Genomic DNA, 56,549 nt, shown 5'->3' with positions numbered 1-56,549 from the left:
CAATCCGCAGATGATCGACGACACGCGGGCCCTGCTCAAGCAGCGGGGCATGAGCCTCAGCCTGACGCGGCGGCCAGGACAAGTGGCGGTGGAAAACTACTGGTGAAAAAACGGCGCCCTCAGGCGCCGTTCATGGATTTCAGGGCCGATTGTTCTGGGCCTTGAGCAAGTCGCGGATCTCACCCAGCAACTCTTCTTCCTTGGTCGGAACCGGTGGCAGAGTCGGAGCCACGGCCTCTTCGCGCTTCAGGCGGTTGATCGCTTTCACGCCCATGAAGATCGCAAAGGCAACGATCACGAAGTCCAGGACGCTCTGGATGAATTTGCCGTAGGCCAGCACCACCGCAGGGGTCGTGCCTTCGGCCGCCTTGAGGGTGATTGCCAGATCACTGAAGTCCACCCCGCCGATCAGCAGGCCGATTGGCGGCATGATGACGTCACCGACAAACGACGAAACGATTTTGCCGAAGGCTGCACCGATGATGATACCGACGGCCATGTCGACCACATTGCCTTTGACCGCGAAGGCCTTGAACTCGCTGAGCACGCCCATAGTTATTTCCTTGTTACAGATGAGTTTGGTGTACGCAGTGTAAATCAGCAAAACGCGTCCTGCGCGAAACACCTTCTTACAATGCCCGCTTTTATCGACACATCAATTCGCGATTAGTTTGCAAAGTGCCACTAGTCGCGCGCGAATTACTCCGTAAGCCTCTGATCGAAAAGCTATTTTTCTCAATCGCAGAGGTGTGGATTTTCTATTTATCTTCGCTGTCGTGACTCTCTAGCCTCTGGTTGGCGCACCTGGATGCGCCTCAAACAACAGAGGACTCTGAAATGAACTCCATGCCTGGTCGCCGCAGCGTCGGCGTATTAGCCGTCAGCCTGCTGACTCTTTCCGTGAGTGCTGCCCCCCTGACCCGGGATAACGGAGCAGCGGTCGGTGACAACCAGAACTCGCAGACCGCCGGGCCCAACGGCCCGGTACTGCTGCAAGACGTGCAGCTGATTCAGAAGCTGCAGCGCTTCGACCGCGAGCGCATCCCCGAACGCGTCGTCCACGCCCGTGGCACCGGTGCTCACGGTACATTCACCGTGACCGATGACCTGAGCGATCTGAGCAAGGCCAAGGTCTTCGCCGCAGGCCAGGTCACGCCGGTGTTCGTGCGCTTCTCCTCCGTGGTACACGGCAACCACTCTCCGGAAACGCTGCGTGATCCACGGGGCTTCGCCACCAAGTTTTACACCGCCGACGGTAACTGGGACCTGGTAGGCAACAACTTCCCGACGTTCTTTATCCGCGACGCGATCAAGTTCCCGGACATGGTGCATGCTTTCAAACCTGATCCACGTACCAACCTGGATGATGATTCCCGCCGTTTTGACTTCTTCTCTCACGTTCCGGAAGCCACCCGTACGTTGACCGAGCTGTATTCCAACTCCGGGACGCCAGCCAGTTACCGGGAGATGGATGGCAATAGTGTGCATGCCTATAAGTTGGTCAATGAAAAAGGCGATGTGCATTATGTGAAGTTTCACTGGAAAAGTTTGCAAGGGATCAAGAATCTCGATCCGCAGCAAGTCGTAAAAGTTCAGGGTCAAGACTACAGTCATATGACGCATGATCTGGTGAGTCATATAAACAAAGGAAACTTTCCAAAGTGGGACTTGTACATTCAAGTACTGAAACCACAAGATTTGTCCAAGTTTGATTTCGATCCACTGGATGCAACCAAGATCTGGCCAGGTATTCCGGAGCGAAAAGTTGGACAAATGGTGTTGAACCGAAATCCCGCGAATGTGTTCCAGGAAACTGAACAAGTGGCCATGGCACCTTCGAATGTTGTACCGGGAATCGAGCCATCTGAAGATCGTTTGTTGCAAGGTCGTATATTCGCTTATGCCGACACCCAAATGTATCGCCTGGGTGCCAATGCCCTGCAATTGCCCGTCAACGCTGCAAAAGTGGCGATAAACAATGGCAATCAGGATGGCGCGATGAATACCGGGGCGAGTCATTCGGGTGTCAACTATCAACCTAGCCGTCTGCAGCCCCGTGAAGAGACGCAAGGTGCACGCTATAGCCAGACGCCTCTGCAGGGCAGCACGCAACAAGCGAAGATTCAGCGCGAGCAGAACTTCAGGCAGGCCGGCGATCTGTATCGCTCGTTCAGCAAGAAGGAGCGTCAGGATCTGATCGAGAGCTTTGGCGGGTCCCTGGCGAGCGCCGATGACGAGAGCAAGCACATCATGCTGTCCTTCCTCTATAAGGCGGATCCGGAGTACGGCGCCGGGGTGACCAAGGTCGCCAGGGGTGATCTGGATCGGGTCAAGGCTCTGGCGGCTGCACTGGTCGACTGACGCCCATCCATTCAATCCCCCGGCGCCGATTGATGAAGGCTGCGTTATCATCGCGGTTTTTGCCGGGGGTTCAGATGGCCAAGGCCAAGCGCATGTACGGCTGCACCGAGTGCGGCGCAACCTTTCCCAAGTGGGCCGGGCAATGCAGCGAATGCGGCGCCTGGAACACCCTGACCGAAACCATGATCGAGAGCGGCGCTGCCGCGGCGCCGAGCGGGCGCACCGGCTGGGCCGGTCAGCAGGCGCAGATCAAGACCCTGGCCGAAGTCAGCATTGAAGAGATTCCGCGTTTTTCCACAGCCTCCGGCGAACTGGACCGAGTGCTCGGCGGAGGACTGGTGGATGGCTCGGTGGTGCTGATCGGCGGCGATCCGGGTATCGGCAAGTCGACGATTTTGTTGCAGACCCTGTGCAATCTCGCCAAAGGCATGCCCGCGTTGTACGTCACCGGTGAGGAATCCCAGCAACAAGTCGCCATGCGCGCACGTCGTCTGGGGTTGCCGCAGGATCAACTGCGGGTCATGACCGAAACCTGCATCGAAACCATCATCGCCACCGCCCGCCAGGAAAAACCCAAGGTGATGGTGATCGATTCCATCCAGACGATCTTCACCGAGCAACTGCAATCGGCGCCGGGCGGTGTGTCCCAGGTGCGCGAAAGTGCGTCGTTGCTGGTGCGCTACGCCAAGCAGAGCGGCACGGCGATTTTCCTGGTCGGCCACGTGACCAAGGAAGGCGCGCTGGCCGGCCCTCGTGTGCTGGAACACATGGTCGATACCGTTCTTTATTTCGAAGGCGAACCCGATGGTCGCTTGCGCCTGCTGCGAGCGGTGAAGAACCGTTTTGGCGCCGTCAACGAACTGGGCGTGTTTGGCATGACCGACAAGGGGCTGAAGGAAGTCTCCAACCCGTCGGCAATTTTTCTCTCTCGCGCTCAGGAGGAAGTCCCGGGCAGTGTGGTGATGGCGACGTGGGAAGGGACCCGGCCGATGCTGGTGGAAGTCCAGGCCTTGGTGGATGACAGCCATCTGGCGAATCCGCGTCGGGTCACCCTCGGACTGGATCAGAACCGTCTGGCGATGTTGCTGGCGGTACTGCATCGCCATGGCGGCATTCCCACCCACGATCAGGATGTGTTCCTCAATGTGGTGGGTGGGGTGAAGGTGCTGGAAACGGCATCCGACCTGGCATTGATGGCCGCTGTCATGTCGAGCCTGCGCAACCGCCCGCTGCCTCATGATTTGCTGGTGTTCGGTGAAGTCGGCCTGTCGGGCGAGGTACGCCCGGTACCGAGCGGTCAGGAGCGTTTGAAGGAAGCCGCCAAGCACGGTTTCAAGCGTGCGATCGTGCCCAAGGGCAATGCGCCGAAGGAAGCGCCGGCAGGGCTGCAGATCATTGCGGTGACGCGCCTGGAGCAGGCGCTGGACTCACTCTTCGAGTGATCAGAGTTCCATCAATGCCCCAAGCTCTCGTTCCAGCTCGGCCTCGTCCCCGAGGTTGAGCTCGATCAGACGGCGCAGACGCTGGATCGACTCCAGGCTGATGTGCCGACACTGGAAGCCCAACTGGCCATGATCGTCGTGCGCCAGTTGCACATCCATCTGAATGTCGATGTCCTTGCTCAAACGAATATTGACGTTGAAGTCCTGCGTTTCATCCCCCAGCCACGGTTCCGGCCGTTCGATCAGCAGTCCCTTGAGCGACAGGTCGATCAACTTCACCGGCCAGATGTACTCGCCCTGGCTCAATTCGGTTCTGGCATCGAACGCGATACGTTTGAAGCGGCGACGCTCGGACGGGTGCTCGCTCATGGCGCGATCCTCTTGACGGTACGCTGACTATAGACCCGCCATGCCGGACGCTGCCAGTCGGGCGGGGCGTCAGACCAATGTCGGGGTATGGTCTTTGCTGCCAGTAGCGCTAAACTCGGGGTGGCTGTCTTTCTTGTCCACCCTGGCTGGAATAATAAAATGAAAAATAATAATAGCCTGCTGCGCCACTTACCCTGGCTAGTGCTGGCAATCGTAGGAGCGTGCGCCCTGGGCGTAGTGGCATTGCGCCGAGGCGAGGCGATCAATGCCTTGTGGATCGTGGTCGCCGCCGTGGCCATCTATCTGGTTGCGTACCGTTACTACAGCCTGTTCATCGCAAACAATGTGATGCAACTCGACCCGCGCCGGGCCACCCCCGCCGTGCTCAACAACGACGGTCTGGATTACGTTCCGACCAACAGACACATTCTCTTCGGACATCACTTCGCGGCCATCGCCGGCGCGGGGCCGCTGGTCGGCCCGGTACTGGCGGCGCAGATGGGCTATCTGCCCGGCACATTATGGCTGATCGCCGGCGTGGTGCTGGCGGGTGCGGTGCAGGACTTCATGGTTCTGTTCATGTCCACCCGTCGCAACGGCCGTTCCCTGGGCGACATGGTGCGTGAGGAAATGGGCCGCATCCCCGGCACCATCGCGCTGTTCGGCTGCTTCCTGATCATGATCATCATCCTCGCGGTGCTGGCGCTGATCGTCGTCAAGGCCCTGGCCGAGAGCCCATGGGGCATCTTCACCGTCATGGCGACCATCCCGATCGCGATGTTCATGGGCATCTACATGCGCTACATCCGTCCGGGCCGCATCGGCGAGATCTCGGTGATCGGCGTGGTGCTGCTGCTCGGTTCGATCTGGCTCGGCGGGCAGATTGCAGCCGATCCGGTGTGGGCCAAGGCCTTCAGCTTCACCGGCGTGCAAATCACCTGGATGCTGATCGGTTACGGTTTTGTCGCGGCGGTACTACCGGTCTGGCTGATCCTCGCGCCACGTGACTATCTGTCCACATTCCTCAAGATCGGCACCATCATCGCTCTGGCGATCGGCATCCTGATCACCATGCCGGAGCTGAAAATGCCGGCGCTGACCCAGTTCGTCGATGGCACCGGCCCGGTATGGAAGGGCGGTCTGTTCCCGTTCCTGTTCATCACCATCGCCTGCGGTGCGGTATCGGGCTTCCACGCGCTGATCTCGTCCGGCACCACGCCGAAACTGCTGGATAACGAAACCAACGCCCGCTACATCGGTTACGGCGGCATGCTGATGGAATCGTTCGTGGCCATCATGGCCATGGTGGCCGCCTCGGTGATCGAGCCGGGCGTGTACTTCGCCATGAACAGCCCGGCTGCCGTGGTGGGTGGTGATGTGGTGGCGGTAGCGACCGCGGTCAGCAACTGGGGCTTTGCGATTACCCCGGATGCCCTGCAGGCCGTGGCCCATGACATCGGCGAAACCACCATCCTGGCCCGTGCCGGCGGTGCACCGACCCTGGCGGTCGGTATCGCGCAGATCCTGCACAGTGTCCTGCCGGGTGAAAACACCATGGCGTTCTGGTACCACTTCGCGATCCTGTTCGAAGCGCTGTTCATCCTGACCGCGGTGGACGCCGGCACCCGTGCCGGACGCTTCATGCTGCAGGACCTGCTCGGTTCCTTCGTGCCGGCACTCAAGCGTACCGAATCCTGGGCCGCCAACCTGATAGCCACCGCCGGTTGTGTGGCGATGTGGGGCTGGTTGCTGTATCAGGGCGTGATCGATCCGCTGGGCGGCATCAACACCTTGTGGCCGTTGTTCGGTATCTCCAACCAGATGCTGGCCGGTATCGCGCTGATGCTCGGTACCGTGGTCCTGATCAAGATGAAGCGTCAGCGCTATATCTGGGTCACTCTGCTGCCGGCGGCCTGGCTGCTGATCTGCACCACGACCGCAGGCTTCATCAAGCTGTTCGATGCCAACCCGGCCGTCGGCTTCCTGTCGCTGGCCAAAAAGTACAGCGATGCGCTGGCTGCGGGCCAGGTGGTGGCGCCGGCCAAGAGCGTCGAGCAGATGCAGCATGTGATCTTCAACGCCTACACCAACGCAACGCTGACCGCGCTGTTCCTGTTCGTGGTGTTCAGCATCCTGTTCTATGCGCTCAAGGTCGGCATCGCCGCTTGGGGCAAAAAAGAGCGTACGGATAAAGAATCGCCGTTCCAGGCTCTGCCGGACGCGTAATCAGAGGATTGCACCATGTTCAATGACCTGAGTCGCCTCGGTAAATACCTCGGTCAGGCCGCGCGCCTGATGGTCGGCATGCCCGACTACGACACCTACGTCGAGCATATGCAAACCAAACACCCGGACAAGCCGGTGATGAGCTACGAGATGTTCTTTCGCGAACGTCAGGAAGCCCGTTACGGTGGCAAGGGTGGGCCGAAGTGCTGTTGATCTGACAGCCCGGGGTTGATGCAATCCCTCTGTGGGAGCGGGCTTGCCCGCGAAAGCGGTGTGTCATCGAGCAATATTGTCGATTGACACGCCCTTTCGCGAGCAGGCTCGCTCCCACATTTGTTTTGTGTTGTTCATCCATTTTGTAAAGGGGATCGAAGTTGTCTTCTCCAATACCGGTCACGGTGCTCAGCGGCTTTCTCGGCGCCGGCAAGACCACTTTGTTGCGCCATCTATTGAAAGCCGAGCATGGCCTGAAAATCGCCGTAATCGAGAACGAGTTCAGCGACGCCGGCATCGACACCCAACTGCTGGGCGACGAGCCGGTGCAAGTCATGACCCTGGCCAACGGCTGCGTCTGCTGCACCATTCACACCGATCTGACCAAAGCCCTGTATCTGCTGCTGGAGCGCCTGGACAGCGGTGAAATCGCGTTTGATCGGCTGGTCATCGAATGCACCGGTCTGGCTGATCCGGCCCCGGTGGCGCAGACGTTTTTCATCGACGAAGAATTGCGCGAGCGTTACCTGCTCGACGGCATCATCACCCTGGTCGACGCGGCTCATGCCGAGTTGCACCTGACCCAGACCATCGCCCAGGCGCAGATCGGTTTTGCCGACCGCTTGCTGGTGAGCAAGACCGATCTGGTGGACGAAGCTGCGTTCACGGCGCTCAGCGAACGCCTGACCCGCATCAACCGCCGGGCACCGATTCGCGTGGTGGAACACGGCAACATCGAGCTGGCTGAATTGCTCGATGTACGCGGTTTCAACCTGAATGCCGATCTCGGTGGCGGGGTGAGTCTGCGACCGGTCAGCAAGGCGCCTTCCATCGACCGGATTTCCAGTCTGGTGCTGCGCACCGACCAGCCGTTGGATATCGACCGGCTCAGCGAATTCATGAATGAGCTGCTGGAAGAACACGGCAAGCAATTGCTGCGCTACAAAGGCGTGTTGAACATTGCGGGTGAGGATCGGCGGCTGGTGTTTCAGGGCGTGCTGAAACTCTACGGCTTCGACTGGGATACGGAGTGGGCCGAAGGCGAGGCGCGGGAAAGCGTGATCGTGTTCATCGCCGATGAATTGCCGGAAGAGAAGATCCGGGCGGGGTTTGCCAGAGTGGCGGCGAACTGAGTCCGCCGCTGTTTCAGTGTATGGAGCCGCTGAGAATCGTCTGCTCCAGATAATCCAGATGACGGTTCATCAGCGACACAGCCTCGGCGGTGTCATCACGCTCGATCGCCTCGACGATCCGGGCGTGATCCTGCCAGCCGCAACAACTGTGCGTGGCTTCAGTGCATCGCGCAATCGCCAGTGAGGTCAACGGCACCAATGTGCCGAGAAAATGCGCCAACGGTGCATTCCCCGCCATTTTCGCCAACTGCAAATGAAACTCCCCGGACAAACGAATTGCCGCACCGCGTCGGTCGTTATCCACAGCCTGGCGCTCGCGTTCGATCAGCGCTCTCAGGCGCTTCAGCTCTTCAGCCTGTGCATGCTGACAAGCCAGTCGCACCAGCGTGTTCTCGGCCAGACGCCGGGCGTGCAAGGCCTGACGGGTCTGCTCGGCGTCCGGCGCAGCCACCCTTGGCCGATGGTTGGCCCGCAGCACAATGATTTGTTCGTGGGACAACCGGGTCAGCGCCCGACGCACGTCTGCACGACTGACACCGAACATCTGCTTGAGACTTTCTTCGGTGAAACGGCTGGCGGTATCGAGGCGCTGTTCAAGGATCGCATCGAACAATCGCGGATACAGGTCATCCATCGGCACTTGCAGCCGGGAGAAGGACCGGGCCGCCGGGGACTGGCGAGGATGTGACGGCGTGGCAAGGCTGTTCATGGCCGGTCTCCAGTGTGAAGTGTTTCAGTGGTTCAAGTGGTCATCCGGAATATTCAGCTCGACTCCCATTCGCTGGCCTTCACGCAGGATATGCCGGCGCATTTCGGCGCTGGCCTGAGCGCTGTTCTTGCTGCGGATCGCGCGTACCACGGCTTCGTTTTCCTCAAGGCGTTCGGCCAGATGTTCAGGCGAGTTGCGCAGTACCTCGGCGCTTTGCCGAAGGGCGTTGCTGGTCTGTTGCACCACGCTCTGGAAAATCGGGTTGGAGGTCAGGGTGAACAGCTCTTCGTGGAAGGCGATGTAGGCGCTGACGCCGGCCTCGCTGTCGCCGGCTTCTAGGGCTTCGCGCATGTCCATCAGGGTCAGACGCAGTTGCCCGACTTCCTTGCTGCTGATCGACTGCGCCACCAGACCGACGATGAACGGTTCGAGGGTGTAGCGCAGTTGCAGCACGTCTTCGAGGCTGGCACCGGCCACAGCGCTGTCGTGGCTTTGGCTGTCACTGGCCTGAGCGTCGAGCACCACCACGCCTTTTCCCGGCATCGAGCGCACCAGGCCGAGGGTTTCCAGCACGATCACCGCTTCGCGCAGGCTCGGACGGCTGATGCCCAGTTGCTCGGCCAGTTCACGCTGGCCCGGCAACATTTCGCCGGAGCGCCACTGGCCACGGGCGAGGGCGGCCCGGAGTTTTTCCACCACTGAGTTGACGACGGTTGATGTAGTAATCACGTATTCGCTCCATGCGCCGTGCCTGCATCTGCGCAGGCACGGCGGTCATTCAGAATTCTTTGGCCGCCGCTTGAGCGACCGTTTTTCTTGGCTGAAAGGTATAGCCCTGCTGACCGCTGAGCACCTTGTTTGCCCGTTGCACATCGATGTCTTTTTCCCAGCGTGCGATGGCCACGGTGGCGACGCAGTTGCCGATCAGGTTGGTCAGCGCCCGGCCGATGCCCATGAACCAGTCTACCGCCAGCACCAGCACCAGACCGACCACCGGAATCGCCGGGATGGCCGTCAGCGTCGCTGCGAGAATCACCAGCGCCGAGCCCGGAATGCCGTGGGCGCCTTTGGAGGTGATCAGCGACACCAGCAGAATCGTCAGCAGATCGGTCATGGCCAGCGGCGTGCCGGTGGCGTTGGCGATGAACACGATGGCCAGGGTCAGGTAGATCGAAAAACCATCGAGGTTGAACGAGTAACCGGTGGGAATCACCAGCCCGACCGTCGAGCTGCCGATACCCAGATGTTCCAGCTTGCGCATGATCTGCGGCAGCACGGCGTCGGACGACGCGGTGCCCATGACGATCAGCAGTTCTTCGCGCAGGTACTTGAGCAACGGCCACATGCGCAGGCCGGAGAGGCGCATCACCAGGCCGAGAATCAGCGCGACGAAGGCGATGCAGGTCAGATAGAACAAACCGACCAGGCTACCCAGATGTTGCAGGGAATCGAGGCCATATTTGCTGGTGGTGAAGGCGATGGCGCCGAACACGCCGATCGGTGCCAGACGCACGATCATGCCCATGATCCGGAAGATCACATGGCTCAGTTCGTTGATCAGCCGCGAAATCCCGGAAGCGGCTTCGCCCACCAGATTCAATGCGCTGCCGAACAGTACCGAAAACAGCAGCACTTGCAGGATGTTGTTGTCGGCGAAGGCACCCAGTACCGAGGTCGGGATCAGGTCCATCAGGAACTGGGTGGTGGTGTGCATGTGCTGTCCGCGCTCGGCGATGTCGCCCATATCGGCGGCGGACAGTTGCTCCAGATGAATGTTCGCGCCGCCGCCGATCCCGGTGCTGAACGCGAACACCAGACCGATCACCAGCGCGATAGTGGTCAGCACTTCGAAGTAGATTACCGACTTGAGGCCGATGCGCCCGACCTTCTTCAGGTCGCCGGCGCCGCTGATGCCACTGACCACCACGCAGAACACGATCAGGCCGATGAGCATCTTGATCAGTTTGATGAAACCGTCGCCGAGCGGTTTGAGCTGGGCAGAGTATTCAGGAAGGGTCAGCCCGCAGACGATGCCGAGCATCAGGCCGAGAACCACTTGGAGGAAGATTGAACGCGAGCACCATCTGAGCATGAGAGGAGTCCTGGTCGGTGTCCTGGCTGCCGTGCGCGGGGCGCATCAGATTCAGGACTTAATTATTGTGGTCTTACCGGTATGTCCAGTGCGGGTGCAGTCTAGGCGCTGTTTTTTACGGATCGCAAGTGAAAATTGAAGATTTGGCATGACCGGTCTGACCAGTGGCGATTTGTCGCCGTACAGGCGCGAACGGGTTGAAAGGTTTGAGATCGATTGCAGAGGCCGAGCTTTTTTTGATCGGTGCTACTGCTAAAGACATGAGTGGTGGTGGGAAGAGAATGGGGGTTCTGATGTAGTTCCCTGTAGCCGATCAGTACTGGATCGGCTACAAAGTTTTTACTGATCAGACTTCATCAGGGTGATCAATGTAAGAGGCGTTTCGCTCAAGGATTGTAAAACGAAATTTGAAGGGTCTTCCGCCCTTGTCAGCGAAGTAGGTGAACGTTGAGTCATGTAGTTTGTACGTATGCAATAAGCCTGGCGACTCTGAGGTTTGTAGATATGCCTCCAATCTATTTGATTGATGGTTATCAATTGAGAGCGTGTCTCCCTGTTTTCCGATAAGTTTGAAAAGGTTCGAACCTTCGGGAGCGAATGCTCCCAGAATCCCGTTTTTGTCGAGGCTCAGGCACTTTCCGTAATAGGGGCCAGGGGTCCGGATATAGAGTCTGTATCCCCGGTCGGTATGCCTGAAATACAAGGTCAGACGGGGTTCCGGGCGAACGCCCAGGAGGTGCGAATCATTGCGTGATTGCGGCTTTCCACTGAAATGTCCGCCACTGAACAGTGAAGAGGTCACAGTGGCTGGCTTGCCATTGACCACGTCAAGAAAGTGCACCAGATCAGTTTGTATGCCAATGGTTGCAACAAAGGATTTTTGTCGGTCGGTACTCATGTTGCTCTCTCAATATCCATATTGTTTTTTCTCGGCAGCAAGTGCTTCGTTGCTCATGCGCAGGAAATGGATAATGTGCTGTTTGAGAGTCGGGTGGGGAGGGGGATGTGCATCAAATTATTTAATGGATCTAATGCTGGTTGATGCAGTATTTTTTTGGTTCCGAAGTTTTATGTGTTCTTCGCTTTTTGTTCAGCTATAAAAAAAGCCCGATCATTTCTGATCGGGCTTTTTTTATAGGCGGCAGTACGGGCTTGTTAAGCGCCGTATACCGGCAGTTTCTTGCAGATGGCTTTGACTTTCTCACGAACGGCATCGATCACCGCTTCGTTGTTCAGGTCAGCCAGGATGTCGCAGATCCAGCCGGCCAGTTCCTTGCACTCTGCTTCCTTGAAGCCACGAGTGGTCACAGCCGGAGTACCGAAGCGCAGGCCGGAGGTGACGAACGGGGAACGTGGATCGTTTGGCACGGAGTTCTTGTTCACGGTGATGAATGCTTTGCCCAGAGCGGCGTCGGCGTCTTTACCGGAGATTTCCTGCTTGATCAGCGACAACAGGAACAGGTGGTTTTGAGTGCCACCGGAGACCACGTCGAAACCGCGTTCGATGAACACGCCGGCCATGGCCTGGGCGTTTTTCACCACTTGTTGCTGGTAAGCCTTGAACTCAGGCTGCAGTGCTTCCTTGAAGCAGATCGCCTTGGCGGCGATCACGTGCTCCAGCGGGCCACCCTGGGCGCCCGGGAATACTGCGGAGTTCAGCTTCTTCTCGATGTCGGCGTTGGCCTTGGCCAGGATCAGGCCGCCACGTGGACCGCGCAGGGTCTTGTGGGTGGTGGTGGTGACCACGTCAGCGAACGGAACCGGGTTCGGATAGACGCCAGCGGCGACCAGACCGGCCACGTGAGCCATGTCGACGAACAGGTAGGCGCCCACCTTGTCGGCGATGGCGCGGAAACGCGGGAAGTCCAGAACCTGGGAGTAGGCAGAGAAACCGGCCACGATCATTTTCGGCTTGTGTTCTACCGCCAGACGCTCGACTTCGTCGTAGTCGATCAGGCCGTTGGCGTCGATACCGTACTGGATGGCGTTGTACAGCTTGCCGGAGGAGGAAACGCTGGCGCCGTGGGTCAGGTGACCGCCGTGAGCCAGGCTCATGCCCAGGATGGTGTCACCGGCCGACAGCAGGGCCAGGTAGACAGCGGCGTTGGCCTGGGAACCGGCGTGCGGCTGAACGTTGGCGTAGTCGGCGCCGAACAGCTCCTTGGCGCGGTCGATGGCCAGTTGCTCGACAACGTCGACGTACTCGCAACCACCGTAGTAGCGCTTGCCTGGGTAGCCTTCGGCGTACTTGTTGGTCAGTACCGAGCCTTGAGCTTCCATCACCGCTGGGCTGGTGTAGTTCTCCGAAGCGATCAGCTCGATGTGTTCTTCCTGGCGCTGGGCTTCTTGCTCCATGGCGGCAAAAAGATCGGCGTCGTACTTGGCAATAGTCAAATCACGGCTGAACATGGCGGTCCTCAAGGATCGGGGGCAGAAAAGGGGGGCATTCTAACCCAACGGGTTTTGGATGGCATATGAAACGACATCATGTCGCAGACAAGTGGCGTTCATGACCAGATATGTGGCGTCCGTGCCGGCCTTTTCCTGGCCAGCCGGTTCGCACAATAGCCGGGTTGGCGGAAGGATTCCGTGATCGACATCAATCCCTGTGGGAGCGAGCCTGCTCGCGAAGACCGCGCCGCTGATTTTCAGTCGAACATGAACAGCGCGTCATTGCTGAACTGCGCTTCGAAGCGGGTGGCCGGCATGGGGCGCCCGAACAGATAACCCTGAACCTCATCGCAACCGTGTTCGCGCAGGAAGTCCAGCTGTTCATGGGTTTCCACGCCCTCGGCGATCACCGCCAGGTTGAGGCTGTGGGCCATGGCGATGATCGCCCGGGCAATCTGCGCATCCTGCTCGCCGGACGGCAGGCCGTCGACGAACGTGCGGTCGATCTTCAGTACGTCGATCGGGAATTGCTTGAGGTAGTTCAGCGACGAGTAACCGGTACCGAAGTCGTCGACCGCGATGCTCAGGCCGAGGTTCTTCAGGCCGGCGAGGATCTGCATCGCCTCGCTGACTTCGCGCATCAGGATACTTTCCGTCAGTTCCAGCTCCAGGCATGCCGGCGGCAGACCTGTTTCCTTGAGGATGGTGGCGATCCGCGTGCCGAGCTGGCCGTCGGAGAACTGCCGGGCGGAAATGTTCACCGAGACCTTCGGCACGCGTACGCGGCTCTGGTGCCAGGTCTTGAGCTGACGGCAGGCCTCGCTGATCACCCAGTCGCCGACGTCCACCACCAGCCCGAGTTCTTCGAGCACCGGGATGAAGTCCCCCGGCGGCACCAGCCCGCGACGAGGATGGCGCCAGCGCAGAAGGGCCTCGGCGCCAGTCAGGCGTTTGCCATCGCCGCTGAACTGCGGCTGGTAATACAACACGAATTCGTTCTGCTCGAGGGCATGCCGCAGGTCGCTTTCCAGTTCCAGGCGCTCCAGCGCACTGGCGTTCATGTCGGCCTGATAGAACTGGAAGTTGTTCTTGCCGCGCTCCTTGGCGTGATACATCGCGGTGTCGGCGTTCTTCATCAGCTGGCTGAGTTCGTTGCCGTCTTGCGGGCTCAGGGCGATGCCGATACTGGCGGTGACGAAGAATTCACGACCCTCCAGCACGAACGGTCGCACCAGACTGCCCAGAATCTGTTCGGCCACATGGATCGCCCGGTTCAGCGCCATCTCGCGGCTGGAGCGATGCTGCAGCAGCAAGGTGAATTCGTCGCCGCCCATCCGTGCCACGGTGTCGTCATCGTCGACGCAGGCCAGCAACCGGGTGGCCATGTCTTTGAGCATGCGGTCGCCGGCGGCGTGACCAAGGGAGTCGTTGATCGGCTTGAAACGGTCGAGGTCGAGGAACATCAGCACCACCCACGACTTCTGCCGTTCGGCCGATTGCAGTGCGGTGTGCAGGCGATCCTGGAACAGCGTACGGTTCGGCAGGTGGGTCAGGGCGTCGTAGTAGGCGAGGCGGTGAATCCGCTGCTCGCTGGCCTTGCGTTCGCTGATGTCACTGAAGAAGCACACGTAACTGGCCAGATCGCCCTCGTCGTCGAGCACGGCGGTGATGCCCACCCATGCCGGGTAATGCTCGCCGTTGCGGCGCTTGAGCCAGACTTCGCCTTCCCACGTGCTGTGCTGATGCAATTGCTTGAGCACGTAGCGCAGATGCGCGTCCTGCTGTTCGTCCACAGTGAGCATGTTCGGCAACTGGTCGAGCACCTCGCTCACCGCGTAGCCGCTGACCCGACTGAACGCTTCGTTGGCTTGAACGATGTAGCCGGCCGGATCGGTGATCAGGATCGCCGAGGTCGAGTGCTCGAATACCGTGGCGGCCATGCGCAGGTCTTTTTCGGCGCGGCGTTGCTGGCTGATGTCGCGACCGACACCGAGCACACCTTCGAAGGCACCATGCTCGTCCCACACCAGTACCAGGCGCAGTTCGATCGGAATCTTGCGGCCATCGGCGCGCAGACAGTCGAACAGGAACATCTGGGTCTGCACCTGACTGCGCAGGATGGCCAGTTGCTCGGGCTTGTCCAAGGCCTTGCTGACCCGATCCATCAACTGATAGATGCCGTTGAGTTGCTGCGGGTTGGCGATGGTCGATTGCCAGCCGTTCTGGAAAATCCACTCGGCGTCGTAGCCCAGCACTGCTTGCACCGACGGGCTGACGTAGTTCAGCACCAGCTTGCTGTCGGTGGAGAAAATCACGTCGCTGATGCTTTCGGCGAGCATCCGGTAGCGCTGTTCGCTGTCGCGCAGGGATTCGCTGGCCTCGATCTGCTCGGTGATGTCCTTGGCCACGCCGATGATCCGCGTCACCTGATCCTGCTTGTCCCGGGCCAGCGCCTGCTCGCGGATATCGAAACGCCGCCACTTGCCGTCGCGGTGACGGAAGCGCAACTGGCATTGCAGCAACTGGCTGTAACCGGCGTGGCGCTGCATCTGCCGTGAGCGATGGTAGTAGTCGGCGTCTTCCGGGTGCAGGAGGATTTCCCAGAAGTACTCGCCCATCTGATGCAGTTCTGTGCGGTTGTAACCGAGCGTCTGGCCCAGGTGATGGTTGCTGAAGATCATCCGCTGGCTGATCACATCCTGCACGTACAGGTGATCCGGCACGGTGCGCACCACATCCGACCAGAACCCTTCGCGCTCCAGCAGCGACAGTTCGATCAGCTTGCGGCTGGTGATGTCGTTGATGCTCAGGATCACGGCCTTGTAGTCGTGCTGCTCCCGAGGCAGGCGCAACACCAGCCACAGGTGCTGGTCGCGGCCATTGATGTCCGGCAGTCTGATTTCCAGCTCCAGCTGTTCCTGTTGCTGAAGCACGGCGTCGAGCACTTGATTGCCGATGGCGCACTGACTGTGTCGACGGCCGTCGATCAGCAATTGCCACGCGTGCTCGCAGGAATTGACGTTGAGCAGTTGCAGCGCCACCTGATTGACCTCGGTGACCCGCAACTCCTGCAGCAGTTGCAGGCGCTGTGACGGTTGGTCGAGCCAGGCCTTGAGCTGATCGCCGGTCTGGATCCGGGCTCTCTCGAAAACCTGCTTGAGCCCCGACAGATCCAGCACGCACAGCGCCACGCCGGTGCCTTCGAAAATATCCTGATAACGCCGACGCCCCTCATGCACCTGGCGCTGGCGGCGGCGCATGTTCAGCAAGGCGATGAACGGCAGCAGCGACAGCGCCAGGCCCAGGAGACATTTGCCGATAAACGCCGGCAACAATTCTTCGAGTACATGCTGCCGGTCGAACAGTCCGCGCAGTTGCCAGTCGCTGCTGCTCAGGGGCACGGTCAGCACGCTGTTGGCCAGATCTTCCGGCGTCAGGGTGCTGGCCTTGATGGAAGGCAGGCCTTCGTCGCGACTGATGATCTGGTGATTGATGCGATTTTCCACCAGCCATAGCGGACGGATGCCGGTGTCGCCCTGCTTGGTCAGCGAAGAGAAGAATGTCGGTGTCAGGCGCAGCGCCCAGTAACCGCGCGTGCTGCCGCTGGCCTGATGGAGCAACAGATGCACCACCGAGCCGTCGTCGGCGTTGCTGAAGTAGTGCGCCTGGGCATGACTGCGACGCACCAGATCGCTGAGGTAGTCGGCGTCCTTGCTGTCTGTGGCGCTGTCGCTGAGGACTTTCCCCGAGGGGCTGAGCAAGGCCAGGCTTTGCAGGTCCGGCAGGGATTTCTGCAGCTTGCGCAGCAGTGCCTGCTGTTCGTCGGCGGACTGTGGCTGTTCGACGATCGGTAGCAGATTGAGCGCGATCTGCGCGTTCAGCGACATGTTCAGGCTGACTTGCGAAGCGAGATCGGCGGTGTAGTCGATGGTGTACTGGCGCTGGTTTTTCTGGGTTTCGCGCAACTGATCGAGCAATTGCCAGAACAGCAATGCCAGCAGCATCAGCACCAATGTTGCCAGCGCGCCCTTCAATGTTCCGCGCAGGGACGAGCCGGGCGCCGGTTGGGTGCTGCTCACAGAAGCTGGCGGAGTGACATTGGACAAGCTGTAATCCTGCGGTCTGGCTGGACTGGCGCGACGTGCACTATAAGCCGGGCGCCCAAAGGGCGGCTAGCATGCCTTGAGTTGTGGCGAAGTGCCAGCCCTGCTCGGCTGGACTGCCTTCCGTCATTAAGGTAGCTTTGCCGGTTACGCGGGAGCGTTCCAGCTCCTAGACTCAGACTTTTTCAGCGCGCACGCATTGATGGCCATCAAGTGGTCAAGTGAACGACGCGCATCGGTCTGGCCGGGCATCGCCTGCGCTTCAATCATTCATCTGTCACTGACCCAAGGTTCTCCATGGCTCAATACGTCTTCACCATGCATCGGCTGGGCAAAGTTGTTCCGCCGAAGCGGGAAATCCTGAAAAACATTTCGCTGTCCTTCTTCCCGGGCGCCAAGATCGGCGTGCTCGGCCTCAACGGTTCGGGTAAGTCCACACTGCTGAAAATCATGGCCGGCGTCGACACCGAATTCGAAGGCGAAGCGCGTCCGATGCCGGAACTGAACATCGGTTATCTGCCGCAAGAGCCACAACTTGATCCGACCAAGACCGTACGTGAAGTGGTCGAGGAAGCGGTCAGCGTGATCAAGGATGCCCAGGCCCGCCTGGACGAGGTCTACGCCGCCTACGCCGACCCGGACGCCGACTTCGACAAGCTGGCTGCCGAGCAGGCCAAGCTCGAAGCGATCCTGCAGGCCAGCGACGGTCACAACCTGGAGCGCCAGCTGGAAGTCGCCGCCGATGCGCTGCGTCTGCCGGCCTGGGACGCCAAGGTCGAACACCTGTCCGGTGGTGAAAAACGTCGTGTGGCCTTGTGCCGTCTGCTGCTGTCCGCCCCGGACATGCTGCTGCTCGACGAACCGACCAACCACCTGGACGCCGACTCCGTCGCGTGGCTCGAACACTTCCTGCACGACTTCCCGGGCACTGTGGTCGCGATCACGCACGACCGTTACTTCCTGGACAACGTCGCCGGCTGGATTCTGGAACTCGACCGCGGCGCGGGCATTCCTTACGAAGGCAATTACTCGGGTTGGCTGGAAGCCAAGTCCGAGCGTCTGGCCCAGGAATCCAAGCAGCAGTCGGCTCATGAAAAAGCCATGAAGGAAGAGCTGGAGTGGGTGCGCAAAGGCGCCAAGGCCCGCCAGTCGAAATCCAAGGCACGTCTGCAGCGCTTTGAAGAAATGCAGTCGCAGGAATTCCAGAAGCGTTCGGAAACCAACGAGATCTACATCCCGGCCGGTCCGCGCCTGGGCGACAAGGTCATCGAATTCAAGAACGTCACCAAGGGCTACGGTGATCGCGTGCTGATCGACAACCTGTCGTTCTCCATGCCCAAAGGCGCCATCGTCGGCGTGATCGGCGGTAACGGTGCCGGTAAATCGACCCTGTTCCGCATGCTGATGGGCAAGGAAACCCCGGACTCCGGCAGCATCGAGATCGGCGAAACCGTGCAACTGGCCTGTGTGGACCAGAGCCGCGAAGACCTGGACGGCAGCAAGACCGTGTTCCAGCAGATCTCCGACGGTTCCGACCAGATCCGCATCGGCAACTACGAGATCCCGTCGCGTACCTACGTCGGTCGCTTCAACTTCAAGGGCGGCGATCAGCAGAAGTTCGTCAAGGACCTGTCCGGTGGTGAGCGCGGTCGCCTGCACCTGGCGCTGACCCTTAAGGAAGGCGCGAACGTCCTGCTGCTCGACGAACCGTCCAACGACCTCGACGTCGAAACCCTGCGTTCCCTGGAAGAAGCCCTGCTGGACTTCCCGGGCGCCGCCATTGTGATCTCTCACGATCGCTGGTTCCTTGACCGCGTCGCGACGCACATCCTGGCGTACGAAGACGACTCGCAAGCGGTGTTCTTCGAAGGCAACTACACCGAGTACGAAGCCGATCGCAAAAAACGCCTCGGCGAAGCAGCGGCCCAGCCACACCGGGTACGTCACAAGAAACTGGCCTGATTTAAGGCCGGTTGCATGAAAGAGCGGAGCCTTCGGGCTCCGTTTTTTTTGCCTTCAAGCAGGCCTGATTTATAAAATGTGTACTATCTGATTTCATAAATGCGACATTTTTGTCTGTTGCTGTGTACAGGTCGTTTGTTACAGTCCGGCTCACTCTCTTCCAACGACAACAAATCTGCCGAGACTTTTCCCATGATCGAATCCGTCGAATCCTTCCTTGCCCGTCTGAAAAAACGCGATCCGGATCAACCCGAATTCCACCAGGCCGTCGAAGAAGTCCTGCGCAGCCTGTGGCCGTTTCTCGAAGCTCATCCGCACTATCTGACCTCGGGGATTCTGGAGCGCATCTGCGAACCGGAACGTGCGGTGGTATTCCGGGTGTCGTGGGTCGACGATCAGGGCAAGGTGCAGGTCAATCGTGGTTTCCGCATCCAGATGAACAGCGCCATCGGTCCGTACAAGGGCGGTTTGCGTTTCCATCCTTCGGTGAACATGGGCGTGCTGAAATTCCTCGCCTTCGAGCAGACCTTCAAGAACTCCCTGACCTCGCTGCCCATGGGCGGTGGCAAGGGCGGTTCGGACTTCGATCCGAAGGGCAAGAGCGACGCCGAAGTGATGCGTTTCTGTCAGGCGTTCATGAGCGAGCTGTACCGGCACATCGGCGCCGACGTGGATGTGCCGGCGGGTGATATCGGGGTCGGCGCACGGGAGATCGGTTTCCTGTTCGGCCAGTACAAACGCCTGAGCAATCAGTTCACCAGCGTGCTGACCGGCAAGGGCATGACCTATGGCGGCAGCCTGATCCGTCCGGAAGCCACCGGTTTCGGTTGCGTGTATTTCGCCGAGGAAATGCTCAAGCGCCGCGAGCAGACTGTCGCAGGCAAGCGCGTAGCGATTTCCGGATCCGGCAACGTTGCGCAATACGCGGCCCGCAAAGTGATGGATCTGGGCGGCAAAGTGATTTCGCTGTCCGACTCCGAAGGCACGCTGTATTGCGAGGCCGGCCTGAGCGAAGAACAATGGCGGGCGCTGCTGGAGCTGAAAAACGTCAAGCGTGGGCGGATCAGTGAGTTGGCCGCGGCATTCGGCCTGGAGTTCCGCGTCGGGCAGTTGCCATGGGCGTTGCCGTGCGACATTGCGCTGCCTTGCGCCACCCAGAACGAACTCGACGCCGAAGCTGCCCGCACCCTGCTGCGCAACGGCTGCATCTGTGTGGCCGAAGGCGCGAACATGCCGACCACTCTGGAGGCTGTGGATATCTTTATCGAGGCCGGGATCCTGTTCGCGCCGGGCAAGGCATCCAATGCTGGCGGCGTAGCGGTCAGTGGGCTGGAGATGTCGCAGAACGCCATGCGCCTGCTGTGGACGGGCGGCGAGGTGGACAGCAAGCTGCACGGGATCATGCAATCGATCCACCACGCCTGCGTGCATTACGGTGAGGAAAACGGGCGGATCAACTACGTCAAAGGTGCGAACATCGCCGGCTTCGTCAAGGTGGCGGACGCCATGCTGGCGCAGGGCGTGGTTTAAGGCAGATCGATACGGATCACTTCGATCAGTTGATTGCCGGCCGGGCGCTGCCACAGCACTTCGTCATTGAGCCGTGCGCCGAGCAACGCGCGGCCCAGCGGTGAAGCCCAGTTGATCAGGCCGTTGGCGGCATCGGCCTGGTCTTCACCGACCAGCTGTACCCGACGCTCGGTGCTGTGCTCGTCGGCGTAGGTCACCCAACTGCCGATCTGCACTTTTTCGTTGGATGTCGGGACCGGCACAACCTGTGCGCTGCCGACCCGTTGGTTGAAATAGCGCAGATCCCGCTCCAGATCGGCCAGCCGCTGCGGGTCGGCCTGCTCGCCCATGGCGGCCTGCTCGGTGTGCAGGGTCTGAAGCTCGGCGACTTTTGCCTGCAACTGGGCGAGCCCCTGTGGTGTGACGTAGTTGGGCTGGCTGCTGACCTGCCGTTCGACCGGCTGGTCGGCTTGTGCGGCGGCGTTATCTTCGTTGACGAAAGCACGGCTCATGGTGACCTCCTGTGACAACCGTTGGGCCATGGTCGCAGGCTAAAGGTTTCGCTGGATGTCTGGAAACGACCTACTGCGAACGATAAGCCCGCGCGGCGTCCTGATCCTTCTGTTGTTGCCAGGCCCGCTCGCGCTCGTCCCAATGTTCGTTGCGATACTCCTCGCGATCCTTGTTTTCCAGCATCGCCTGACACTGTCGAAAACCGTCGCTCCAGCCCTCGGCGTATTGCGGATCCTTGAGATAGCGCGGCACATTCTTGCGAAACTCGCCACTGATCGAACCGGCCGCCTGGCGACCGCTGATGCAGCCGTCATCGAAACCGTCGGCGAACGCCGGTGGATAACCCTTGGCGATCAGATCCTCGTGGGTGCTCTGACAGCCACCCAGCAACAACAATGCGCCCACAAAACCCGCATACCGCCACATCTGAATCTCCCGCGCCGTTCTCCGCTTACAGGGAAAGTCTAGAAGCGGATTCGTCGACGGGGTGTGAAAGGAAGATCAAAACCTCAGTAGTGATACCACTTCACTTCGAGCATCACTTCGGTCTCCGGCGTTGCCAGATGGCTGAATTCACGCTGCGCACTCAGGCGCAGACCCAGGTTGCGGGACAATTCCCATTGCTGGTTCAGACTCAGGCTGCGGCGCACTTCGCCGTTGAAGAAGTAATCGCCCTTGGCCTCCACACTGAGATTGCCCAACGGGTTTCTCCACAACACGCCGGTATTGAAACCGCCGGCGGGGGAAACGAATTCGGCGAAGTCATTGTTGTGTTCGATCCGCACCGTACCAAGGGCAAAACCGAGTACGTCGTCGCCCAATTGCCACGTTCCGCCACCGCCGCCATTGACATGGCTGACCAGATTTTCATCGTCATGCTTGCCCGGCACCCGCTCCAGGCCACCGGTGACTTGCCAGGAGAGTGGCTGCAACAGCGCATTGCGCGGCGTCAGCGAGCGGATGGTCGCCAGATCCAGTTGCTGGAACTGCCAACGATTGCCTTCGTACTGACGCAGCTTCATTTGCAGGATTTCGATCTGCGCGCCGAGGGGGAAACTCTCGGCGTTGTCATTGAGGTCGTGATAGGCCATGCGCAGCCCGTATTCGCCGAACGCGCGGTCGCCACGAGTGCCGAGACCGGCCTGCCAGGTGCGGGACTCGTGGCCGTCTTCGGGCAGGCCCGGTTGCGGGATCTGCAGCTCCGGCGCCGGGTTCTTGTTGATCGCCCGCAGCAATTCAAAACTGCGCTGCGCCCGTTGCGGATCACGTTCCTGGCCGTTGGCGCGGTAGCGCTCCAGCCGATACGCGGCGTCGATGATCAGCGCTTGCCGGTCGCGGGGCAGGGCCTTGAAGGCCGGGTCCTGCAACACCTGTTGATCAGCGCTGACTTTCAGCACCCATTGCTGTTCGTCATTGTTCAAAGGTTCTGCGCGGCTGAGCAACTCACGCTCGCGGGACGGGCGATATTCGATGTGCTCGACCAGCCCGGCTTCTTTCACGGCCTTGACGGTATCGGTGGGAATTGCGGTCAGCGGGAATTGCTCGGTCAGGCGCAGGCTCGGGCGTGCGACCTGCAACAGTTCGAGCAGGCGATAGGAACAGTTTTCGTCGAAAAAGAAGTAATCGAACTTGATCTGCTTCAGCTCCCAGACATGCTCGACCATCCGTGCGGTTTCTGCCTGCGTCAGATTGAGCCGGTACTCCCACAGATCGCGGTTTTCCAGGCTGCGGTATTCCGAGAGCTTTTCCTGGTACGGCACCAGCGCGAACAGGCCGGGATAACCACCCATCAGGCCTTTCCAGGCATACAGGATGCTGTTGTCGGAGCCTTCGATGTAGGCGCCGAAGTTGATCGCGTAGCTGAGCAGCGAAGTCTTGTCGCTTTGCACGTCGGCCTGGTCAATGCGCAGCAGCGTGTGGCCGAACATCGACGATGGGCTGTTGAGGTAGGCCGCCGGGAAAATCATTACCGTGCTGTGGGGCGAGACGTCCTTGAACCATTTCTTGAATTCGGCGCAGTCAGGCGTCGGCAGGTCTTGAAGGTTGAGTCGATCTTTCAGCCAACGGGTGCGCGCCGGGTAGACGCACTGGGCGTGCTGTTCACCGAGGCTGGCGGGGGCGTACAGCGCCTGGACGGTGGCCGCCAGTTCATGGTCGGGGCGCTCGTTACCGTCGGCGGCAAGGAAGAATTTTTTGTCGCTGACATAGCTGCGCCAGCCGCCGAGCTTGGCGGTTTCGTAGTGGCCGAGGGAAATCCAGAAGCGGTCGTTGGCCAGTTGCTGCAAACGTTGAGGGTCGATGTGAGGCGCGGCGGATAGCGGGGCGCAGACACACAGCGCCAGCCAGGCAAGGCGTTTGAGCATAAATGGCAACTTAAGTCGAAAGAAACAAAAGACCCAAAGAGGGGCGGGTCGAAAAAACAAAACCCGCTTCCCGAAGAAAGCGGGTGGGGTCGAGCTTAAGCCTGAGTGGCGTACTTGGCCAGACGAGGGTCTGCCTTCAGGACAGCCAGGGTGTTGGCATGCACATCTTCGGCGGTCACGTCAGCCTTGCTGAAGATCTGCTGGAAGTGCTCGTGAGTGACGGCGGCGAAATGCGCACGGTCTTCCGGCGCCACGCCCAGTACCACGGCATAGGTCGTCAGCGCTTCGCCGTTGCCTTTGGCCATGTCTTCGGAGAGCTCGTTCATCATGCCGTTCATGGCAAACCAGGATTTGCCGCCGTAGGTCAGCGCTGCGTTGGTGGAGCAACCGTTGGTGCCGGAAGTCATGCCGAACGTGGCGTTGCCCGAGGTGCCGTTGGTGGTGGATGCCAGGAAGTGAGCGGGGGTGCCACGCTGGCCTTCGAACAGCATGTTGCCCCAGCCGCAATCCGGACCGCCCGGCGCCTGAGCCATGGCGTTGATGGATACAGCGGTGAAGAGAGTACCGAGAAGAATCCGTTTCATAGCTTTGTTCTCTTTTATGTGCGTACCAATGGACAGGGTTCTGGCCCCGCTCTCTACATCAAAACGCCGCTTGGCGAGTTTTGTACAGACCTTCTGGCGCCAGTGGGCCGGTATTAGTTCCAGCCGCGCAGTTTGGAGTTTAGGCACGTTCCGGCGGTTCCGTGATTTTTTACACAATATTTGGAATAAACCCCACACCACCGGACCGACCGTGGGAATGACCGGTTGTCTATGCTTTGTCGGGTGGCGCGCCTTGCCAGTGGGGCACGGGCAGCGCCAGAATGCCGCTATCTGCCCCGCCTGATTGTTAAGGAAGCCCGATGCCTGATCCTGTTGCTGCCAGCTTGCGTCTTGCGCCCGAAGCGCTGACCCGTCCGTTTTCCGCTGAACAGTTCAGCTTCACTACCACCGATGATCTGGAGCCCTTTCGCGGTGTGCTCGGCCAGGAACGCGCGGTCGAAGCCTTGCAGTTCGGTGTGGCGATGCCACGCCCCGGTTACAACGTTTTCGTCATGGGCGAGCCCGGCACCGGCCGTTTTTCGTTCGTCAAACGCTACCTGAAGGCCGAAGGCAAGCGCCTGCAGACCCCGGCGGACTGGGTCTACGTCAACAACTTCGATGAGCCGCGTGAACCACGCGCCCTGGAGCTGCCGTCGGGCAGCGCTGCCGCTTTTACCAGCGACATCAACGGCCTGATCGACAACTTGCTGGTGACGTTTCCCGCGGTGTTCGAACACCCGTCCTACCAGCAGAAAAAAAGCGCCATCGATCGCGCTTTCAATCAGCGTTATGACAAGGCGCTGGACGTCATCGAACGTCTGGCCCTGGAAAAAGACGTCGCCCTGTATCGCGACAGCAGCAACATCGCCTTCACGCCGATGCTCGAAGGCAAGGCGCTGGACGAAGCCGAATTCGCCCAATTGCCGGAAGCCGAGCGCGAGCGTTTTCACGATGACATTTCCGGCCTCGAAGAGCGCCTGAACGAAGAACTCGCGAGCCTGCCGCAATGGAAGCGCGAGTCGAGCAATCAATTGCGCCAGCTCAACGAAGAAACCATCACACTGGCGTTGCAGCCATTGCTCGCACCGCTGTCGGAAAAATACGCGGAGAACGCAGCCGTCTGCGGTTACCTGCAAGCGATGCAGGTCTACTTGCTGAAAACCGTGGTCGAGCAACTGGTGGACGACAGCAAGACCGATGCGGTGGCGCGCAAGCTGCTGGAAGAGCAATACGCACCGAGCCTGGTGGTCGGGCATCCGAACAGCGGTGGTGCACCGGTGGTGTTCGAACCGCACCCGACTTATGAAAACCTGTTTGGCCGCATCGAATACACCACCGATCAGGGCGCGCTCTACACCACGTATCGCCAATTGCGGCCCGGTGCGCTGCACCGCGCCAATGGTGGTTTCCTGATCCTTGAAGCGGAAAAAATGCTCAGCGAGCCATTTGTGTGGGATGCGCTCAAGCGTGCCCTGCAATCGCGCAAACTGAAAATGGAATCGCCGCTGAGCGAGATGGGGCGCTTCGCCACCGTGACACTCAATCCGCAGCACATTCCGCTGCAGGTCAAAGTCATCATCATCGGTGCGCGTCAGTTGTATTACACGCTGCAGGACCTCGATCCGGACTTTCAGGAGATGTTTCGCGTCCTGGTGGATTTCGACGAAGACATCCCGATGGTCGACGAAAGCCTGGAGCAGTTCGCCCAGTTGCTGAAAACCCGAACCTCGGAGGAGGGCATGGCGCCGTTGACCGCCGACGCCGTGGCGCGTCTGGCGACCTACAGTGCGCGTCTGGCGGAGCATCAGGGGCGGTTGTCGGCGCGGATCGGCGATCTGTTCCAGCTGGTCAGCGAAGCGGATTTCATCCGGCACCTGGCCAATGATGAAATGACCGACGCCGGCCACATCGAGCGCGCCCTCAAAGCCAAGGCCACGCGCACCGGTCGTGTGTCGGCGCGGATTCTCGACGACATGCTGGCGGGGATCATCCTGATCGACACCGACGGTGCGGCGGTCGGCAAGTGCAACGGCCTGACGGTGCTTGAGGTCGGCGACTCGGCGTTTGGCGTGCCGGCGCGGATTTCCGCCACGGTGTACCCGGGCGGCAGCGGTATCGTTGACATCGAGCGTGAGGTCAACCTCGGTCAGCCGATCCACTCCAAGGGCGTGATGATTCTCACCGGGTATCTGGGCAGCCGTTACGCTCAGGAATTTCCGCTGGCGATTTCCGCGAGCATCGCCCTGGAGCAATCCTACGGTTATGTCGATGGCGACAGTGCATCGCTGGGCGAGGCGTGCACACTGATTTCGGCGCTGTCGAAGACTCCGCTCAAACAGTGCTTCGCCATCACCGGCTCCATCAACCAGTTCGGTGAAGTGCAGGCAGTGGGTGGGGTCAACGAGAAAATCGAAGGCTTCTTCCGTCTCTGTGAAGCGCGCGGGCTGACGGGCGAGCAGGGCGCGATCATTCCGCAAGCCAACGTGGCCACGCTGATGCTCGACGAGAAAGTGCTGGCCGCGGTGCGTGCCGGGCAATTCCACGTTTACGCAGTGCGTCAGGCGGATGAAGCACTGAGCCTGCTGGTGGGCGAACCTGCGGGTGAGCCGAACGAAGCGGGCGAGTTCCCCGAAGGCAGCGTCAACGCACGGGTGGTGGAGCGTCTGCGGGTGATTGCCGAGATGATCAGCGAAGATGATCTGAAAGAGGCCGAGAAGGAACTGGCGCAGGAGGCGCTGGCCGAGGCCAAACCGGCGTAAGTCAGACAGCCGTCAAAGAAATGGGAGCCTTGTGCTCCCATTCTGTTTTGTTGCGAACGTCGGCAAAAGCGCCATCACTCTGGCGTCAATATTCACACAATGACCATTCGGCGCCTTCTGGTTCCATTCGGTTGGCGCGGCGGACTTTTCTTCTATTCTCAGCTCAAGGACATCGACAGTATCACGGGATCGAAACAGTCCTTCAGCAAGGGCTGAACACCGGCTTTACCGAGGGTCGCCGCCATGTCGCGCAACCTCTGCCTCACTCGTCAGTGCCTGGGTCTCGTGACCCGAATCGAATGCGCCGTCAAGCCGTTGGCCGGCGATACCGGCATGTGGACTTTGCTCTTCGCCGCCGGCATGGCCGGTGAACAACCTTCCGCCATCAAGGCCCAGGGGCCGTTTCACGGGCCGGTCGCCGCCGAATCGATCCTCGACACCATCGTCGAAAGCCTGACGATGCATGGCTACGAATTGGCCAACGATCCGCAGATCTGGTCCTTGCACCTGCAAGCCCAGTTACGGCAGATCAACGGCGGACGCGGACGCAATCCCGGCGTTTTCGATCATTAGCACCGATCATGGCGCCGCACCCTGGCTCTGCGCTTTCTCGAGCTTGACCTCAAAGCCGTACTGCACGGTGGCGAGGTTGGTGCGCTGGTAGGTTTCCACGTGCGTCGGGCGGCCGTAGAAATAGTGCACGCCAAACAACGGCGGGCCTTCTGCGCTAGCGTCGTGGCTGACCGAGAGAATCTGCTTGAGGTAGTTGCCGCTATCGTCCTTGACGAAGAAGCGCCATTCACTGGCGGGAAACCGTTTAAGGTCGACCACCAATTCGTTATTCCTGATTTCCAGGCCTTTGGGCAACGCCCTGGCTTCGAAGGATTGCTTCGCCACGGTGGCCAGGAACAAGGGCATCGAACCGACGGCCACCGCGGGCGTTTCCGGGAACAGGTTCAAATCGTAGGTGATGGTCGCTTGCAGCGGATCCACCTGATACGCCTCCGCAGGCAGCTCGATGGGCTCGTCGAGTTTGCCGCTGCGTTTTTCGGTGAAGAATGTCACCGGACTTTCGCCGGGACTCAAATCGTCGCCCAGCAGCTCGTCATTGAAGGTCTTGCGGTGATCGAACTCGATACGCGCAGCGCTCGGCTCTTCGACTGATTGACGAATATGGATGCTTTTTTTCAGTTCTTCCTCGGTCAGTGACGCCCCCTTGAGCCAGTTGGGAGCCTGGTCGTCGTAGACGGTGATTGAGAGATCCAGCGGCTGCACGGTCTTCGCCGTGGTGTGCGAGTCGAATTCACGGATCGGCAGGTCCAGTGGCCTGCGGGTGACAGTCGCTTCGGAAAAATCCAGAACGCTGACTTCGAGGGTATCGACAGGGCCGTTGAAGTACACCTTGTTATAACGACGCGAGTGCTGTTGTTCGAAGGTACGCTGGTCGTCGTTCAGCTGCTTTTCGAGGTCTTCGCTCCAGGCCTTTTGCTGTTGCAGGTGCGCCAGTTGTTTGCGGTAGAACTCGATCTGCTCGGGACTTTCATTGATGGCACCGGCACGCACCAGGTACTGACCGGTGGTGTCACGGGCCTGGACGATCAGCGGATTGAGCGGGGTGTTGGCGACTTCCGCAGCGAGTGGCAGGCTGTTGCTGAATTCGACTTCGGCGTAGTTTTTTTCCAGCTTCAGCAGTTTCACGCTGAGGTTGGCATCGGTGCGGGTCTGACCGATGTCCTTTGGGCCCAGATCGAAGCTGTGCAGGCGTTTCGGCGCGATGACTTCCACCTGGCCTTGCAGGCTCACAGGGCGCGGTCGGGTTTTCTTGTCGACGTCCAGACCTTCGATGAACGGGTAGGTCACGGTCAGGTCATCAGGATTGGTGACGTTGGAGCTGGAAGGGCTCAACTGAATGCCCGGATCGGTTTCCGACCACTCCGGCTGGTAGGCGATGACGCGTTTGTTACTCAGGGTCACCGATTGCCACTCGACGCCATGGGGGAACAGGAACCCGCCCGGAATGTTGAGGGTGAAGGGGAACACCGGCTGCAGGTCGGTGAGGTAATCGGAGCTGGCGTCCTTGTGCAGCACGAACAGACCGTTGATGAAGGTGTCGACGAGCGCCTGGAGCGTCGGATAATGCTTGAGTACGCCGAGAGCGTCTTCACCGTATTCGGTTCTGGGGGACTTGCTGTCGAGTCGCTGTTGCGCGCGCTCCAGCAGCAACAATGAGCCGCCGAGTTCGGTCACGGCATCCTTGAGTTTCGGGTCGGTGATGGCGTCCAGCGATTGTTCGAACTGCGCGGTCTTCTGTTCGAGGCTGAGCGGGTGTTTTTTTTCTTCACCGGGTGAGCAGCCGCCGATCGATAAGGCGAAGCAGATTCCGGCAGTCATTAACGGCAATCGCACATCCATTTCCAGTCGTCCTGTCCACTGTCGCTGGGCTGTCAATGGTTTGGACACTAGCAGAAAAACTTTGACACACACACGCAGGTGGCGGAATTCCCGGCGGTTTCTGGCTGTCATGGGGGGCTGATATACTCGCCGCCGATTACAACCCCCCTTGTGTGAGAGTCAATGGAACGCTTTATCGAAAATGCAATGTACGCCACGCGCTGGCTGCTGGCGCCGATCTATATCGGGCTGTCCCTCGGGCTGCTGGCGCTGGCATTGAAATTCTTCCAGGAAGTGTTTCATGTCATTCCCAACGTCTTCTCCATGGCCGAGTCCGAACTGATTCTGGTGTTGCTGTCGCTGATTGACATGGCGCTGGTGGGCGGCTTGCTGGTGATGGTGATGATTTCAGGCTACGAGAACTTCGTGTCCGAGCTGAACATCGATGAGGGCAAGGAGAAGCTCAGCTGGCTGGGCACCATGGATTCCTCGTCGCTGAAGATGAAAGTGGCGGCGTCGATCGTGGCGATTTCCTCGATCCACCTGCTGCGGATTTTCATGGACGCCAAGAACGTCGATCCCCAGCATCTGATGTGGTACGTGATCATCCACATGACCTTCGTGGTTTCGGCATTCGCCATGGGGTACCTGGACAAGCTCACCAAGCACTGATGAGTCGTCGACAGCTGTAACAAAAACCGCCCGTCCGTTGCGAAACAGACGGGCGGTGTCGTTTGTGGCTTGTGCTTTGTGGCGCCGAGGCATATCCCTGTAGTGTCCCGGTCCGCTACCGCATGAGGTGCGTTCATGAACCTGCAAGAATTGAATGCGTTTGCCATCGCCAGGAAGGTCGATGAGTTGAACCTGATCTCCATGGAAGGCGGCATCTATCTGCTCGAGGCGCGCATGCATGGTGCGGCTTACCCGTTGAGCGATCCTCAGGGCAAGTTGCTGACGCTGCGGTCGGTGGAGCATGCCAGGGATCTCCTGCATAACTTTCCGGTGCTGCCATTCAATCTGGTTCATACCTCGGTGCACGATGAAATGTGCGGTCTTGGCGCCAGCGCTGAAGAAAGCCTGAAGGTCCCGTTGGCGTGGCGCTCGGCACTGTAGGCCAATAAGCGGGCATCTGTGCTAGTCTGCTCGCCCTTTTTGGTTCCGGGCGCGCCGGGACGCGCTGTGCATGCACGGCATGTCCCGAGGCCGTCCGCACAGCGGAGCAGTGTCATGTCCGAAGTAAATCTGTCCACCGACGAAACCCGCGTCAGCTACGGTATCGGCCGTCAGCTGGGTGACCAGCTGCGCGACAACCCGCCACCGGGTGTCAGCCTGGACGCCATCCTGGCAGGCCTGACCGACGCATTCGCCGGCAAGCCAAGCCGTGTGGGTCAGGAAGAACTGTCCGCCAGCTTTAAGGTGATCCGCGAGATCATGCAAGCCGAAGCTGCTGCCAAGGCTGAAGCCGCTGCTGGCGAAGGTCGTGCGTTCCTGGCTGAAAACGCCAAGAAAGAAGGCATCACCACCCTGGCTTCCGGTCTGCAATTCGAAGTGCTGACTCAAGGCGAAGGCGCCAAGCCAACTCGTGAAGACAACGTGCGTACTCACTACCACGGCACACTGATCGACGGCACTGTGTTCGACAGCTCCTACGAGCGTGGCCAGCCTGCAGAATTCCCGGTTGGTGGCGTGATCGCCGGCTGGACCGAAGCCCTGCAACTGATGAATGCCGGCAGCAAATGGCGTCTGTACGTGCCGAGCGAACTGGCTTACGGCGCTCAAGGCGTTGGCAGCATTCCGCCGCACAGCGTTCTGGTGTTCGACGTCGAGCTGCTCGACGTTCTGTAATCCCGTTACCCTGCACAAGCGTGGCTTGTGCAGGGTTTCTTCGCCGTTCTCATACTTCGATCTTGTGCTGCAGTTCACTGGTCGGGCGCAACGCCCGGGCATAGCAGAACAGGAACAGATTGCGCACCAGTTCCTTGAGTACCAACGGTTCGCTGGAGCTCAGGCCACTGACGTCCAGATCCCCCTGATCCTGCAATTCGTGCAGGGCTTCTTCTTCCAGCACTGCGCAGACTTCCCCGGTTTCCCGATGCAGTATCCTGAGATACGGGTGCGGGCGATCCAGCCAGGCGTCGATCAAATAAGTCATGGTTCTCATCTCCATTGAAAGGGTTTCAATGAGAATAATTCTTATTCGTCAAATAGCAAGCGTCTATTGGTGGTTCGTGACTTTTTGTGGGTAAAGATTGCGTAAGGTCAAAACGGCTGGCGTTTGGCCATTGCGCGGTATTTGCGGGGGATTGCGAAAGGAGGTGAAGCTCCATCCCGCGACGGACGCGGGACGGAAGACAGCAGGATCAGACTTTTCTGACGAACTCGGATTTGAGTTTCATCGGGCCGATGCCGTCGATCTTGCAATCGATATCGTGATCGCCGTCGCACAGGCGGATGTTCTTGACCTTGGTACCGACCTTGACTACCAGCGATGTGCCCTTGACCTTCAGGTCCTTGATCACGGTGATGGTATCGCCGTCCTGCAGGACGTTGCCGACCGAGTCTTTCTTCACGGCATCATCGGACGTCACCTCGGCTTCACCGGCGGCAGACCACTCGTGGGCGCACTCCGGGCACACCAGCTGGGTGCCGTCTTCGTAGGTGTATTCGGAATTGCATTTCGGGCAGGGTGGCAACGTGCTCACTGAGGCTCCTTGAAGAGGGGATCGCTAAAAGTCGCACATTGTATAGGGTTTTAGTCCCGGATGGCAGGCAACAAAAAACCGCAGGCTCCAATGGAGGCTGCGGTTTCTTGATGACGTGCCGTTGATCAGTGCGTGCGGGCGACCGCGAACTCGCTCAGTTCAACCAGGGCATCGCGATAGTCGCTGGCCGGCAGCGCCTCGAGGCACTTGATGGCACGGGCCACATAGTCGCGGGCCAGTTGTGCGGTGTATTCCAGCGAACCGGACGCTTCCACGGCAATGCGGATGCTTTCCAGGTCTTCGATCCCACCTTTCTGGATCGCCTGGCGTACCAGGGCGGCCTGCTCCGGCGTGCCTTCGCGCATGGTGTAGATCAGCGGCAGGGTCGGCTTGCCTTCGGCCAGATCGTCACCGACGTTCTTGCCCAGCGTTTCGGCGTCGCCCTTGTAGTCGAGCAGGTCGTCGACCAGCTGGAACGCCACACCCAGGTGATCGCCGAAGGTGCGCAGGGCTTCGCTCTGCTCGGCGGTGGCACCGGCCAGCGCCGCAGCGCTGTGGGTCGAGGCTTCGAAAAGCATCGCGGTCTTGCCGCGGATGACTTCCATGTAGGTTTCTTCGGTGGTGCTGGCGTCACGGACCTTGGACAGTTGCAGCACTTCACCTTCGGCGATGATGCGCGTGGCCTGGGACAAAATCTTCATCACCGGCATCGAGCCCAGTTCGACCATCATCTCGAACGAGCGCGAGTACAGGAAATCGCCGACCAGCACGCTCGGGGCGTTGCCCCACATGGCGTTAGCGGTCGAACGGCCACGGCGCATGCCGGACATGTCGACCACGTCGTCATGCAGCAGGGTGGCGGTGTGCAGGAATTCGATGGTGGCGGCCAGCAGGCGCAGGTCGTCGCCTTCGCGACCCAGGGCCTTGCCGCACAGCAGCACCAATAAAGGACGCAGGCGTTTGCCGCCGGCCGACGTGATGTAATCGCCGATTTTCGATACCAGCGGCACTCGGGAAGTCAGCTGCTTCTTGATGATGCCGTCGACGGCGCTAAAATCGTCCGCCACCGCGCGGTAGAAAGCTTGGGGTTGCATCAGCGACAGGTGCTCCAGAAGGGTTGCGCGGCATGCTAGGACCCACATCCGGGCCTGTCAAGGCGCGATGGACGGCCCCTTGCGTGACTCTTGCAGCTTGCGTACAATCGCGCACCCTGAACTTCCTGGGCAGCACCTGCCTTACGCAATTGCACTTGGGCCGTTCCAGCCCCATGCAGCCATGCCAGCCAATACCTCTTCTTATAAAGAGCTGGGTGAGCAGGATTATCGGAGAAATACCATGTACGCAGTAATCGTTACCGGCGGTAAGCAATACAAGGTCGCTGAAGGTGAATACCTGAAGATCGAAAAACTGGAAGTCGCTACTGGCGAATCCGTGACTTTTGACCGCGTTCTGTTGGTCGCCAATGGCGACGACGTGAACATCGGCGCACCTGTTGTTGCTGGCGCAACCGTCAAGGCTGAAGTGATCTCCCAAGGTCGTCACGATAAAGTCCGCATCATCAAGTTCCGTCGCCGCAAGCACCACATGAAGCGTATGGGCCACCGCCAGTGGTTCACCGAGATCAAAATCACCGGTATTCAGGCTTAATACAGCCTAATTCCTCACTAGGAGAATTGAACTCATGGCACACAAAAAAGCTGGTGGTAGTACCCGTAACGGTCGCGACTCAGAAGCCAAACGCCTTGGCGTGAAGATGTATGGCGGCCAGGCCATCAAGGCCGGCAACATCATCGTGCGTCAGCGCGGCACCCAGTTCCACGCTGGCTACGGCGTTGGCATGGGTAAGGATCACACCCTCTTCGCGAAAATCGAAGGCGTGATCAAGTTTGAAGTGAAAGGCGCCTTCGGTCGTCGTTACGTGAGCGTTGTCGCAGCCTAACTGCGAGAGTGCTGGAGAAGCCCTGTCTTGCGACGGGGCTTTTTCGTTTGTGGGGTGAGTCTCTTGCAAAGCTGTTTGTATGGGCTGCCGGCGTGCGATGCAGGTCGTGGTTTGGGGTCGCTGCGCTCATTTTTGCAAGAGTCTTATGTCTTGATTGTTTTTCGGCTCGTCCGTACGGCGAGAGGCGTTGGTTATGAAGTTTGTTGATGAAGTATCGATCCGCGTAAAGGCTGGCGACGGCGGCAATGGCTGCATGAGTTTCCGTCGGGAAAAGTTCATTGAAAACGGTGGCCCGAACGGTGGTGACGGTGGTGACGGCGGTTCCATTTTCATGATGGCCGACGAAAACCTGAACACCCTGGTGGACTACCGTTATACCCGTCACTTCGAGGCCGAGCGCGGTTCCAATGGCGGCAGCACCGACTGCACCGGCAAGAAGGGCGAAGACCTGATCCTGCGCGTGCCGGTCGGTACCACGATCATCGACTCGGCTACCCAGGAAGTCATCGGCGACCTGACCAAGTCCGGTCAGAAACTGATGGTGGTGCAGGGCGGCTGGCACGGTCTGGGCAACACTCGTTTCAAATCCAGTACCAACCGCGCGCCACGTCAGACGACGCCTGGCAAGCCGGGTGAGCAGCGTGATCTGAAGCTGGAAATGAAGGTGTTGGCTGATGTCGGTCTGCTGGGGCTGCCGAACGCCGGCAAAAGTACCTTTATCCGTTCCGTTTCGGCTGCCAAGCCGAAAGTTGCCGATTACCCGTTCACTACGCTGGTGCCAAACCTGGGTGTGGTCAGCGTCGATCGCTGGAAGAGTTTCGTCATCGCCGACATTCCGGGCCTGATCGAAGGCGCTTCCGACGGTGCCGGTCTGGGCATCCGTTTCCTCAAGCACTTGGCTCGTACCCGTCTGTTGCTGCATCTCGTGGACATGGCGCCGCTGGACGAAAGCAGTGCGCCGGACGCAGCTGAAGTGATCGTCAACGAGCTGATCAAGTTCAGTCCATCCCTGGCCGAGCGTGATCGCTGGCTGGTGCTGAACAAGTGCGACCAGATCCTCGAGGAGGAGCACGAAGAGCGCGTCAAGGAAATTGTCGAGCGTCTGCAGTGGGAAGGTCCGGTCTACGTGATCTCGGCCATTGCCAAAGAAGGTACCGAGCGCCTGACGCGCGACATCATGCGTTATCTGGAAGATCGCGCTGATCGTCTGGCCAGTGATCCGGCCTACAAGGAAGAGTTGGCCGATCTTGATCAGCGTATCGAAGATGAGGCTCGTGCACAGCTGCAGGCGCTGGACGACAAGCGTGCCCTGCGCCGCAGTGGCGTGAAGTCGGTCCATGACATCGGTGACGATGATTGGGATGAAGAAGACGTGGATGACGAAGATGGTCCGGAAATCATTTACGTGCGTGACTGATTCGTTGAAGTAAACTTAAGCGCCGCTCAATCGAGCGGCGTTTTGGTATCTGAAAATCGATTGTTGGTCACGAGTAACCACGAATAACGTCACGGGCAGTGCTGGGTCGCGCTGCCCTCAAGCTAAGGTTGAAGATGATGCGGAGCAAAGTGACAGGTGCGCAGCGTTGGGTCGTGAAGATCGGCAGCGCTTTGCTGACAGCGGATGGCAAGGGCCTGGATCGCAAGGCGATGGGTGTCTGGGTCGAGCAGATGGTGGCCTTGCATGAGGCTGGCGTCGAGTTGGTGCTTGTGTCCTCCGGGGCGGTGGCAGCCGGCATGAGCCGTTTGGGCTGGACCGCACGACCCAGTGCGATGCACGAGCTCCAGGCTGCTGCGGCAATCGGTCAGATGGGGTTGGTGCAGGCCTGGGAATCAAGCTTCGCCGAGCATGGCCGGCACACGGCGCAGATTCTCCTGACCCATGATGACCTGTCCGACCGCAAGCGCTACCTGAACGCCCGCAGCACCTTGCGTGCGCTGGTCGAGCTGAAAGTCATTCCGGTGATCAACGAAAACGACACGGTGGTCACCGATGAAATCCGTTTCGGCGACAACGACACGCTCGCGGCGCTGGTGGCCAACCTGGTCGAAGCTGATCTGCTGGTCATCCTGACTGATCGTGATGGCATGTTCGACGCCGATCCGCGCAGCAATCCCGATGCTCGGCTGATTTATGAAGCGCGTGCCGATGATCCGACCCTGGATGCGGTGGCGGGCGGTACCGGTGGTGCACTGGGGCGCGGCGGCATGCAGACCAAGCTGCGTGCGGCGCGTCTGGCGGCGCGTTCCGGGGCGCACACCATTATTGTCGGTGGCCGCCTGGAGCGGGTGCTCGATCGTCTGAAGGCGGGCGAGCGCATTGGTACGCTGTTGTCGCCGGAGCGCGGCATGCTGGCGGCGCGCAAACAGTGGCTGGCTGGCCATCTGCAGACCCGAGGCACGTTGGTGCTGGATGATGGCGCCGTTTCTGCGTTGTCCGAAGGTCACAAGAGTCTGCTGCCGGTCGGCGTCAAGCTGGTTCAGGGCAGTTTCCGTCGCGGTGAGATGGTGGTTTGCGTGGCGTCGGACGGTCGTGAGATCGCTCGCGGATTGGCCAACTACAGCGCGCTGGAAGCACAAAAAATCATCGGTCAATCGTCGGATGCGATTGTCGGTTTGCTGGGTTACATGGCTGAGCCGGAGCTGGTTCACCGTGACAATCTGATTCTGGTCTGAGGAAAAGCGCGATGCGCATGGCAAAAGGATTGTTGGGCTTGCTGATGGCGTTGCCATTGCTGGCTTCGGCCGAAGAAATCGGCCAGGTGTCGACGGTGTTCAAGTTTGTCGGGCCGAACGACCGGATCGTGGTCGAGGCGTTCGACGATCCGAAGGTCGAGGGTGTGACCTGCTACCTGTCGCGCGCCAAGACCGGTGGCGTGAAGGGTGGCTTGGGGTTGGCCGAGGACCGTGCCGAGGCGTCCATCGCTTGTCGTCAGGTCGGGCCCATCAACTTCAAGGGTGAGTTGAAGGATGGCGAAGAGGTGTTCAAGGAGCGCACTTCGCTGGTATTCAAGACCATGCAGGTTGTGCGTTTTCTCGACAAGAAGCGTAATACGCTGGTGTATCTGGTCTACAGTGATCGCCTGATCGAAGGCAGTCCGCAGAATGCGGTGACAGCGATTCCGATTCTGCCGTGGACGCCGGTCCATTAATCGGTATTGGAAGGGGAGTCGCTTGACTCCTCTTTTTTTTGCTGCTGCTTCACCGGATTGCGGGCAATAAAAAACCGACCCTTGGGTCGGTTTTTTATGATTACGTCGCTTAGGCAGCTGCTTTCAGTGCCTTGACGTGACCATTCAGGCGGCTCTTGTGGCGAGCAGCCTTGTTCTTGTGGATGATGCCTTTATCGGCCATGCGGTCGATAACTGGCACAGCCAGAACGTATGCAGCTTGAGCTTTTTCAGCGTCTTTTGCGTCGATGGCTTTAACTACATTCTTGATGTAGGTACGAACCATGGAACGCAGGCTGGCGTTGTGGCTGCGACGCTTCTCAGCCTGTTTTGCACGTTTTTTGGCGGAAGGTGAGTTGGCCACCGTCGAGCTCCTCGAAAGACTTTTTAGGAAATAGCAAACAAAATAGGCCGCGAATCATGCCGATGAGTTGAAGTCTTGTCAAGGGCGCTTGAAACGTTCCGCTAAGTGGTAGGCGTGGTGCGACGGGATATTTCTTTCCGGCGTGTGACCTGTAAACTCGCGAGCTTTGGCTCTGTGCTGTTGCGGCGCGGAGTATCGCACAAGTAGGCGCATTGTTCGCCTGCTGTTTATCGACAGGCACAAGTTCCTTCAATGAATCTGCTCAAATCGTTGGCCGCCGTCAGCTCTATCACGATGCTTTCCCGGGTTCTCGGGTTTGTCCGCGACACGCTCATCGCGCGTACGTTTGGCGCCGGAATGGCGACCGACGCCTTTTTTATCGCCTTCAAACTGCCGAACCTGCTGCGCAGAATCTTTGCCGAGGGGGCGTTTTCCCAGGCATTCGTGCCGATTCTGGCCGAGTACAAAAGTCAGAAGGGCGAGGAGGCGACCCGCACCTTCATCGCCTATGTCTCGGGGCTTTTGACTCTGGTGCTGGCGCTGGTGACGGCGCTGGGCATGATCGCAGCGCCCTGGGTGATTTGGGCCACTGCACCGGGTTTCACCGATACGCCGGAAAAGTTCCGGCTGACCTCCGATCTGTTGCGGGTGACCTTTCCTTATATATTGCTGATCTCTCTGTCGTCTCTGGCGGGTGCGATTCTCAATACCTGGAACCGGTTCTCGGTGCCGGCATTTGTACCGACCCTGCTCAACGTCAGCATGATCGTGTTTTCGCTGTTCCTGACGCCGTACTTCGATCCGCCGGTCATGGCTCTCGGCTGGGCGGTGCTGGTCGGTGGTCTGGCGCAGTTGCTCTATCAGCTGCCGCACCTGAAAAAGATCGGCATGCTGGTGCTGCCAAGGCTTAACCTGCGCGATACCGGTGTCTGGCGAGTCATGAAGCAAATGCTGCCGGCGATCATCGGTGTCTCGGTCAGTCAGATCTCTCTGATCATCAACACCATTTTCGCTTCGTTCCTGGTGGCAGGCTCGGTGTCGTGGATGTATTACGCCGATCGCCTGATGGAGTTGCCGTCCGGCGTGCTGGGCGTGGCACTGGGCACGATTCTGCTGCCGACCCTGGCCAAGACCTACGCCAGCAAGGATCGTCACGAATACTCGCGCATTCTCGACTGGGGTCTGCGCCTGTGCTTTGTGTTGGTACTCCCGTGTGCGCTGGCGCTGGGTATTCTGGCCGAACCCCTGACCGTTTCGCTGTTTCAGTACGGTCAGTTCAGCGGGTTTGATGCGGCCATGACCCAGCGGGCGTTGATTGCCTATTCTGTCGGACTGCTCGGGATTATCGTGATCAAGGTGCTGGCACCGGGTTTTTATGCGCAACAGAACATCCGGACGCCGGTAAAAATCGCCATTTTCACTCTGATCGTCACGCAGTTGTTCAACCTGGCCTTGATCGGGCCGCTGGCCCATGCCGGTCTGGCCTTGGCAATCAGTGCCGGTGCCTGCCTGAACGCCGGGTTGCTGTTCTATCAACTGCGCAAGCAGCGGATGTATCAGCCACAACCAGGCTGGCTGATGTTCGGATTGAAGTTGTTGTGTGCGGTGGCGGTGATGTCGGCGGTGCTGTTGCTCGGCATGCATTTCATGCCGGCGTGGGATCAAGGCCACATGCTGGAGCGCTTCCTGCGCCTGGGCGTGCTGGTGGTTGCCGGCGTCGTTGCGTACTTCGGCATGTTGCTGGCGCTTGGTTTCCGTTTGCGCGACTTCAATCGCAAGGCGTTGAACTGAGATTTCACCCTTGATTGGCGGGCGCGGGCCGGCAGTTTTGTCGGCTCGATCACTTTGGGTTACGGTGTTGCCTGTCGTCGGCCGTCGTGTGTGGTTATAATCGGCCACTTTATGAGCAAGAAGCGCGTTATGCAGCTGGTTCGAGGCCTTCACAACTTGCGCCCCCAGCATCGGGGCTGCGTCGCCACCATTGGCAACTTTGACGGTGTTCACCGTGGTCACCAGGCTATCCTGGGCCGGCTGCGTGAGCGTGCGCTCGAGTTGGGCGTACCCAGCTGCGTGGTGATTTTCGAGCCGCAGCCACGGGAGTTTTTCGCTCCGGAAACCGCGCCGGCGCGTCTGGCCCGACTGCGCGACAAGCTGCAGCTGCTGGCCGCCGAAGGTGTCGACCGAGTCCTGTGCCTGGCGTTCAACCAGCGCTTGAGCAAACTCAGCGCCAGTGAATTCGTCGATACGATTCTGGTGGATGGCCTGGGCGTGCAGCATCTGGAGGTCGGCGACGATTTCCGCTTCGGCTGCGACCGCCTCGGCGATTTCGATTTTCTGCTGCAGGCCGGGCAGGTTCACGGTTTTACCGTGGAGGCCGCGCAAACCGTCGAGCTGGACGGCATTCGCGTCAGCAGCACCCAGGTGCGCAACGCGTTGGCCGCCGCCGACTTTGCTCTGGCCGAGCGTCTGCTTGGCCGCCCGTACCGGATTGCCGGTCGCGTGCTGCATGGCCAGAAACTGGCCCGCCAGTTGGGTACGCCCACGGCGAACATTCAACTCAAGCGCCGTCGCGTGCCGTTTACCGGGGTTTATCTGGTAGACATAGAGATCGACGGCAAGACCTGGCCCGGCGTCGCCAACATCGGCGTACGGCCCACGGTTCAAGGTGATGGCAGGGCCCACCTTGAAGTACATCTTCTGGATTTTGCCGGCGATCTGTATGACCGGCGTCTGACGGTGGTTTTCCACCAGAAGCTGCGTGAAGAGCAGCGTTTCGCCTCCCTTGAGGCATTGAAAGCGGCGATCGCCGCGGATGTCGCCGCCGCCCGTGCACTAGCCGCACCTAGCGCCCATCGCTAATGAAGAGCCTTAAATGACCGACTATAAAGCCACGCTTAACCTTCCGGACACCGCCTTCCCAATGAAGGCCGGCCTGCCACAGCGCGAACCGCAGATCCTGCAGCGCTGGGACAGTATTGGCCTGTACGGAAAGTTGCGCGAGATTGGCAAGGATCGTCCGAAGTTCGTCCTGCACGACGGCCCTCCGTACGCCAACGGTACGATCCATATCGGTCACGCACTGAATAAAATTCTCAAGGACATGATCATCCGCTCGAAGACCCTGTCGGGCTTCGACGCGCCATATGTCCCGGGCTGGGATTGCCATGGCCTGCCGATCGAGCACAAGGTCGAGGTGACCCACGGCAAGAACCTGGGCGCGGAAAAGACCCGCGAGCTGTGCCGTGCCTACGCCACCGAGCAGATCGAAGGGCAGAAGACCGAATTCATCCGTCTCGGCGTGCTGGGCGACTTCGCCAACCCGTACAAGACCATGGACTTCAAGAACGAGGCCGGTGAAATCCGTGCCCTGGCCGAAATCGTCAAGGGCGGTTTTGTGTTCAAGGGCCTCAAGCCCGTGAACTGGTGCTTCGACTGCGGTTCGGCCCTGGCCGAAGCGGAAGTGGAGTACGAGAACAAAAAGTCCTCGACCATCGACGTGGCGTTCCCGGTCGCCGATGAAGCCAAGCTCGCTGCTGCGTTCGGTCTGCCGTCGCTGGGCAAGCCTGCCTCGATCGTGATCTGGACCACCACCCCGTGGACCATCCCGGCCAACCAGGCGCTGAACGTTCATCCGGAATTCACTTACGCGCTGGTCGATATCGGCGACAAGCTGCTGGTTCTGGCCGAAGAGCTGGTCGAATCCTGCCTGACCCGTTACGGCGTCGAAGGCACCGTGCTGGCTACCGCACCGGGTTCGGCGCTGGAACTGATCAATTTCCGTCATCCGTTCTATGACCGTCTGTCGCCGGTTTACCTGGCCGACTACGTGGAACTGGGCGCGGGCACCGGCGTGGTTCACTCCTCGCCGGCCTACGGCGTGGACGACTTCGTGACCTGCAAGAAATACGGCATGGTCAACGACGACATCCTCAACCCGGTTCAGAGCAACGGCGTTTACGTGCCGTCGCTGGAGTTTTTCGGCGGCCAGTTCATCTGGAAAGCCAACCCGGCCATTGTCGACAAACTGACCGAAGTCGGTGCGCTGATGCACACCACGGTCATCGAGCACAGCTACATGCACTGCTGGCGCCACAAGACCCCGCTGATCTACCGCGCCACCGCGCAATGGTTCATCGGCATGGACAAGGAGCCGGTATCCGGCGACACCCTGCGTCAGCGCTCGCTCAAGGCCATCGAGGAGACCTCGTTCGTGCCGGCCTGGGGCCAGGCGCGTCTGCACTCGATGATCGCCAACCGTCCGGACTGGTGCATCTCCCGTCAGCGCAACTGGGGCGTGCCGATCCCGTTCTTCCTGAACAAGGAAAGCGGCGAACTGCACCCACGCACCGTCGAGCTGATGGAAGAAGTGGCCAAGCGCGTCGAAAACGAAGGCATCGAGGCCTGGTTCAAGCTGGACGCTGCCGAGTTGCTGGGCGATGAAGCGTCGCAGTACGACAAGATCAATGACACCCTCGACGTCTGGTTCGACTCCGGCACCACGCACTGGCACGTGCTGCGCGGTTCGCACCCGATGGGCCACGAAACCGGCCCGCGTGCCGACCTGTACCTGGAAGGTTCCGACCAGCATCGTGGCTGGTTCCACTCTTCGTTGCTGACCGGTTGCGCCATCGACAACCACGCGCCGTACCGCGAGCTGCTGACCCACGGCTTCACTGTGGACGAGTCCGGCCGCAAGATGTCCAAGTCCCTGGGCAACGTGATTGCGCCACAGAAAGTCAACGACACCCTGGGTGCCGACATCATGCGTCTGTGGGTCGCTTCGACCGACTACTCCGGCGAAATGGCCGTGTCCGAGCAGATCCTGCAACGCAGTGCGGACGCCTACCGCCGCATCCGTAACACCGCACGCTTCCTGCTTTCCAACCTGACCGGTTTCGACCCGTCCAAGGACCTGCTGCCGGCCGAAGACATGCTGGCACTGGATCGCTGGGCCGTGGACCGTACCCTGCTGCTGCAACGCGAGCTGCAGGAGCACTACGGCGAATACCGTTTCTGGAACGTGTACTCGAAGATCCACAACTTCTGCGTGCAGGAGCTGGGTGGTTTCTACCTCGACATCATCAAGGACCGCCAGTACACCACCGGCGCCGACAGCAAGGCCCGTCGTTCGTGCCAGACCGCGCTGTTCCACATCTCTGAAGCGCTGGTGCGCTGGATCGCGCCGATCCTGGCCTTCACCGCTGACGAACTGTGGCAATACCTGCCGGGCGAGCGCAACGAATCGGTGATGCTCAACACCTGGTACGAAGGCCTGACCGAGTTGCCGGAAGGCTTCGAACTGGGTCGCGCCTACTGGGATCGCATCATGGAAGTGAAGGTGGCGGTCAACAAAGAGATGGAGATCCAGCGCGCGGCAAAAGCCGTTGGTGGCAACCTGCAGGCCGAAGTGACGCTGTACGCCGAAGACGCCCTGAGCGCCGACCTGGCCAGGCTGAGTAACGAACTGCGCTTTGTACTGATCACCTCGACTGCCAGCGTTGCGCCGTTCGTGCAGGCTCCGGCCGATGCCGTGGCCACCGAAGTCAGCGGCCTGAAGCTGAAGATCGTCAAATCGGCCTTCCCGAAATGCGCCCGTTGCTGGCACTGCCGCGAAGACGTCGGCGTAAACCCGGAACACCCGGAAATCTGCGGCCGTTGCGTGGACAACATCGATGGCGCCGGCGAGGTTCGTCACTATGCCTAATGCCGTTGGCCGTTTCGGACGGCTGAGCTGGCTCTGGTTGAGCGTGCTGGTACTGGTCATCGACCAGGCCAGCAAGTTCTACTTCGAAGGCAAGCTCGAGATGTACCAGCAGATCGTGATCATTCCCGATTACTTCAGCTGGACCCTGGCCTACAACACCGGCGCTGCATTCAGCTTCCTGGCTGACAGCTCCGGCTGGCAGCGCTGGCTGTTCGCCCTGATCGCGGTAGTCGTCAGCGCAGTGCTGGTGGTCTGGCTCAAGCGCCTGGGCCGCAACGAAACCTGGCTGGCCATAGCGCTGGCGCTGGTGTTGGGCGGCGCGCTGGGCAATCTGTATGACCGCATCGCGCTGGGCCATGTGATCGATTTCATTCTGGTGCACTGGCAGAACCGCTGGTACTTCCCGGCGTTCAACTTCGCCGACAGCGCCATTACGGTGGGTGCGGTGATGCTGGCACTGGACATGTTCAAATCCAAGAAATCCGGAGAAACCGTTCATGACTGAACAGGTATTGGCTGAGCAACGCATCGGCCAGAACACGGAAGTCACTTTGCACTTTGCATTGCGCCTGGAGAACGGCGATACGGTCGACAGCACTTTCGACAAGGCCCCGGCGACCTTCAAGGTCGGCGACGGCAACCTGCTGCCGGGTTTCGAAGCGGCGCTGTTCGGTTTCAAGGCCGGAGACAAGCGCACCCTGACCATTGAGCCGGAAAACGCGTTCGGCCAGCCGAACCCGCAAAACGTGCAGGTCATGCCGCGCTCGCAGTTCGCGGACATGGAGCTGTCGCCGGGTCTGCTGGTGATCTTCAACGATGCGGCCAATACTGAGCTGCCGGGTGTGGTGAAAGAATTCGACGACGCGCAAGTGACCGTTGACTTCAACCATCCGCTGGCCGGCAAGACGCTGACCTTTGACGTGGAAATCTTCTCCGTCAAAGCGCTGTAAACGCTGTTCTGCAGGGGCCGTGCCGGCCCCTGCATTGATCTGAATCCTTCGCGCGCAAGACACGAGGCACAGCATGCAAATCAAACTCGCCAACCCCCGTGGCTTCTGCGCCGGCGTGGACCGGGCGATCGAAATCGTCAACCGCGCCCTGGAAGTCTTCGGGCCGCCGATCTATGTGCGTCATGAAGTGGTGCACAACAAGTTCGTCGTCGAAGACCTGCGCAGTCGTGGCGCGATCTTCGTCGAGGAGCTGGATCAGGTGCCGGACGACGTCATCGTGATCTTCAGCGCCCATGGCGTCTCGCAAGCGGTACGCACCGAGGCAGCAGGCCGTGGCCTGAAAGTGTTCGACGCCACTTGTCCGCTGGTGACCAAGGTGCACATCGAAGTCGCGAAATACAGCCGCGACGGTCGCGAATGCATCCTGATCGGCCACGCCGGACATCCGGAAGTCGAAGGCACCATGGGCCAGTACGACGCCAGCAACGGCGGTGCCATCTATCTCGTCGAAGACGAGGAGGATGTTGCCGAATTGCAAGTGCGTAATCCGGAGAAACTCGCTTTCGTCACCCAGACCACGCTGTCGATGGATGACACCAGCCGGGTCATCGATGCCCTGCGCACGCGTTTCCCGGCCATCGGCGGGCCGCGAAAGGACGACATCTGCTATGCCACGCAAAACCGCCAGGATGCGGTCAAGCAACTGGCCGACGAATGCGACGTGGTGCTGGTGGTCGGCAGCCCGAACAGCTCCAACTCCAATCGCCTGCGTGAGCTGGCCGAGCGCATGGCCACGCCGGCCTACCTGATCGATGGCGCCGAAGATCTGCAAAAGAGCTGGTTCGATGGTGTCGAGCGTATCGGCATTACCGCGGGTGCTTCTGCGCCGGAAGTGCTGGTGCGCGGCGTGATCCAGCAACTGCAGGCCTGGGGTGCCACCGGTGCAGACGAACTGGCCGGGCGAGAAGAGAACATCACCTTCTCGATGCCTAAAGAGCTGCGCGTCCGCTCGATCTGAGCGCTTTATTCTTTCGGCACAGCGCCTGTTCAGCCTTTTCGCTGGCCAGGCGCACGCGACCGGTCGCCGCCAGCACCAGTTGAAGCTGGCTGACCGGCTCGCGGGTCGAACAGAAATGTATTTTTCCTGCCTGAAACGCCCGCCCGGGCATCAGCGGTTGCCCCAGGCTGCTGAACCGTATGTACCGACTGACGAACCAGTTGCCGACAATGGGTATTCGCCCATCGCTGGCGTGCTCGACCAGCAGCGGATTGCTGCTGTCTTCCGGCCCCTTGCCACTGACATCCAGAATGATCCGCCAGCCCCGGCTCCAATCCCCGTCGATGCCGTGAATCACTACGCTCTGATTGCGCGTGATCGCCTGGCTGCGGGCATTGCGGATCCCGCTGATCAGTGACTCGGCGGCCTGCTGTCGATCGTTCGACTCCTTCAGCGTGGCGAGCGCCGGACTGACCAGTGACAGAACAATCGCGCCGATCGCCAGTCCCATGAGCAGTTCGACCAGACCGAATCCCTGTTGCGGCATGAGCATTTCCTCCTTGAAGCGGGGTGTGCGACGCGATCCGTGCGCCGGGCAGGGCAAATCAACCGACGTAACCCGGTCGAATGTTCTAGGTTTACAGGGCAGGTATAGCCGACGGCAACGGAGGGCATCGATGGATCATCGTACAAAAGGTTTCACGCTGATCGAGTTGCTGGTGGCGGTCGCGTTGGTTGTGATCCTTATCACGATGGCCGTACCGGCGTTTACCCGATCGATACAGGGCAGCAAGGCCGATACCGAAGTCGGCGACCTGCAGCGGGCGCTCAACTATGCACGACTGGAGGCCATCGACCGCGGGACCACCATCCGTTTGCGCCCGACGGCCGGGGGCAGCGTCTGGACCGGCGAATTGTCGGTCTACGACAGTACTGGCACTTCGGCCAATGTATTGCGGGTTGTTCCAGCGATGAGCAGCGGCGCCACTCTGACGCTAACCTCAGGAGTGAACGCGCTGGATTTCAACAATCTGGGGGGGCTGGCGGCACCGTCCACGGCGGTGGTGTTCAGCTATACGCTGGGAACCCAAAGCAGGACGCTGAACGTGTGTCTGAACGGACGAATTCAATCGGGTGGAAGCTGCGGATGAGGGCAGGGAGCAGAGTTGCACAGGAAGGCATGTCGCTGATCGAAATCCTCGTGGCATTGCTGGTGCTGACGGTCGGCTTGCTGGGGGCGGCGGCGGTTCAGCTCAACGCGCTGAAATACACCGACAGCTCGCGGATGACCAGTCAGGCCAGTTTCATCGCCTACGACATGATGGACCGCATTCGTGCCAACTCCGGCGCCGATTACACCGTGACGCCGCCGACCTCGGGCAACCTTAACGTCACCCGGGATCAGGACCTCTACGACTTCACCACCAATATCGTCAATTTCGGCGGACCGACCGCCACCGGCAGCATCACCCTGAACCAGCGGGTGTACACCATCACCATCAACTGGAGTGACTCGCGGGCCGCCAACACCGCGAGCGCCCCGCGCAGTTTTGTCCTGACCAGCCGGGCCACGGTCGATCCGGTGGCGTCGCCATGAAGCGCCATAACCGGGGTTTCGGTCTGATCGAAATGCTCATCGCCCTGGCGCTGGGGCTGATCATCGTGCTGGGCGTCGTGCAGACATTTCTGACGGCGAAAAACACCTACGTCAGCCAGAACACCTCTGCGGCCATGCAGGAAGATGCCCGGTTCGTGCTGAGCAAGATGATCCAGGAAATTCGCATGGTCGGGATGTTCGGCTGCCTCGGGACCATCACTGATTCCAGCACCGGCGGTGATTTCAATGCCGCGCAAATCACGCCGATCAGTTGGGACAACACCAATCTCAAGTTGACGCTGGTCACCGCCGACGTCGGCAATGGCGGGGGAACACCGACTTGGACGGTGATTTCCGATTGCCGCAACAGCGCAACGGCCTACAGCAACCTGCAGACGCCGGCGGTCGGGCAAATCGCATTCCCGATCCGCCGTCTGATCTACAGCTTCAGCAACAACCAGATTCTGATGGGCACCGGCAGCGGTACGCCGACCCAGCAGGTATTGGTGAATAACGTCAGTGCATTTACGGTGATGTTCGGGCTCGCCGCTTCGGCGACGGATGTCTCTGCCTCGACCTACAGCAGCAACCCCGGCGATCCGGCACGGATCCGCAGCGTACGCCTGACCCTGACCCTTACCGACCCGAACAACCGGGTCGCCAACCAGACCTTCAACGTGGTTGCCGCTCTGCGCAACCGCTTGCAGTGAGGGCCGGCGGATGAATGTTTCTCTGCATCAACGAAGAACCCAGCGTGGCATGGTGCTGCTGGTCAGCCTGGTGTTTCTGCTGCTCCTGACGGTGATCGGACTGTCATCGATGCAGAGCGCCAACCTGCAGGAAAAGATGGCCGGCAGCGTAAGCCTGCGCAATCAATCGTTCCAGACCGCCGAGGCGGCGCTGCGAATCGGTGAAAGTGCGGTGCAACTGAGCAGCTATTCACTGGCGGTGTGTGCCAATGCCACCCAGTGCGCACCGCCGGCGGAGTCGTCGGTGGTCAGTGCGGCGGGGTTCAATTCGACGTCCGGGGTGACCTGGATCGCTGCCGGCAGCGGTTTCTACGGGGTACAGAACATCGGCACCACGCTCACTGCGGTGAATGTCCCGAGCAATACCTCGGCGACGTTGTACCGGGTTACGGCGGTCGGCATCGCCGGCAGTTCACGCAGTGTGGTGGAGAGTGTCTATGCGAAGTACTGAACGACGCTCTGGCGGGTGGTCGTGGTTCGCGGGATTGCTTGCGGGGTTATATCTGGCCGCACCGGCCTATGCGTTCACTCCGTCGGATTCGCCCTTGCTCAGCGCCGCTGCCGTGCCGCCGAATGTCATCCTGCTGATCGACGACTCGGGCAGCATGAACAGCATCATTTACGCTGCGGGCTTCGATCCCACGGTCACTCGCACACCGGCCCGACAATGCAACGCCGTGATTGGTTTGTGCCTGAGTTCCACAGCCATCACCGGCGACCCGATATTTCTGTCGAGCCTGCCGACCTCCGGCTGTTCCGGTGGCGCCTTCGCGTTCTACAACAACAGCCTGACGCCACTGTGCCTGAAGCTGCCGGATCCGGTGGGAGGCGGCAATACCCGATACAACGGGGATTACATTTCCTATGTGGTCGGCCTGGCCATCAGCAACGGCACCCGCGACTTCACCACGGGTGCGATCCCCAACGACTATCGGATCAACGTCGCGCGCAATGTTTCCACCGCCCTGGTGACCAGCAACCGTAACCTGCGTTTCGGCTTGTCGACCTTCAACCCGGCCACCAGCAACAACCCGGGTAACGGCGGCTACATCGCCCGATCCATCAGCGACCTGGCACCCGTCAGCGGCAGCGTGACCCAGGCTCAGGCCGACAGCAACTACAACGCACTGATCTCGGCGATCAGCGGCTTGAGCGCCGTGGCCAATACGCCATTGGCGGAGACCTATTACGAAATCACCCGCTACATGCGTGGCATGGCGCCGTACTACAACTCCACGCCCAGCACCTACACCAGTCCGATCCAGTACCGCTGCCAGAAAAACTACGGGGTAGTGATTACCGACGGCCTGCCGACCTACGACCGCACGTTCCCCACCAACGACCCGCTGGGCGGCAGCCGCCTGCCGAACTGGGACGGTATCAACAATGACGGCAACAACCTCAACGGTGACAACGAGGGTGACACGCTGTACCTGGACGACATCGCCAAGTTCGCCTTCGACATCGACATGCGTTCGTCCGGTACGGATGCGGCTGGCAAGAGCTGGAACGCGGTGGATTTCCCCAAGCAGAACATGAACACCTACACCGTCGGTTTCACCGCCGATAACGACATGCTGTCGGACGCGGCGGCTTATGGGCAGGGCAGGTATTACCAGGCTACCGACAGTGCCGGGCTCAATACCGCACTGTCGGCGGCCTTGAGCGACATCACTTCCAAGGCCGGTTCCGGCGGCAGTGGCGTGACCAGCGGTACGACGCTGGTGAGCGGCAGCAGCTATTTCCAGACCAGTTACGATCCCCGGGACTGGCGCGGCACCATCAAGTCCTTCGGTTTCACCTCGAGCGGGACGGTCAACACGTCGACGGTGCTATGGACGACCGACACCGCCATCGTCCCTGGCGCCACGGCACCGATCTATCAATCGTGGAATACCTTGAGCAACGCGGCGGTAACGCTGGCTTACGGCAACTTCTCTGCGGCTCAGCAGACAACGCTGGGCCAGAGTCTGCCCACCGGTATCAGTGGCAACGATCTGGTGGAGTGGAGCAAGGGCACCAACAAGACCGGGCTCAAGGTTCGCAGCGTATTGCTGGGCGACATCATCAATTCGCCGCTGGTGCTGGCTTCGCCCTCGGACAAGACCGCTTCCGATCTCTCGGGCGACACCACCTACACCAGCTACCTGACCACCAAGGCTGCGAACATGAACGCCAATCTGGTGGTGAACGGCAACGACGGGTTCGTCAGCGTGATCAACCCGGCCAACGGCACCCGGCGTTATGCCTACATGCCGTCGAGCGTCCTGCCGTCGCTGCGATTGATCGCCGATCCCAACTACATCAACGGCGTCAGCCACAAATTTCTGGTGGACGGGCAGGTCGGTGTCTATGACGCGCAGTTCGGCACAGCCTGGAAAACCCTCGCCATCGGCGGCACCGGGGCCGGCGGCAAGACGTTCTATGCGTTGCAATTGTTCGACGCCTCGGCGGGGAACATTCTCAATGCACTGTGGGAAGTCAGTGCTCCGGCCACTGCCAGCACCGCGAACGTTTTCAATGATCTGGGTTATGCCTATGCCCGTCCGGAAGTGGCACGCTTGGCCGATGGTCGCTGGGCGGCTTTCATCGCCAACGGCTACGGCAGCAATTCGGGGGTGGCAGCGTTGTATGTACTGGACGTGCGCGACGGTTCGTTGATCAAGAAAATCGTCATCGACAGTACCGAAACCACCAACGGACTGTCCTCGGTGAAGCTCAAGGTCAATTCGCAGAACGTGGTGCAGGCTGCATACGGCGGGGACCTGAAGGGCCGCCTGTGGAAGTTCGACCTGAGCGCGACCACCACCGACAGCTGGGGCGTGGCGTTTTCCGGAAAGCCGCTGTTCACCACGGCGGGCGGCACGACGCAACCGATCACGGCGCAGCCGTTGCTCGCGGACAATTCATTGGGGGGAAAACAGATTTTCTTCGGTACCGGCAAATTCAACGAAACCGCCGACAAGACCAACAAGGATCTGCAGGCGTTCTACTCGGTGTGGGATGCCGATGGCGGCTCGGGGCAACTGACGGTCAGCAGCTTGCAGGCGCAGGCCATCACCGGTGTGTTCTCGGGCAGTTCAGGGCAGTTCATTACCACGACCCAGAACGACACCACTTATCCTGCGGAGAAGGGCTGGTATCTGCCGCTGGTGTACAACAACGTATTGACCGGCGAACGGGTGATCAACCAGGCCAGCCTGGTGCTGGGGCGCATCGTATTCACCACGGCCAGTGTCGATACCACCGACCCGTGTTCCAGCTTCGGTACCGGCAAACTGGTCGAACTCGATGCATTCAGCGGTAAGATGCTCAACTATGCGGTCCTCGACACCAACGCCGACGGCGTGGTCGACACCAATGACACGATTTCCAGTGGTGTGGTGTTCAGTGGTGGCATTCCTACCTTGAACGCCATCGTCAACGGCGCATCACGCAAGATCGTGAACGATTCCAGTGGCGGGATCACCACCCTGGTGGAAAAATCCGGCGGTGGCAGCCGTCGTATCATGTGGCGACAAATACAGTAAGCGAGAGTTGAGGCATGCGCAGATCCATCCGCGGGTTCACCCTGATCGAAATCATGATCGTGATTGCGATCATCGGGATCATCATCACCATTGCCGCACCGAGCTATACCGAATACCTGAAGAAGGGTCGCCGCGCCGAAGTGGCCTCGCTGCTGAACGAGCAGGCGCAGACCCTCGAACGCTTCTACACCCGCAACAATGTTTATACCGGTGTCACCGGGCTCAGCACGGGCAATGATTTCTACACCATCACCCCGACCATCGCTGACCAGACCTACCTGCTGACCGCGACCCGCAAGGCCGGTACGACCATGGCCGGCGACAAGTGCGGGGACTTCACCCTCACCAATACCGGTGTGCGCGGCATGGTCAACGCGACTGCCGGGCTCGCTACCAAGGATTGCTGGGGCCGCTGAGCCGCTTTCATTCGGGTGCCTTTTGCGCCCGCTGTCTTTTTTACGGTTGGAACAAACATGACCAGGCAACAGCAAGTGGTGATCGTCGGTGGCGGGGTGATTGGCCTGCTGACCGCGTACAACCTCGCCTCCGAAGTGCGCAGCGTAGTGCTGCTGGATCGTTCGAACGTGGGCCAGGAATCCTCCTGGGCCGGCGGTGGTATCGTTTCCCCTCTTTATCCGTGGCGCTATAGCCCGGCGGTCACGGCGCTGGCGCACTGGTCACAGGATTTTTATCCACAGCTGGGCGAGCGGTTGTTTGCCGATACCGGCGTCGATCCTGAAGTTCATACCACCGGCCTGTACTGGCTGGATCTGGATGACGAAGCCGAAGCGCTGGCCTGGGCCGAGCGTGAAAAACGCCCGTTGCGGGCTGTGGATATCTCGGTGGCCCATGATGCGGTGCCGGTGCTGGGCGGTGGATTCTCCCGGGCGATCTACATGGCTGACGTGGCCAACGTGCGCAATCCGCGGTTGGTGAAGTCCTTGAAAGCGGCGTTGCAGGCGTTGCCGAACGTGACGATTCACGAACAGTGCGAGGTCAGCGGGTTTGTCCGGGAGGGCGAACGGGTTGTCGGTGTGGATACCTCGAAGGGCGTGATCAACGGCGATCAGGTGGTGCTGACGGCGGGAGCGTGGAGCGGTGAGCTGCTCAAGACGCTGAATCTTTCGCTGCCGGTGGAGCCGGTCAAGGGCCAGATGATTCTCTATAAGTGCGCGGCGGACTTCCTGCCGAGCATGGTGCTGGCCAAGGGGCGATATGCGATTCCGCGACGCGACGGACATATCCTGATCGGCAGTACGCTGGAACACGAAGGTTTCGACAAGACCCCGACCGGCCCTGCACTGGAAAGCCTCAAGGCCTCGGCGGTCGAGTTGCTGCCGGCGCTGGCGGATGCCGAAGTGGTGGGGCACTGGGCCGGGTTGCGTCCGGGCTCGCCGGAAGGCATTCCCTATATTGGACGGGTGCCCGGATTCGATGGTTTGTGGCTCAACTGTGGGCATTATCGCAACGGATTGGTGCTGGCACCGGCCTCCTGTCAGCTGTTTGCCGATGTGATGCTGGGGCGAGCGCCGATCATCGATCCGGCGCCTTATGCCCCGACCGGGCGTATTTAATCCAGGCCCAGTTTCTTGAGCCTGTAGCGCATCGAACGGAATGACAGATTCAACCGCTGGGCCGCTGCGGTACGGTTCCAGCGGGTTTCTTCCAGCGCCTGCAGAATCAGTTTGCGTTCGACGTTCTCAAGATAAGCTTCCAGGTTGTCGATCTGCGTGAGATCGGCCATACCGCCCTCGACTGCGCAATTGCCCTCGCTCAGACGCAGGTCGTCGGCCTCGATCACGCGGTTTTCGCACAGGGTGTGCGCGCGTTCGAGGACATTCTCGAGTTCTCGCACATTTCCCGGGAAACGGTAGTTCTTCAATGCCTCCAGCGCTTGTGGATGCAAGCGCGCCGCCGGTTGGCCGGTACCGTTCGCCAGGCGCTTGAGCATGTGGGCGGCCAAACCCTCGATATCGTCACGACGTTCGCGCAAGGAAGGCACACGCAATTCGATCACGTTCAGCCGGTAATACAGATCCTGGCGAAAGCGCTCGGCGGCGACTTCGGCGTCCAGGTCCTTGTGGGTGGCGCAGAGAATACGCACATCGACTACGGTTTCCTGCTGGCCGCCGATGCTGCGTACGGCTTTTTCCTGGATCGCCCGCAGCAGCTTGACCTGCATCGACAGCGGCAAATCCGCCACTTCATCGAGAAACAACGTACCGCCATGGGCGGCCTGGAACAGGCCCGGCTTGTCGTCCACCGCACCGGTGAAACTGCCTTTGCGGTGACCGAAAAACTCGCTTTCCATCAACTCCGAAGCAATCGCCCCGCAATTCACCGGCACGAATGGCCGGCTGGCACGTGGCCCCTGCTCATGAATCAGACGGGCGGCCAGTTCCTTGCCGCTGCCGGACTCCCCGCTGATGTAGACCGGCGCCTGACTGCGGGCCAGTTTGTCGATTTGATTGCGCAGATTGCGCATCGGCAACGAGTCGCCCAGCAGCCGGCGATCGATTGACGTGCAGACGTTGCCTGTCGACGGCATGCGCAGCGCAGTTGTGACCAGTTCGCGCAGGCGAGCGAGGTCCACCGGTTTGGTGAGGAAGTCGAAAGCGCCGGCCTTCAGCGCGTTGATCGCGGTTTCCAGGCTGCCGTAGGCGGTGATCATCGCCACCGGCAATTGCGGGTGGCGTTGCTGGATGTGCTGAACCAGCTCCAGCCCGGTGCCATCCGGCAGGCGCATGTCGGTCAGGCACAGATCGAATGTGTCGCGACGTAGCAGGGCCTGCGCTTCGCCGAGGTTGCGAGCGCTGAAAGTGTCGAGTTTCATCCGTCCCAGGGTTATTTCCAGGAGTTCGCGGATATCCGGTTCGTCGTCGACGATGAGGATTTTTTGCCGTGGGCTCGTGTTCAACTTTGTTTCCGTCCATGAGCAAAGGTGATGCGAAAGCAGCCGCCGCCTTGGCGTGGCTTGAAGTCTAGGCGGGCCTGGTTGCTTTCGCACAGCTCACGGGACAGATAAAGCCCAAGGCCGGTGCCCTGGTTGCTGGTGGTGAAGAAAGGTTCGAACAGATGCGACTGCTGATCCGGCGCCACGCCTGGGCCGTTATCCTGCACTTCGAGCACGGCCAGCTGGCTTTCGAGGTCGATGAACAGTGTCAGCCAGACTTCGGCCGGATCGTGCAGCAGAGCGCTGTGACGCCAGCCGTTGCGCAACAGATTGTCGAGAATTTGCGTCAACTGACCAGGATCCATCAGCGTGCGGAAGTCCCCGGTGTCGATCCGCAAATGAATCCGCTGACGTTCGCCGGCCTGTTCCCGGGCTTCGGCGACGAACTGCGTCAGCCAGGGCGCGAGGTCCAGCCGCTGAGGCGCGCTCTGCTGGCGGCGGGACAGTTGCAGGACGTTTTCAATGACTCGGTTCATGCGCTGGGAGTGATCCTGGATGATCTGCGTCAGACGCCGGTCTGCGCCGCCGAGTTCCTCGGATTCCTGCAGCAGCTGCGCTGCATGGCTGATGGCACCCAGCGGATTGCGGATCTCGTGAGCGATACCGGCGGTCAGACGCCCGAGTGCGGCGAGTTTCAGCTGCTGGGCCTGTTGAGAGATCTGCGCGAGATCCTCAAGAAACACCAGGGTCTGGCGGTTCGGGCTCTGTTCCAGTGCGATGAAGCTCGGTTGCAGCTCCAGGCCGTTGGCTGCGATTTTCAGGCTTTGCGGGCGCAGGGCGGGATTGTTCAGCCACAGATTCAGGCGCTCGACCAGCGCGGTCGAATACTCGTCGATCAACTGACCTTCCAAAGGCGACTGCGCCAGCAGCGTCCGGGCGCTGTGGTTGGCCAGTTGTATCCGGCGTTGCTCATCGAGTACCAGAATGCCGGTGCGCATGCGTTGCAGAATCAGGGCATTGAGGGCCTCGAGGCTGACCACTTCGCTGGCCCGTTGCTCGGCGAGCGTCTCGCTGACTTCGAGACGGCGGATCAGCCCCTGCACCATGAGCGAACCGGCAAAGCACAAAGCACCGAGGGTGCCGGCCTGCAGGTAGTCATTGGCGCTCAACGGATGGTCGAAACTCTGCAAAAAACTGAGACCGACGATACCGAGCGCGCCGATGGCCGCGATCAACAGGCCGATTCTTCGCCGCAGCAGGGTATTGCTGATGGCCACCGAGACGATCAACAGATTGCCGACCGGGCTCGCGACGCCGCCAGCGGCGTAGAACAGCCCGCACAGCAGCAGGATGTCGACCAGTGCCAGACCGAACAGCTGGGCGGGGCGGCGGATGTTTTCGAGAAACACCACCAGCAGGATGTTCAGCACCAGGTACAACCAGCTGCCATCGCGCAGCAACTCGCCATCGGCTGACGTCAGCAGGCGGTTGTCCATGTTGCTGGAGATCAGCAGCACAAGGGTGATGCCGACACTTAAACGGTAGAGGTGATAAAGGCGCAGCAGTCGCTGGGCCTGTTTGCGAGTGGCGCTGGTGGCCTCAGCGAGCACTGGAGTCGGGGCCTTGCTCGAGATGAGCCTGGCTGCAATACCACTGTTGTTGCAGGTTCAGTGCACGGTCGCGGGGCAGATGCACGCCGCAGTGGGCGCAACGCACCATCGGTGCGGCATCCTGTTCGCGGGAGGAGGGTGCAGGGGCGACGGGGGCCTTGAGTTTGCGCCAGAGCCAGACGGCGGCAGCGATCAGGGCGATCCAGAAGAGTAAACGAAGCATGGTAGGCGGCTTTTTGGCTGATGATCCGGCAGTTTAGCCAAGGACTCGACAGGCGCACAGCGTAATAAAAGGTGGCAATGAAAAAGGGAGATCCGAAGATCTCCCTTTTTCAACATCACTGAATTGATCAGTCGAACAGACCAAAGGTCATGTAGCTGAACCAGGAACGGTCAGTGTTGCTCGACTCGGTTTCCGGCGGCTCGATCACTTCGCCGTTTTCGTCTTTGGGCTTGAGCTCGTTCGGGATCGCGTCTTTCGCGTCCTGGAACTGCTTCTGCACGTCCTGGTTGGCGCGGGTTTCTCCCGGTGGCAGCGGTGGACGGGACTCGATCAGACCCAGAGTCGCCTTGCTCAGCCACGAACGGTTGTCGGCTTCGGCCACCGACGGTACGAACTGGCCGTCTTTCAGGCTCGGGTGGTTCGGGTAGTTGAGCTTCAGGGTTTCCAGACTGGTGGCTGCCAGCTCGTCCAGGTGCAGACGCTGGTAGGCTTCGGTCATCACCGCCAGGCCGTCGCCGACCGACGGGGTTTCCTGGAAGTTTTCCACAACATAGCGGCCACGGTTGGCCGCGGCGACGTAGGCCTGACGGGTCAGGTAGTAGTCGGCCACGTGGATTTCGTAGGCGGCCAGCAGGTTGCGCAGGTAGATCATGCGCTGCTTGGCGTCCGGCGCGTAGCGGCTGTTGGGGTAGCGGCTGGTCAGCTGGGCGAACTCGTTGTAGGAGTCGCGGGCAGCGCCCGGGTCACGCTTGGTCATGTCCAGCGGCAGGAAGCGCGCCAGCAGGCCGACGTCCTGGTCGAACGAGGTCAGACCCTTGAGGTAGTAGGCGTAGTCGACGTTTGGATGCTGTGGGTGCAAACGAATGAAGCGCTCGGCAGCGGATTTTGCAGCTTCCGGCTCCGAGTTCTTGTAGTTGGCATAAATCAGTTCGAGCTGTGCCTGATCCGCGTAGCGACCGAACGGATAGCGCGACTCAAGAGCCTTCAGCTTGGCGGTGGCGCTG

Annotated in this window: 53 protein-coding genes (2 of these 53 cut by a window edge); 31 read left to right on the top strand and 22 right to left on the bottom strand. The window is 60.1% G+C overall.

Features of this window, described 5'->3' with window-relative positions; translation table 11 throughout:
* Positions 1-106 carry the final stretch of a ferredoxin--NADP reductase gene (locus tag ACK6BI_RS05070; protein WP_409316223.1) on the top strand. It extends 671 nt beyond the left edge of the window, so 106 of the gene's 777 nt are visible here — the last part of the coding sequence; its start codon lies beyond the left edge, outside the window; it ends in the stop codon at positions 104-106.
* Positions 107-139: 33 nt separating this feature from the next.
* Here ACK6BI_RS05070 and mscL read toward each other — a convergent pair whose 3' ends face one another.
* Entirely contained in the window at positions 140-553 is a 414-nt protein-coding gene (mscL, locus tag ACK6BI_RS05065) for a large-conductance mechanosensitive channel protein MscL (protein WP_065257533.1), read from the bottom strand.
* 293 nt (positions 554-846) lie between these two features.
* Between mscL and katB the strand changes: the two genes are divergently transcribed.
* Complete coding sequence (gene katB, locus ACK6BI_RS05060; protein ID WP_409316342.1) at positions 847-2,361, top strand: catalase KatB; 1,515 nt, start codon at positions 847-849, stop codon at positions 2,359-2,361.
* A 74-nt stretch (positions 2,362-2,435) separates the two neighbouring features.
* Positions 2,436-3,803, top strand: a complete 1,368-nt coding sequence (gene radA, locus ACK6BI_RS05055) for a DNA repair protein RadA (RefSeq protein WP_409316222.1) — start codon at positions 2,436-2,438, stop codon at positions 3,801-3,803.
* Here the strand turns inward: radA and ACK6BI_RS05050 are convergent, their stop codons facing one another.
* A complete protein-coding gene (locus ACK6BI_RS05050) occupies positions 3,804-4,172 on the bottom strand; it encodes a PilZ domain-containing protein (RefSeq protein ID WP_409316221.1) in 369 nt (122 codons plus the stop codon). It lies immediately after the preceding gene.
* Between the two features lie 159 nt (positions 4,173-4,331).
* Here ACK6BI_RS05050 and ACK6BI_RS05045 point away from each other — a divergent pair, with 159 nt between their 5' ends.
* From ACK6BI_RS05045 to yjiA, 3 genes are all read left to right on the top strand, one after another.
* Positions 4,332-6,398, top strand: coding sequence for a carbon starvation CstA family protein (locus ACK6BI_RS05045; RefSeq protein WP_409316220.1), 2,067 nt, complete (start codon positions 4,332-4,334; stop codon positions 6,396-6,398).
* A 15-nt stretch (positions 6,399-6,413) separates the two neighbouring features.
* Positions 6,414-6,611, top strand: a complete 198-nt coding sequence (locus ACK6BI_RS05040; RefSeq protein ID WP_003228401.1) for a YbdD/YjiX family protein — start codon at positions 6,414-6,416, stop codon at positions 6,609-6,611.
* Between the two features lie 161 nt (positions 6,612-6,772).
* Positions 6,773-7,744, top strand: a complete 972-nt coding sequence (gene yjiA / locus ACK6BI_RS05035) for a GTPase (protein ID WP_409316219.1) — start codon at positions 6,773-6,775, stop codon at positions 7,742-7,744.
* A 13-nt stretch (positions 7,745-7,757) separates the two neighbouring features.
* Here yjiA and ACK6BI_RS05030 read toward each other — a convergent pair whose 3' ends face one another.
* From ACK6BI_RS05030 to ACK6BI_RS05005, 6 genes are all read right to left on the bottom strand, one after another.
* A complete protein-coding gene (locus ACK6BI_RS05030; RefSeq protein WP_409316218.1) occupies positions 7,758-8,453 on the bottom strand; it encodes a GntR family transcriptional regulator in 696 nt (231 codons plus the stop codon).
* A 24-nt stretch (positions 8,454-8,477) separates the two neighbouring features.
* Positions 8,478-9,182 carry a FadR/GntR family transcriptional regulator gene (locus ACK6BI_RS05025; protein WP_409316217.1) on the bottom strand — a complete coding sequence of 235 codons (705 nt, stop codon included), beginning with the start codon at positions 9,180-9,182 and terminating at the stop codon, positions 8,478-8,480.
* Positions 9,183-9,231: 49 nt separating this feature from the next.
* The gene (locus ACK6BI_RS05020) at positions 9,232-10,545 is read right to left on the bottom strand and encodes a C4-dicarboxylate transporter DctA (RefSeq protein ID WP_409316216.1); all 1,314 of its coding nucleotides are present in this window, start codon (positions 10,543-10,545) and stop codon (positions 9,232-9,234) included.
* Between the two features lie 346 nt (positions 10,546-10,891).
* Complete coding sequence (locus tag ACK6BI_RS05015) at positions 10,892-11,443, bottom strand: hypothetical protein (protein ID WP_409316215.1); 552 nt, start codon at positions 11,441-11,443, stop codon at positions 10,892-10,894.
* A 257-nt stretch (positions 11,444-11,700) separates the two neighbouring features.
* On the bottom strand, positions 11,701-12,954 hold the full coding sequence (gene glyA, locus ACK6BI_RS05010; RefSeq protein ID WP_409316214.1) for a serine hydroxymethyltransferase: 1,254 nt from the start codon (positions 12,952-12,954) through the stop codon (positions 11,701-11,703).
* Between the two features lie 239 nt (positions 12,955-13,193).
* Positions 13,194-17,042, bottom strand: coding sequence for an EAL domain-containing protein (locus tag ACK6BI_RS05005; RefSeq protein ID WP_409316213.1), 3,849 nt, complete (start codon positions 17,040-17,042; stop codon positions 13,194-13,196).
* Between the two features lie 294 nt (positions 17,043-17,336).
* Here ACK6BI_RS05005 and ettA point away from each other — a divergent pair, with 294 nt between their 5' ends.
* A complete protein-coding gene (gene ettA / locus ACK6BI_RS05000) occupies positions 17,337-19,001 on the top strand; it encodes an energy-dependent translational throttle protein EttA (RefSeq protein ID WP_409316212.1) in 1,665 nt (554 codons plus the stop codon).
* A 192-nt stretch (positions 19,002-19,193) separates the two neighbouring features.
* On the top strand, positions 19,194-20,531 hold the full coding sequence (gdhA, locus tag ACK6BI_RS04995; protein WP_409316211.1) for an NADP-specific glutamate dehydrogenase: 1,338 nt from the start codon (positions 19,194-19,196) through the stop codon (positions 20,529-20,531).
* Here gdhA and ACK6BI_RS04990 read toward each other — a convergent pair.
* The 4 genes from ACK6BI_RS04990 to ACK6BI_RS04975 form a co-directional block, all read right to left on the bottom strand.
* Positions 20,528-21,022: a GreA/GreB family elongation factor gene (locus tag ACK6BI_RS04990; protein ID WP_409316210.1), complete on the bottom strand. Its 495-nt coding sequence runs from the start codon at positions 21,020-21,022 to the stop codon at positions 20,528-20,530. The two genes, gdhA and ACK6BI_RS04990, sit on opposite strands and share 4 nt — an antisense overlap.
* A 70-nt stretch (positions 21,023-21,092) precedes the next feature.
* The gene (locus ACK6BI_RS04985; RefSeq protein WP_260521074.1) at positions 21,093-21,449 is read right to left on the bottom strand and encodes a hypothetical protein; all 357 of its coding nucleotides are present in this window, start codon (positions 21,447-21,449) and stop codon (positions 21,093-21,095) included.
* An 83-nt stretch (positions 21,450-21,532) separates the two neighbouring features.
* A complete protein-coding gene (locus ACK6BI_RS04980; protein WP_409316209.1) occupies positions 21,533-23,386 on the bottom strand; it encodes a DUF4105 domain-containing protein in 1,854 nt (617 codons plus the stop codon).
* A gap of 95 nt (positions 23,387-23,481) precedes the next feature.
* Entirely contained in the window at positions 23,482-23,970 is a 489-nt protein-coding gene (locus ACK6BI_RS04975) for a DUF3015 domain-containing protein (protein ID WP_409316208.1), read from the bottom strand.
* Between the two features lie 320 nt (positions 23,971-24,290).
* Here ACK6BI_RS04975 and ACK6BI_RS04970 point away from each other — a divergent pair, with 320 nt between their 5' ends.
* Both ACK6BI_RS04970 and ACK6BI_RS04965 read left to right on the top strand, forming a co-directional pair.
* Positions 24,291-26,729 (top strand): Lon protease family protein, encoded by a 2,439-nt coding sequence (locus ACK6BI_RS04970; RefSeq protein WP_409316207.1) that lies wholly within the window; start codon positions 24,291-24,293, stop codon positions 26,727-26,729.
* A 243-nt stretch (positions 26,730-26,972) separates the two neighbouring features.
* Complete coding sequence (locus ACK6BI_RS04965) at positions 26,973-27,302, top strand: hypothetical protein (RefSeq protein ID WP_409316206.1); 330 nt, start codon at positions 26,973-26,975, stop codon at positions 27,300-27,302.
* A gap of 6 nt (positions 27,303-27,308) precedes the next feature.
* On the opposite strand, the gene ACK6BI_RS04960 is transcribed toward ACK6BI_RS04965, so the two are convergent.
* Positions 27,309-29,141 (bottom strand): hypothetical protein, encoded by a 1,833-nt coding sequence (locus ACK6BI_RS04960; protein ID WP_409316205.1) that lies wholly within the window; start codon positions 29,139-29,141, stop codon positions 27,309-27,311.
* A 162-nt stretch (positions 29,142-29,303) separates the two neighbouring features.
* On the opposite strand from ACK6BI_RS04960, the gene ACK6BI_RS04955 reads away from it, so the two are divergent.
* The 3 genes from ACK6BI_RS04955 to ACK6BI_RS04945 all read left to right on the top strand — a co-directional run bounded on the left by ACK6BI_RS04955 (position 29,304) and on the right by ACK6BI_RS04945 (position 30,965).
* On the top strand, positions 29,304-29,792 hold the full coding sequence (locus ACK6BI_RS04955; RefSeq protein ID WP_065257512.1) for a TIGR00645 family protein: 489 nt from the start codon (positions 29,304-29,306) through the stop codon (positions 29,790-29,792).
* 135 nt (positions 29,793-29,927) lie between these two features.
* Positions 29,928-30,233, top strand: a complete 306-nt coding sequence (locus ACK6BI_RS04950; protein WP_409316204.1) for a DUF6482 family protein — start codon at positions 29,928-29,930, stop codon at positions 30,231-30,233.
* Between the two features lie 114 nt (positions 30,234-30,347).
* On the top strand, positions 30,348-30,965 hold the full coding sequence (locus tag ACK6BI_RS04945; protein WP_065257510.1) for an FKBP-type peptidyl-prolyl cis-trans isomerase: 618 nt from the start codon (positions 30,348-30,350) through the stop codon (positions 30,963-30,965).
* A gap of 49 nt (positions 30,966-31,014) precedes the next feature.
* On the opposite strand, the gene ACK6BI_RS04940 is transcribed toward ACK6BI_RS04945, so the two are convergent.
* The 3 genes from ACK6BI_RS04940 to ACK6BI_RS04930 form a co-directional block, all read right to left on the bottom strand.
* The gene (locus tag ACK6BI_RS04940; protein ID WP_409316203.1) at positions 31,015-31,272 is read right to left on the bottom strand and encodes a hypothetical protein; all 258 of its coding nucleotides are present in this window, start codon (positions 31,270-31,272) and stop codon (positions 31,015-31,017) included.
* A 208-nt stretch (positions 31,273-31,480) separates the two neighbouring features.
* Positions 31,481-31,822 carry a zinc ribbon domain-containing protein YjdM gene (locus ACK6BI_RS04935; protein WP_409316202.1) on the bottom strand — a complete coding sequence of 114 codons (342 nt, stop codon included), beginning with the start codon at positions 31,820-31,822 and terminating at the stop codon, positions 31,481-31,483.
* A gap of 125 nt (positions 31,823-31,947) precedes the next feature.
* Positions 31,948-32,916, bottom strand: coding sequence for a polyprenyl synthetase family protein (locus ACK6BI_RS04930; protein ID WP_409316201.1), 969 nt, complete (start codon positions 32,914-32,916; stop codon positions 31,948-31,950).
* Between the two features lie 241 nt (positions 32,917-33,157).
* On the opposite strand from ACK6BI_RS04930, the gene rplU reads away from it, so the two are divergent.
* The 5 genes from rplU to ACK6BI_RS04905 all read left to right on the top strand — a co-directional run bounded on the left by rplU (position 33,158) and on the right by ACK6BI_RS04905 (position 36,910).
* Positions 33,158-33,469 carry a 50S ribosomal protein L21 gene (gene rplU / locus ACK6BI_RS04925; RefSeq protein WP_003228361.1) on the top strand — a complete coding sequence of 104 codons (312 nt, stop codon included), beginning with the start codon at positions 33,158-33,160 and terminating at the stop codon, positions 33,467-33,469.
* A gap of 34 nt (positions 33,470-33,503) precedes the next feature.
* Positions 33,504-33,761 carry a 50S ribosomal protein L27 gene (gene rpmA, locus ACK6BI_RS04920; protein ID WP_053134655.1) on the top strand — a complete coding sequence of 86 codons (258 nt, stop codon included), beginning with the start codon at positions 33,504-33,506 and terminating at the stop codon, positions 33,759-33,761.
* Positions 33,762-33,954: 193 nt separating this feature from the next.
* A complete protein-coding gene (gene cgtA / locus ACK6BI_RS04915; RefSeq protein ID WP_065257506.1) occupies positions 33,955-35,178 on the top strand; it encodes an Obg family GTPase CgtA in 1,224 nt (407 codons plus the stop codon).
* Between the two features lie 137 nt (positions 35,179-35,315).
* Complete coding sequence (proB, locus tag ACK6BI_RS04910) at positions 35,316-36,434, top strand: glutamate 5-kinase (RefSeq protein WP_409316341.1); 1,119 nt, start codon at positions 35,316-35,318, stop codon at positions 36,432-36,434.
* Positions 36,435-36,445: 11 nt separating this feature from the next.
* Entirely contained in the window at positions 36,446-36,910 is a 465-nt protein-coding gene (locus tag ACK6BI_RS04905; RefSeq protein WP_409316200.1) for a CreA family protein, read from the top strand.
* A 109-nt stretch (positions 36,911-37,019) separates the two neighbouring features.
* On the opposite strand, the gene rpsT is transcribed toward ACK6BI_RS04905, so the two are convergent.
* Positions 37,020-37,292 carry a 30S ribosomal protein S20 gene (gene rpsT, locus ACK6BI_RS04900; protein ID WP_011336008.1) on the bottom strand — a complete coding sequence of 91 codons (273 nt, stop codon included), beginning with the start codon at positions 37,290-37,292 and terminating at the stop codon, positions 37,020-37,022.
* 252 nt (positions 37,293-37,544) lie between these two features.
* Between rpsT and murJ the strand changes: the two genes are divergently transcribed.
* From murJ to ispH, 6 genes are all read left to right on the top strand, one after another.
* Positions 37,545-39,083, top strand: a complete 1,539-nt coding sequence (murJ, locus tag ACK6BI_RS04895; RefSeq protein ID WP_409316199.1) for a murein biosynthesis integral membrane protein MurJ — start codon at positions 37,545-37,547, stop codon at positions 39,081-39,083.
* Between the two features lie 129 nt (positions 39,084-39,212).
* Positions 39,213-40,151: a bifunctional riboflavin kinase/FAD synthetase gene (ribF, locus tag ACK6BI_RS04890; protein WP_409316198.1), complete on the top strand. Its 939-nt coding sequence runs from the start codon at positions 39,213-39,215 to the stop codon at positions 40,149-40,151.
* 13 nt (positions 40,152-40,164) lie between these two features.
* Positions 40,165-42,996, top strand: a complete 2,832-nt coding sequence (gene ileS, locus ACK6BI_RS04885) for an isoleucine--tRNA ligase (RefSeq protein ID WP_409316197.1) — start codon at positions 40,165-40,167, stop codon at positions 42,994-42,996.
* Positions 42,989-43,501: a signal peptidase II gene (gene lspA / locus ACK6BI_RS04880; protein WP_409316196.1), complete on the top strand. Its 513-nt coding sequence runs from the start codon at positions 42,989-42,991 to the stop codon at positions 43,499-43,501. The genes ileS and lspA overlap by 8 nt, the downstream gene beginning before the upstream one ends.
* Before the next feature lie 7 nt (positions 43,502-43,508).
* Positions 43,509-43,946 (top strand): FKBP-type peptidyl-prolyl cis-trans isomerase, encoded by a 438-nt coding sequence (gene fkpB, locus ACK6BI_RS04875; protein WP_409316340.1) that lies wholly within the window; start codon positions 43,509-43,511, stop codon positions 43,944-43,946.
* A gap of 73 nt (positions 43,947-44,019) precedes the next feature.
* Complete coding sequence (ispH, locus tag ACK6BI_RS04870) at positions 44,020-44,964, top strand: 4-hydroxy-3-methylbut-2-enyl diphosphate reductase (RefSeq protein ID WP_065257498.1); 945 nt, start codon at positions 44,020-44,022, stop codon at positions 44,962-44,964.
* On the opposite strand, the gene ACK6BI_RS04865 is transcribed toward ispH, so the two are convergent.
* Complete coding sequence (locus ACK6BI_RS04865) at positions 44,936-45,490, bottom strand: GspH/FimT family pseudopilin (RefSeq protein ID WP_409316195.1); 555 nt, start codon at positions 45,488-45,490, stop codon at positions 44,936-44,938. The two genes, ispH and ACK6BI_RS04865, sit on opposite strands and share 29 nt — an antisense overlap.
* A gap of 130 nt (positions 45,491-45,620) precedes the next feature.
* Between ACK6BI_RS04865 and ACK6BI_RS04860 the strand changes: the two genes are divergently transcribed.
* From ACK6BI_RS04860 to thiO, 7 genes are read left to right on the top strand one after another with little or no spacing between them, the layout of a single operon-like run.
* Complete coding sequence (locus ACK6BI_RS04860; RefSeq protein WP_065257496.1) at positions 45,621-46,094, top strand: GspH/FimT family pseudopilin; 474 nt, start codon at positions 45,621-45,623, stop codon at positions 46,092-46,094.
* Positions 46,091-46,540, top strand: coding sequence for a type IV pilus modification protein PilV (pilV, locus tag ACK6BI_RS04855; RefSeq protein WP_409316194.1), 450 nt, complete (start codon positions 46,091-46,093; stop codon positions 46,538-46,540). The genes ACK6BI_RS04860 and pilV overlap by 4 nt, the downstream gene beginning before the upstream one ends.
* Positions 46,537-47,250, top strand: a complete 714-nt coding sequence (locus ACK6BI_RS04850) for a PilW family protein (protein ID WP_409316193.1) — start codon at positions 46,537-46,539, stop codon at positions 47,248-47,250. The genes pilV and ACK6BI_RS04850 overlap by 4 nt, the downstream gene beginning before the upstream one ends.
* 10 nt (positions 47,251-47,260) lie before the next feature.
* The gene (locus ACK6BI_RS04845) at positions 47,261-47,740 is read left to right on the top strand and encodes a PilX N-terminal domain-containing pilus assembly protein (protein ID WP_260521058.1); all 480 of its coding nucleotides are present in this window, start codon (positions 47,261-47,263) and stop codon (positions 47,738-47,740) included.
* Positions 47,727-50,819 (top strand): pilus assembly protein, encoded by a 3,093-nt coding sequence (locus ACK6BI_RS04840; protein WP_409316192.1) that lies wholly within the window; start codon positions 47,727-47,729, stop codon positions 50,817-50,819. Before ACK6BI_RS04845 ends, ACK6BI_RS04840 begins: the two co-directional genes overlap by 14 nt.
* A gap of 14 nt (positions 50,820-50,833) precedes the next feature.
* Positions 50,834-51,235, top strand: a complete 402-nt coding sequence (locus ACK6BI_RS04835) for a type IV pilin protein (RefSeq protein ID WP_409316191.1) — start codon at positions 50,834-50,836, stop codon at positions 51,233-51,235.
* A 57-nt stretch (positions 51,236-51,292) separates the two neighbouring features.
* Positions 51,293-52,393: a glycine oxidase ThiO gene (gene thiO, locus ACK6BI_RS04830; RefSeq protein ID WP_409316190.1), complete on the top strand. Its 1,101-nt coding sequence runs from the start codon at positions 51,293-51,295 to the stop codon at positions 52,391-52,393.
* On the opposite strand, the gene ACK6BI_RS04825 is transcribed toward thiO, so the two are convergent.
* The 4 genes from ACK6BI_RS04825 to ACK6BI_RS04810 all read right to left on the bottom strand — a co-directional run.
* Positions 52,390-53,736 (bottom strand): sigma-54-dependent transcriptional regulator, encoded by a 1,347-nt coding sequence (locus ACK6BI_RS04825; protein WP_409316189.1) that lies wholly within the window; start codon positions 53,734-53,736, stop codon positions 52,390-52,392. The two genes, thiO and ACK6BI_RS04825, sit on opposite strands and share 4 nt — an antisense overlap.
* Positions 53,733-55,322, bottom strand: coding sequence for a sensor histidine kinase (locus tag ACK6BI_RS04820; RefSeq protein WP_409316188.1), 1,590 nt, complete (start codon positions 55,320-55,322; stop codon positions 53,733-53,735). The genes ACK6BI_RS04825 and ACK6BI_RS04820 overlap by 4 nt, the downstream gene beginning before the upstream one ends.
* A complete protein-coding gene (locus ACK6BI_RS04815; protein WP_409316187.1) occupies positions 55,312-55,545 on the bottom strand; it encodes a PP0621 family protein in 234 nt (77 codons plus the stop codon). Before ACK6BI_RS04815 ends, ACK6BI_RS04820 begins: the two co-directional genes overlap by 11 nt.
* 127 nt (positions 55,546-55,672) lie before the next feature.
* Positions 55,673-56,549, bottom strand: the 3' portion of a protein-coding gene (locus ACK6BI_RS04810; RefSeq protein WP_065257486.1) for an outer membrane protein assembly factor BamD. 140 nt of this gene lie beyond the right edge of the window; only the last 877 of its 1,017 coding nucleotides appear in the window; its start codon lies off the right edge, out of view — the gene reads right to left on this strand; it ends in the stop codon at positions 55,673-55,675.

It is taken from the genome of Pseudomonas sp. KCJK9016, assembly GCF_046231795.1.
GTDB classification, from domain to species: domain Bacteria; phylum Pseudomonadota; class Gammaproteobacteria; order Pseudomonadales; family Pseudomonadaceae; genus Aquipseudomonas; species Aquipseudomonas bananamidigenes.
Note: the sequence above shows the minus strand (reverse complement) of the source record. Positions and strands in the feature narration are given on the sequence as shown.

Excerpts from the sequence above, each read along its gene's own strand:
- ACK6BI_RS04840 (WP_409316192.1), top strand. The coding sequence starts at position 47,727 with ATGCGAAGTACTGAACGACGCTCTGGCGGGTGGTCGTGGTTCGCGGGA.
- pilV (WP_409316194.1), top strand. The coding sequence starts at position 46,091 with ATGAGGGCAGGGAGCAGAGTTGCACAGGAAGGCATGTCGCTGATCGAA.
- ACK6BI_RS04930 (WP_409316201.1), bottom strand. The coding sequence starts at position 32,916 with ATGCAACCCCAAGCTTTCTACCGCGCGGTGGCGGACGATTTTAGCGCC.
- cgtA (WP_065257506.1), top strand. The coding sequence starts at position 33,955 with ATGAAGTTTGTTGATGAAGTATCGATCCGCGTAAAGGCTGGCGACGGC.
- ACK6BI_RS04970 (WP_409316207.1), top strand. The coding sequence starts at position 24,291 with ATGCCTGATCCTGTTGCTGCCAGCTTGCGTCTTGCGCCCGAAGCGCTG.
- ACK6BI_RS04965 (WP_409316206.1), top strand. The coding sequence starts at position 26,973 with ATGTCGCGCAACCTCTGCCTCACTCGTCAGTGCCTGGGTCTCGTGACC.
- ACK6BI_RS04990 (WP_409316210.1), bottom strand. The coding sequence starts at position 21,022 with ATGAGCCGTGCTTTCGTCAACGAAGATAACGCCGCCGCACAAGCCGAC.
- thiO (WP_409316190.1), top strand. The coding sequence starts at position 51,293 with ATGACCAGGCAACAGCAAGTGGTGATCGTCGGTGGCGGGGTGATTGGC.
- ACK6BI_RS04850 (WP_409316193.1), top strand. The coding sequence starts at position 46,537 with ATGAAGCGCCATAACCGGGGTTTCGGTCTGATCGAAATGCTCATCGCC.
- glyA (WP_409316214.1), bottom strand. The coding sequence starts at position 12,954 with ATGTTCAGCCGTGATTTGACTATTGCCAAGTACGACGCCGATCTTTTT.
- murJ (WP_409316199.1), top strand. The coding sequence starts at position 37,545 with ATGAATCTGCTCAAATCGTTGGCCGCCGTCAGCTCTATCACGATGCTT.
- ACK6BI_RS04905 (WP_409316200.1), top strand. The coding sequence starts at position 36,446 with ATGCGCATGGCAAAAGGATTGTTGGGCTTGCTGATGGCGTTGCCATTG.
- ettA (WP_409316212.1), top strand. The coding sequence starts at position 17,337 with ATGGCTCAATACGTCTTCACCATGCATCGGCTGGGCAAAGTTGTTCCG.
- lspA (WP_409316196.1), top strand. The coding sequence starts at position 42,989 with ATGCCTAATGCCGTTGGCCGTTTCGGACGGCTGAGCTGGCTCTGGTTG.
- rpmA (WP_053134655.1), top strand. The coding sequence starts at position 33,504 with ATGGCACACAAAAAAGCTGGTGGTAGTACCCGTAACGGTCGCGACTCA.
- gdhA (WP_409316211.1), top strand. The coding sequence starts at position 19,194 with ATGATCGAATCCGTCGAATCCTTCCTTGCCCGTCTGAAAAAACGCGAT.
- ileS (WP_409316197.1), top strand. The coding sequence starts at position 40,165 with ATGACCGACTATAAAGCCACGCTTAACCTTCCGGACACCGCCTTCCCA.
- ACK6BI_RS04980 (WP_409316209.1), bottom strand. The coding sequence starts at position 23,386 with ATGCTCAAACGCCTTGCCTGGCTGGCGCTGTGTGTCTGCGCCCCGCTA.
- ACK6BI_RS05040 (WP_003228401.1), top strand. The coding sequence starts at position 6,414 with ATGTTCAATGACCTGAGTCGCCTCGGTAAATACCTCGGTCAGGCCGCG.
- ACK6BI_RS04975 (WP_409316208.1), bottom strand. The coding sequence starts at position 23,970 with ATGAAACGGATTCTTCTCGGTACTCTCTTCACCGCTGTATCCATCAAC.
- ispH (WP_065257498.1), top strand. The coding sequence starts at position 44,020 with ATGCAAATCAAACTCGCCAACCCCCGTGGCTTCTGCGCCGGCGTGGAC.
- ACK6BI_RS04960 (WP_409316205.1), bottom strand. The coding sequence starts at position 29,141 with ATGGATGTGCGATTGCCGTTAATGACTGCCGGAATCTGCTTCGCCTTA.
- ACK6BI_RS04940 (WP_409316203.1), bottom strand. The coding sequence starts at position 31,272 with ATGACTTATTTGATCGACGCCTGGCTGGATCGCCCGCACCCGTATCTC.
- ACK6BI_RS05045 (WP_409316220.1), top strand. The coding sequence starts at position 4,332 with ATGAAAAATAATAATAGCCTGCTGCGCCACTTACCCTGGCTAGTGCTG.
- ACK6BI_RS05050 (WP_409316221.1), bottom strand. The coding sequence starts at position 4,172 with ATGAGCGAGCACCCGTCCGAGCGTCGCCGCTTCAAACGTATCGCGTTC.
- ACK6BI_RS05015 (WP_409316215.1), bottom strand. The coding sequence starts at position 11,443 with ATGAGTACCGACCGACAAAAATCCTTTGTTGCAACCATTGGCATACAA.
- ACK6BI_RS05020 (WP_409316216.1), bottom strand. The coding sequence starts at position 10,545 with ATGCTCAGATGGTGCTCGCGTTCAATCTTCCTCCAAGTGGTTCTCGGC.
- ACK6BI_RS04835 (WP_409316191.1), top strand. The coding sequence starts at position 50,834 with ATGCGCAGATCCATCCGCGGGTTCACCCTGATCGAAATCATGATCGTG.
- mscL (WP_065257533.1), bottom strand. The coding sequence starts at position 553 with ATGGGCGTGCTCAGCGAGTTCAAGGCCTTCGCGGTCAAAGGCAATGTG.
- radA (WP_409316222.1), top strand. The coding sequence starts at position 2,436 with ATGGCCAAGGCCAAGCGCATGTACGGCTGCACCGAGTGCGGCGCAACC.
- ACK6BI_RS04955 (WP_065257512.1), top strand. The coding sequence starts at position 29,304 with ATGGAACGCTTTATCGAAAATGCAATGTACGCCACGCGCTGGCTGCTG.
- ACK6BI_RS04945 (WP_065257510.1), top strand. The coding sequence starts at position 30,348 with ATGTCCGAAGTAAATCTGTCCACCGACGAAACCCGCGTCAGCTACGGT.
- ribF (WP_409316198.1), top strand. The coding sequence starts at position 39,213 with ATGCAGCTGGTTCGAGGCCTTCACAACTTGCGCCCCCAGCATCGGGGC.
- rplU (WP_003228361.1), top strand. The coding sequence starts at position 33,158 with ATGTACGCAGTAATCGTTACCGGCGGTAAGCAATACAAGGTCGCTGAA.
- ACK6BI_RS04985 (WP_260521074.1), bottom strand. The coding sequence starts at position 21,449 with ATGTGGCGGTATGCGGGTTTTGTGGGCGCATTGTTGTTGCTGGGTGGC.
- katB (WP_409316342.1), top strand. The coding sequence starts at position 847 with ATGCCTGGTCGCCGCAGCGTCGGCGTATTAGCCGTCAGCCTGCTGACT.
- ACK6BI_RS04845 (WP_260521058.1), top strand. The coding sequence starts at position 47,261 with ATGAATGTTTCTCTGCATCAACGAAGAACCCAGCGTGGCATGGTGCTG.
- ACK6BI_RS05030 (WP_409316218.1), bottom strand. The coding sequence starts at position 8,453 with ATGAACAGCCTTGCCACGCCGTCACATCCTCGCCAGTCCCCGGCGGCC.
- ACK6BI_RS04865 (WP_409316195.1), bottom strand. The coding sequence starts at position 45,490 with ATGCCGCAACAGGGATTCGGTCTGGTCGAACTGCTCATGGGACTGGCG.
- ACK6BI_RS04860 (WP_065257496.1), top strand. The coding sequence starts at position 45,621 with ATGGATCATCGTACAAAAGGTTTCACGCTGATCGAGTTGCTGGTGGCG.
- ACK6BI_RS04950 (WP_409316204.1), top strand. The coding sequence starts at position 29,928 with ATGAACCTGCAAGAATTGAATGCGTTTGCCATCGCCAGGAAGGTCGAT.
- proB (WP_409316341.1), top strand. The coding sequence starts at position 35,316 with ATGCGGAGCAAAGTGACAGGTGCGCAGCGTTGGGTCGTGAAGATCGGC.
- ACK6BI_RS04815 (WP_409316187.1), bottom strand. The coding sequence starts at position 55,545 with ATGCTTCGTTTACTCTTCTGGATCGCCCTGATCGCTGCCGCCGTCTGG.